46 protein-coding genes (1 of these 46 cut by a window edge) are annotated in these 57,671 nt (G+C 47.7%); 18 read left to right on the top strand and 28 right to left on the bottom strand.

Annotated elements, in window-relative coordinates:
• Positions 1 to 62: 62 nt before the first annotated feature.
• Positions 63 to 644 carry a hypothetical protein gene (locus tag MJO46_RS02825; RefSeq protein WP_253988032.1) on the top strand — a complete coding sequence of 194 codons (582 nt, stop codon included), beginning with the start codon at positions 63 to 65 and terminating at the stop codon, positions 642 to 644.
• A 96-nt stretch (positions 645 to 740) separates the two neighbouring features.
• Positions 741 to 1,373, top strand: a complete 633-nt coding sequence (locus MJO46_RS02820; protein WP_253988031.1) for an HNH endonuclease — start codon at positions 741 to 743, stop codon at positions 1,371 to 1,373.
• Between the two features lie 509 nt (positions 1,374 to 1,882).
• Here the strand turns inward: MJO46_RS02820 and MJO46_RS02815 are convergent.
• From MJO46_RS02815 to MJO46_RS02755, 13 genes are all read right to left on the bottom strand, one after another.
• Positions 1,883 to 2,248 (bottom strand): YdbL family protein, encoded by a 366-nt coding sequence (locus MJO46_RS02815; protein WP_253988030.1) that lies wholly within the window; start codon positions 2,246 to 2,248, stop codon positions 1,883 to 1,885.
• A gap of 24 nt (positions 2,249 to 2,272) precedes the next feature.
• Positions 2,273 to 2,491 (bottom strand): YnbE family lipoprotein, encoded by a 219-nt coding sequence (locus MJO46_RS02810; RefSeq protein WP_253988029.1) that lies wholly within the window; start codon positions 2,489 to 2,491, stop codon positions 2,273 to 2,275.
• A gap of 13 nt (positions 2,492 to 2,504) precedes the next feature.
• Positions 2,505 to 5,900: a YdbH domain-containing protein gene (locus MJO46_RS02805; RefSeq protein WP_253988028.1), complete on the bottom strand. Its 3,396-nt coding sequence runs from the start codon at positions 5,898 to 5,900 to the stop codon at positions 2,505 to 2,507.
• A gap of 271 nt (positions 5,901 to 6,171) precedes the next feature.
• The gene (locus MJO46_RS02800; protein ID WP_253988027.1) at positions 6,172 to 7,359 is read right to left on the bottom strand and encodes an aromatic amino acid transport family protein; all 1,188 of its coding nucleotides are present in this window, start codon (positions 7,357 to 7,359) and stop codon (positions 6,172 to 6,174) included.
• Positions 7,360 to 7,890: 531 nt separating this feature from the next.
• On the bottom strand, positions 7,891 to 8,547 hold the full coding sequence (gene hisIE, locus MJO46_RS02795; protein WP_253988026.1) for a bifunctional phosphoribosyl-AMP cyclohydrolase/phosphoribosyl-ATP diphosphatase HisIE: 657 nt from the start codon (positions 8,545 to 8,547) through the stop codon (positions 7,891 to 7,893).
• Positions 8,548 to 8,706: 159 nt separating this feature from the next.
• On the bottom strand, positions 8,707 to 9,480 hold the full coding sequence (gene hisF / locus MJO46_RS02790) for an imidazole glycerol phosphate synthase subunit HisF (RefSeq protein WP_006081894.1): 774 nt from the start codon (positions 9,478 to 9,480) through the stop codon (positions 8,707 to 8,709).
• A complete protein-coding gene (gene hisA, locus MJO46_RS02785; protein WP_253988025.1) occupies positions 9,462 to 10,199 on the bottom strand; it encodes a 1-(5-phosphoribosyl)-5-[(5-phosphoribosylamino)methylideneamino]imidazole-4-carboxamide isomerase in 738 nt (245 codons plus the stop codon). Before hisA ends, hisF begins: the two co-directional genes overlap by 19 nt.
• A 66-nt stretch (positions 10,200 to 10,265) precedes the next feature.
• Positions 10,266 to 11,036: an imidazole glycerol phosphate synthase subunit HisH gene (gene hisH, locus MJO46_RS02780; protein ID WP_253988024.1), complete on the bottom strand. Its 771-nt coding sequence runs from the start codon at positions 11,034 to 11,036 to the stop codon at positions 10,266 to 10,268.
• Between the two features lie 31 nt (positions 11,037 to 11,067).
• Positions 11,068 to 12,159, bottom strand: coding sequence for a bifunctional histidinol-phosphatase/imidazoleglycerol-phosphate dehydratase HisB (hisB, locus tag MJO46_RS02775; protein ID WP_253988023.1), 1,092 nt, complete (start codon positions 12,157 to 12,159; stop codon positions 11,068 to 11,070).
• A 29-nt stretch (positions 12,160 to 12,188) separates the two neighbouring features.
• Positions 12,189 to 13,352: a histidinol-phosphate transaminase gene (gene hisC / locus MJO46_RS02770; RefSeq protein WP_253988022.1), complete on the bottom strand. Its 1,164-nt coding sequence runs from the start codon at positions 13,350 to 13,352 to the stop codon at positions 12,189 to 12,191.
• A complete protein-coding gene (gene hisD / locus MJO46_RS02765; RefSeq protein ID WP_253988021.1) occupies positions 13,349 to 14,671 on the bottom strand; it encodes a histidinol dehydrogenase in 1,323 nt (440 codons plus the stop codon). Before hisD ends, hisC begins: the two co-directional genes overlap by 4 nt.
• A gap of 3 nt (positions 14,672 to 14,674) precedes the next feature.
• The gene (gene hisG, locus MJO46_RS02760; protein ID WP_253988020.1) at positions 14,675 to 15,574 is read right to left on the bottom strand and encodes an ATP phosphoribosyltransferase; all 900 of its coding nucleotides are present in this window, start codon (positions 15,572 to 15,574) and stop codon (positions 14,675 to 14,677) included.
• A 1,141-nt stretch (positions 15,575 to 16,715) separates the two neighbouring features.
• Entirely contained in the window at positions 16,716 to 17,177 is a 462-nt protein-coding gene (locus tag MJO46_RS02755) for a hypothetical protein (RefSeq protein WP_253988019.1), read from the bottom strand.
• A 1,027-nt stretch (positions 17,178 to 18,204) separates the two neighbouring features.
• Between MJO46_RS02755 and MJO46_RS02750 the strand changes: the two genes are divergently transcribed.
• Positions 18,205 to 20,214 carry an ATP-dependent DNA helicase gene (locus MJO46_RS02750; RefSeq protein WP_253988018.1) on the top strand — a complete coding sequence of 670 codons (2,010 nt, stop codon included), beginning with the start codon at positions 18,205 to 18,207 and terminating at the stop codon, positions 20,212 to 20,214.
• Between the two features lie 230 nt (positions 20,215 to 20,444).
• On the opposite strand, the gene MJO46_RS02745 is transcribed toward MJO46_RS02750, so the two are convergent.
• Entirely contained in the window at positions 20,445 to 20,735 is a 291-nt protein-coding gene (locus MJO46_RS02745; RefSeq protein ID WP_037417920.1) for a cytochrome c3 family protein, read from the bottom strand.
• A gap of 514 nt (positions 20,736 to 21,249) precedes the next feature.
• Positions 21,250 to 22,770, bottom strand: coding sequence for a methyl-accepting chemotaxis protein (locus tag MJO46_RS02740; RefSeq protein WP_253988036.1), 1,521 nt, complete (start codon positions 22,768 to 22,770; stop codon positions 21,250 to 21,252).
• A 469-nt stretch (positions 22,771 to 23,239) separates the two neighbouring features.
• Between MJO46_RS02740 and pheS the strand changes: the two genes are divergently transcribed.
• From pheS to lpxM, 4 genes are all read left to right on the top strand, one after another.
• Positions 23,240 to 24,223 carry a phenylalanine--tRNA ligase subunit alpha gene (pheS, locus tag MJO46_RS02735; protein ID WP_253988017.1) on the top strand — a complete coding sequence of 328 codons (984 nt, stop codon included), beginning with the start codon at positions 23,240 to 23,242 and terminating at the stop codon, positions 24,221 to 24,223.
• 15 nt (positions 24,224 to 24,238) lie between these two features.
• Complete coding sequence (pheT, locus tag MJO46_RS02730; RefSeq protein WP_253988016.1) at positions 24,239 to 26,626, top strand: phenylalanine--tRNA ligase subunit beta; 2,388 nt, start codon at positions 24,239 to 24,241, stop codon at positions 26,624 to 26,626.
• 3 nt (positions 26,627 to 26,629) lie between these two features.
• A complete protein-coding gene (gene ihfA, locus MJO46_RS02725) occupies positions 26,630 to 26,926 on the top strand; it encodes an integration host factor subunit alpha (RefSeq protein ID WP_253988015.1) in 297 nt (98 codons plus the stop codon).
• Between the two features lie 104 nt (positions 26,927 to 27,030).
• Entirely contained in the window at positions 27,031 to 27,969 is a 939-nt protein-coding gene (gene lpxM, locus MJO46_RS02720; RefSeq protein ID WP_253988014.1) for a lauroyl-Kdo(2)-lipid IV(A) myristoyltransferase, read from the top strand.
• A gap of 203 nt (positions 27,970 to 28,172) precedes the next feature.
• Here lpxM and hypA read toward each other — a convergent pair whose 3' ends face one another.
• From hypA to hyaA, 11 genes are all read right to left on the bottom strand, one after another.
• Complete coding sequence (hypA, locus tag MJO46_RS02715; RefSeq protein WP_253988013.1) at positions 28,173 to 28,526, bottom strand: hydrogenase/urease nickel incorporation protein HypA; 354 nt, start codon at positions 28,524 to 28,526, stop codon at positions 28,173 to 28,175.
• Positions 28,526 to 29,542: a hydrogenase expression/formation protein HypE gene (gene hypE / locus MJO46_RS02710; RefSeq protein ID WP_253988012.1), complete on the bottom strand. Its 1,017-nt coding sequence runs from the start codon at positions 29,540 to 29,542 to the stop codon at positions 28,526 to 28,528. Before hypE ends, hypA begins: the two co-directional genes overlap by 1 nt.
• Positions 29,535 to 30,674 (bottom strand): hydrogenase formation protein HypD, encoded by a 1,140-nt coding sequence (gene hypD / locus MJO46_RS02705; protein ID WP_253988011.1) that lies wholly within the window; start codon positions 30,672 to 30,674, stop codon positions 29,535 to 29,537. Before hypD ends, hypE begins: the two co-directional genes overlap by 8 nt.
• Positions 30,675 to 30,738: 64 nt before the next feature.
• Positions 30,739 to 30,984: a HypC/HybG/HupF family hydrogenase formation chaperone gene (locus MJO46_RS02700; RefSeq protein WP_198780117.1), complete on the bottom strand. Its 246-nt coding sequence runs from the start codon at positions 30,982 to 30,984 to the stop codon at positions 30,739 to 30,741.
• Positions 30,984 to 31,778 carry a hydrogenase nickel incorporation protein HypB gene (gene hypB, locus MJO46_RS02695; protein WP_253988010.1) on the bottom strand — a complete coding sequence of 265 codons (795 nt, stop codon included), beginning with the start codon at positions 31,776 to 31,778 and terminating at the stop codon, positions 30,984 to 30,986. Before hypB ends, MJO46_RS02700 begins: the two co-directional genes overlap by 1 nt.
• 171 nt (positions 31,779 to 31,949) lie before the next feature.
• Positions 31,950 to 34,349, bottom strand: a complete 2,400-nt coding sequence (hypF, locus tag MJO46_RS02690) for a carbamoyltransferase HypF (RefSeq protein WP_253988009.1) — start codon at positions 34,347 to 34,349, stop codon at positions 31,950 to 31,952.
• Between the two features lie 54 nt (positions 34,350 to 34,403).
• Positions 34,404 to 36,275, bottom strand: a complete 1,872-nt coding sequence (locus MJO46_RS02685) for a NiFe hydrogenase (protein ID WP_253988008.1) — start codon at positions 36,273 to 36,275, stop codon at positions 34,404 to 34,406.
• On the bottom strand, positions 36,276 to 36,833 hold the full coding sequence (locus MJO46_RS02680; RefSeq protein ID WP_253988007.1) for a HyaD/HybD family hydrogenase maturation endopeptidase: 558 nt from the start codon (positions 36,831 to 36,833) through the stop codon (positions 36,276 to 36,278).
• 7 nt (positions 36,834 to 36,840) lie between these two features.
• The gene (gene cybH / locus MJO46_RS02675; protein WP_253988006.1) at positions 36,841 to 37,515 is read right to left on the bottom strand and encodes a Ni/Fe-hydrogenase, b-type cytochrome subunit; all 675 of its coding nucleotides are present in this window, start codon (positions 37,513 to 37,515) and stop codon (positions 36,841 to 36,843) included.
• A 19-nt stretch (positions 37,516 to 37,534) separates the two neighbouring features.
• Positions 37,535 to 39,238 (bottom strand): nickel-dependent hydrogenase large subunit, encoded by a 1,704-nt coding sequence (gene hyaB, locus MJO46_RS02670; RefSeq protein WP_253988005.1) that lies wholly within the window; start codon positions 39,236 to 39,238, stop codon positions 37,535 to 37,537.
• Between the two features lie 3 nt (positions 39,239 to 39,241).
• On the bottom strand, positions 39,242 to 40,378 hold the full coding sequence (gene hyaA / locus MJO46_RS02665) for a nickel-dependent hydrogenase small subunit (protein ID WP_253988004.1): 1,137 nt from the start codon (positions 40,376 to 40,378) through the stop codon (positions 39,242 to 39,244).
• A 348-nt stretch (positions 40,379 to 40,726) separates the two neighbouring features.
• On the opposite strand from hyaA, the gene MJO46_RS02660 reads away from it, so the two are divergent.
• The 10 genes from MJO46_RS02660 to MJO46_RS02615 all read left to right on the top strand — a co-directional run bounded on the left by MJO46_RS02660 (position 40,727) and on the right by MJO46_RS02615 (position 52,859).
• A complete protein-coding gene (locus MJO46_RS02660; RefSeq protein ID WP_253988003.1) occupies positions 40,727 to 41,194 on the top strand; it encodes a TlpA disulfide reductase family protein in 468 nt (155 codons plus the stop codon).
• Between the two features lie 3 nt (positions 41,195 to 41,197).
• On the top strand, positions 41,198 to 41,416 hold the full coding sequence (locus tag MJO46_RS02655) for a DUF4266 domain-containing protein (RefSeq protein WP_253988002.1): 219 nt from the start codon (positions 41,198 to 41,200) through the stop codon (positions 41,414 to 41,416).
• Positions 41,417 to 41,527: 111 nt separating this feature from the next.
• Positions 41,528 to 42,847: a DUF3570 domain-containing protein gene (locus MJO46_RS02650; RefSeq protein WP_253988001.1), complete on the top strand. Its 1,320-nt coding sequence runs from the start codon at positions 41,528 to 41,530 to the stop codon at positions 42,845 to 42,847.
• A gap of 143 nt (positions 42,848 to 42,990) precedes the next feature.
• The gene (locus tag MJO46_RS02645; protein WP_253988000.1) at positions 42,991 to 43,899 is read left to right on the top strand and encodes an FAD:protein FMN transferase; all 909 of its coding nucleotides are present in this window, start codon (positions 42,991 to 42,993) and stop codon (positions 43,897 to 43,899) included.
• Between the two features lie 10 nt (positions 43,900 to 43,909).
• Positions 43,910 to 44,569: a response regulator transcription factor gene (locus MJO46_RS02640; RefSeq protein WP_253987999.1), complete on the top strand. Its 660-nt coding sequence runs from the start codon at positions 43,910 to 43,912 to the stop codon at positions 44,567 to 44,569.
• A 93-nt stretch (positions 44,570 to 44,662) separates the two neighbouring features.
• Positions 44,663 to 46,057 carry a cell wall metabolism sensor histidine kinase WalK gene (locus tag MJO46_RS02635; protein ID WP_253987998.1) on the top strand — a complete coding sequence of 465 codons (1,395 nt, stop codon included), beginning with the start codon at positions 44,663 to 44,665 and terminating at the stop codon, positions 46,055 to 46,057.
• A gap of 529 nt (positions 46,058 to 46,586) precedes the next feature.
• Positions 46,587 to 48,218, top strand: a complete 1,632-nt coding sequence (locus MJO46_RS02630; RefSeq protein ID WP_253987997.1) for a glucan biosynthesis protein G — start codon at positions 46,587 to 46,589, stop codon at positions 48,216 to 48,218.
• A 23-nt stretch (positions 48,219 to 48,241) separates the two neighbouring features.
• Entirely contained in the window at positions 48,242 to 50,425 is a 2,184-nt protein-coding gene (mdoH, locus tag MJO46_RS02625) for a glucans biosynthesis glucosyltransferase MdoH (protein WP_253987996.1), read from the top strand.
• A gap of 202 nt (positions 50,426 to 50,627) precedes the next feature.
• On the top strand, positions 50,628 to 52,181 hold the full coding sequence (locus tag MJO46_RS02620) for a murein L,D-transpeptidase (RefSeq protein ID WP_253987995.1): 1,554 nt from the start codon (positions 50,628 to 50,630) through the stop codon (positions 52,179 to 52,181).
• Positions 52,182 to 52,310: 129 nt separating this feature from the next.
• Entirely contained in the window at positions 52,311 to 52,859 is a 549-nt protein-coding gene (locus MJO46_RS02615) for a DUF882 domain-containing protein (RefSeq protein WP_253987994.1), read from the top strand.
• Here MJO46_RS02615 and MJO46_RS02610 read toward each other — a convergent pair.
• Positions 52,810 to 53,244 carry a hypothetical protein gene (locus tag MJO46_RS02610; protein ID WP_253987993.1) on the bottom strand — a complete coding sequence of 145 codons (435 nt, stop codon included), beginning with the start codon at positions 53,242 to 53,244 and terminating at the stop codon, positions 52,810 to 52,812. The genes MJO46_RS02615 and MJO46_RS02610 overlap by 50 nt on opposite strands.
• A 310-nt stretch (positions 53,245 to 53,554) precedes the next feature.
• On the opposite strand from MJO46_RS02610, the gene rplY reads away from it, so the two are divergent.
• Positions 53,555 to 53,842, top strand: coding sequence for a 50S ribosomal protein L25 (gene rplY / locus MJO46_RS02605; protein ID WP_198780098.1), 288 nt, complete (start codon positions 53,555 to 53,557; stop codon positions 53,840 to 53,842).
• Between the two features lie 105 nt (positions 53,843 to 53,947).
• Here the strand turns inward: rplY and MJO46_RS02600 are convergent, their stop codons facing one another.
• Positions 53,948 to 57,671, bottom strand: the 3' portion of a protein-coding gene (locus MJO46_RS02600; protein WP_253987992.1) for a translocation/assembly module TamB domain-containing protein. 251 nt of this gene lie beyond the right edge of the window; 3,724 of the gene's 3,975 nt are visible here — the last part of the coding sequence; its start codon lies off the right edge, out of view; it ends in the stop codon at positions 53,948 to 53,950.

Genomic DNA, 57,671 nt, shown 5'->3' with positions numbered 1-57,671 from the left:
CAAAGCGGCTTCGTTCAACAAACCAAGTCAGCGGGGCGTTATGCCACAAGATGGATCGAGCCATGCAAGTAAGACCAAATAGATCTGAAGAGTTGTTTCTGAGGCTAGGATACAACCGATTTTATGATTTATACGATGAGATCATGGCAGACGATTTCTGGGAACAAGAAGATTGGTATAGGTTCAGCAAAGTATCGAATATCTTCGCTGTGTATTCTGAGTTATTAACTTACGAGCCATTCAAATATGTACTTGAGGCACTAAAGAGGCAGCGCCCCCCAATGGAGTCCGAGATTGGCGGACCAATGTTCAAGTTTGTCCGCAACATACTTGCACATTTCCCATTTTTCGAAAAATGGGATGATGTCTGGTTTAGCAAAGATCTGGTGAATTGGCTAAAGGAAGGCTTAACCATAGATCTTTTTCTAAAAAAATATACGGGCCATCAGGAAGTTGAGTATCGGTTCTGGGAAGCTGACAAACAGCGAATGACTTACACGAGTATTCGCTTCCCGCAAGAATATGGTGAGAACAAAATATACCTAAAGGACTTGATTGCTGAAAAAGACGGCACAAGGTTTTCACTAATAATGATGTGGCAAATTCTAAACACACAAGTGGAGTCTGCAGGTGAGAAGGTATAACAATCGCAGGCACAGCGACGGCTTTTTCGTTTCGGCTTCGCTTTCACTTCAACGTTGCGCGTGCTGCGGACGTTATAACTCAGGGAGAATTCGGTGATGTCGTCATGGGAGCAAGACATAGTTCAAGCACTTGAAAATTTAGATGGTGTTGCCAGTTATGACGATATTTATTCTGAAGTATCAAACCTAAGAAGTAACCTTCCAAAAACTTGGAAAGCCGTAATCCGTCGCAGAATTCAAGATTTGTCGTCGGACTCTGATGGCTTTAAAAAAGGCCAAGATCTGTTTTACTCTGTCAACGGTCTGGGTGCGGGAATGTGGGGACTTAGAGCTAAATTAGCTCTTACTCCTGTAGCAGCAGACTTGCCGCAAGGAACCAAAGAACCAGAGCGTGGGTATACCACTACTTATCGTGTTTTACGAGATACAAACTTAGCAAGAAAACTAAAGTTGCTTCACAGCAATTCATGTCAAATCTGCGGTCTTCAAATACAGCTACCAAATGGCAAATTGTACTCGGAAGCTCATCATATAATTCCGTTAGGTACTCCGCACAATGGTTCTGATACACCAGAAAACATAATTGTTTTATGCCCAAATCACCATGTAATGTGTGATTATGGTGCTATTGAGTTATCGCTACAAGATATTAAGCAGGTATCAAGTCACGCTATATCTAAAAAAAGCATCAAATACCACAACGAGATTATTTGTGACACAGAGTTATAACAAATAAGGATAGGCCGCGCGTAGCCGCGGCCTTATCCCAAGTGTTGAACAAGCCAGAATTTAATAAGACACCCATTGTTAAATTTGGTTACCAGTATACACAGGGGTCGATGAGATTAAGCATACTCACGGAAGTGACCGTCCGTGACAGGGATGTCGCGGTCGAGCCTATAGGGATATATTTACGGCGTGTCACTGGAATGAGTGTGCTTAATCAAACTCCATAGGCAATTTAGTAAGACACCCATTGTTAAATTTGCCCATTGTTAAATTTGGTTACCAGTATACGTCGGGATCGATGAGATTAAGCACAGTCATGGAAGTGACCGTCCGTGACTGGGATGTCACGGTCGAGCCTATAGGGATACTTCTTGCAAGGTAATAGGACGGCGTGTCACTGGAATGAGTGTGCATAATCAATCTCTGCCAATAAAAACGCCTGTGATTGCAGGCGTTTTGTTTATTTCTATTCATTTTGCTTTTATGCGCTTGAGCGCTTTAAAAGCGAATTACTTTTTAATCCATTTGCCTTTGGCATCTTGCACATAGTTGCCTTTATCTGTGGCGGCTATGGCTTTTTCACCGGCGAGTTTAGCGACGTCGGCGGCGGAGAGTTTGTTCTTCTTGGCTATGGTTTCATAGTGGGCGCGGCGTTTGTTATTGACGTCGTCCATGACGGCTTTAGCTTCGGGATTGGCTTTTACTAAACCTAAGTAGCCGTTGGCTTGCTCGCCTAAATAGCCCAGGGATTTAGCTTCTTGAAGTGACATGGCGAAGGCACTAAGGCTTAAAAGGCTAAGGCTCAAGAAGCCGAGGGTTAATAGTTGTAGTAACTTTGATTTTAGTCGCTTTGTTGTTAGTCGCATTGATTTCATAGTGATTCCTCAATTCTGATGTAATTAGAACAACTGCTCATCTGACAGAAGCTGATCTAGCTCCTTATCCACTTTGATTTTTATCTCGTGTTCAATTTTCACATTAAGATTGATGACGATAGGTTTATCCGGTGGTTCAATTTTGACTGTAGGGGCGCAGCCCGGCAATATGGCTAGTGCAACCAAGGCGACAAGCGCGCTTAGGGCATTTAGGCTAATTTGCTGTAATTGAATAATTTTCAATGATATTTCCTTATTACTTCACGGATTTTTCGATTCTATCCTGCAGATCGTTACCAATCTGTAGACTCCTGAATAATTGCAGCATGTTCTCTTCATGGGAGTAATTCAAGTGGATTGGGCGTTCAACCCCTTGGCTTTGTCCTTTCACTTCCACGAGTAGCTTAGCATCACCCGCAGTGTCCATATCAAAACTGCTGGATAATTGGCTGTATTGTAAGTGTTCTAGCGTCGAAAAGACAAAGTCGAGGTAGGGTTGGGATTGGCGCATGCCGTCCACCGCAGGATTGCCCGAGATGGTGATTAAGCCGCCGGGCGCGCGGGCGGCGAGTTGACCGCCGGTGATAGATACTTTGCCGTTAACTAAATCGACGGGTAATACACCGTCGAATATACCGTCGGCATAGACACCAATTTGTGGCTGAATACGTAGCACTTCTTCTAGGCTCATACCCTGCAATAGGAGATAGGCATGGGATTTATCCTGTAGTTTTAAATTGAAGTCGGGCAGCAAAAATTGGCCACTGAGCACTTTGCCTTTGGCCGTCATGGAAACATCGGTATCGCTTAAGCCTGTAAGTTGTTGCAGCCAATTGTCGGGCAGCTTCTGCGCATCTTTGCCCAGGGCAATATCGGCTTCCACTTCGATATCTGTCAGCGGAAAGCCGGGATCAAACAGGTTAAAGGTCATCCGCGTCTGAGGGCAATTGAGTTTACTTAGGCTGTTAACAGAGCCTTTATCCTGCGGCTCTTTTTGAGGTTCTTTTTTATGCGGCTCTTTTTTATAAGAGAGGCCCCAAGTGAACTCACATTGCGCCTGCAGTTTTCCGCCCTCAAAGGTGATGTCCTTATAAAAACCCTCAAGTTCGGTCATTGACTGGGTGATTTGCATGGCAAATTGGGTCTGATCGCGCTTTTGTGTCAGCTTAAATTGTGCCTGTAATTGGTTATGACCCGTGACATTAAGCTCAGCAGGCAAGGGTTGGGTTTGATTGAGTAAGGACAGTGCTTCGGTCATACTGGTATCGACAACCCATTGACCCGTAAGCACTAAGGGTTCATTCGCATTAGCGAGGTTTAGCTTGTGTTGGCTGTGCAATTCAACCGTGCCGACTTGCCAGCGTTCATCACCTAAGAGTGTATTATTTTTCCAATTTAAGCTTTGTGCCAGCGTTAAGGTATCTAGCTTTAGTACGGTTTCTTTACGGCTGCGGCCTTTGCTGCTGAGCTGCTTTTCGATATTAAGCTGACTGGCCTGCCACTCCAGCCGATTCTGCCAAGGGGAGGCGAGCAGTGAGTCGAGTGGGGCTTCTACCTCTGGCTTAAGTTCAAATGACATGGCTTGTTGTAATGCAATCGAGAAATGGCCCGCGCCCATATCGGTTTTGCTAATGATGTTATTAGCGCTTTTGCTATTACTATCAGTACTTTTATCTGTGCTTGCCTCTGTCGCCAGCGTTTTCGCCGCAGCCGTTTCAGCCACAAGTGTCTGCGTGGTTTGCGAAACATGCAGTTGCTCCAGTGCTAAGGTCAAAGGCGGCAAGGCCAACGTTAACTTAGTATCTGATGCGGGCTCTGAGTAGGGTACTGGGCTGATATTTAGTATTTGTTGCGAGTCGAGTTTAAGCGGCGCATGGGCATGTACTCTGATACTGCCAAGGCGTATATCGGCATATTTAGCCGCATTTTTTTCTTGGGGATTAATATACTTAAGCCCTCCGATGGCGAAGCGCAGGGTATCGCTAGCATTGTGTTTTGCTGCTTGCGTTGTTTCTGCCGCCTCAATAGGTGCTGTGGTAATTTGCCAATCGGTTACGCTTGGCGCCTGATTAAAGCGCAATTTCCCCGCAGTGGTTAACTGGCTAGTATTCCAGCTGAGATCTTGGGGCGTATCCGCCCATAATTCAGATAATTGCAGTGGGCTTGTTTGCGTAGCGTTAAGGCGCCAATCCACGCTGAAGGCAAGCGCTTCGGTTGATTTTGTGATTTCAATATTAGCCAAATCGACTTGGGTATCTAGCTTACTGCCTAAGGTTTTTAGCTGAAGTTGGGGAAGCTTGACGTTAAGCGGCTTATTTTCAAGCGGCTCATTCTTAAGCGGTTGGCTCTGTGCATCCTGCTGGATTTGCGTCAGCGGGTAATGCAGGGCTTCGGGTAATGTCAGTGCAATCCCTACCGGTGCATCTGTGCTTTTAAGTCCTGACAGCAGCTTAGCGATTTGGCTTGCTGTCTGACTTGCAACTTGATTAGGCACTTGCTCCGCAGCAGTCTTGGCTACCGGCTGGGTTAAAGATTGAGATGAAGGCTGAGCTAAAGGTTGAGTTAAAGGCTTAGCCAACGACTTATCGAGCAACTGCATCAATCGCTGTTGCTGCGCAGTATTGGGGCTCATAGCTAAGCTAAAGGGCTCAAGGCTTAGGTCAAGCTCGGTTAAATGCCCGCTAATGTTAAATGCTAGCTCGGGTTTAGGCGCAAGTTCTAGCGCCGCCAATTGATTAAAGGTCAGCTTAGGCGAGATTAACTGGTGCTCACTGATAAGCTCGCCCGAGGTCAATGTGATACTGCTGCTCGAGACTAATTGCCCTTGTAAATCAATTGCTAATGCTTGCCACTTTGTATCAAGCTTAGCTAACGGGCTCAATACGCTATCTTGAGTTTGCCTTAGGCTTATCTGATGAATGCTCGCCAGTAGCGGCGCGAGTTGGATTTGACTCTTGAGCTGCCACTTGTTGGTTTCGAGTGTTGCTTTAAGTTTGGCGATGCTTTCACCTGCGTGACTAAACTCGCTGCTGATTTCCCCCGCGCTATTAAGGCTCAACTTGTCCATCACTAAATGATAGGCGGGTAAATCATTTTGGGTGTCGAGATGATGAGCGTTGAGAATAAGGCTGGTTTTACCTATATCAATAAGTGGTAAGGATTTGATATCTAAGGCCAATGCGGGGCCTTGTTCATCGATGGCATTTGGATTCGCCGCAAATAGGGATTGTCCTAACTCGACTTCAATATCACCTGTGGAGATTTGGGTGATTTTTTGAGTAAGGTAAGCGACTTGGCCGTACTGTTTCAGTTCGGCAAAGCTCTGAGGCCAGTCAAGTTTTAGTTTAATATTCAGATCACTAAGCCTGATATAGCTGTCATTTACCCTAAGCTTGGCAGAAGCAATCCGCCAATCTTCTAACTGACTGTTGCCTAGCTCAATATCAATTAGCTCGCTGTCCATGCCAGCGAGGGCAGCATTTGCCGCCTGCATGATGAGTTTTTCGGCTTGGGTATTCATAATCCAAACGGTTAACGCTACACCCGCTAAGATGGCCGTTATTGTGGTTGCGAGCAGGGCTTTTTTCACTTTCACTCTAGCCGTGTTAGTTTGAGGGGCGTTTGCGCCAGCAGGCTTGTGGATCTTAGGCATTTGGCTTGAATATTATCCTTATCATCATCGCCCCTTGGCAGAACAGATTTTACCTTGCTATTTTGCCTTGCTATAGAGAGCGGCTGCTACCGCCATATTGAGCGCCATACATCATAAGGCGTATAGCACAAGGTTAGCTGGGTACTTTGGCAGTTTAACACTCAAGCACTTAGCTGACTAATATTGATCGCCACCATAAAGATAAGTATCTGTAGTCATTAATATAGATTTTACAGTCACTTGTATTGTTAATGTGCCTAACTCAAGTTAACTAACTCAATAGCTGCGCGGCAATAATTGCAATCCCAGCTATGCCGGCTAAGACTAAGGCAAACTTACCGCCCGCGACGCGATATCCCGTCGGCAGATTAGCGGCATCCCGTGTTTGGCGCTGTGTCCATACCATGGCCACAGGTAAAAAGATGGCGAGGATCACTAGTGCAATCGCTGCGTAACCCAGGGCTGTGATAAAACCTTGTGGGTAGAAAAGGGCAAAACCTAAGGGAGGTAAAAAAGTGATAGTCGCGGTTAAGCTTCGACCGGTTGCATTATCTTCTTGCCTTAAGCTTGAGGCCATAAAATCGAATAAGCCTAAACTCACCCCTAAAAACGAAGTTGCAAGGGCAAGATCGGCAAATAGACTGATCGCGCTGCTTAAGTATTCACTGTGCAGTACGCTCGCCAGTTGATTGATAAAGCTCGATAAACTCTGGTTTTCGAGCAATTGGCTTTGGCTTAAAACGCCTTGACTGCCCAGTTGCCACAAAAGGTAAATCATTAATGGCAAAGCGGAACCCAGCAGCATGATCCTGCGCAGGGCTTTGACCTCAACGCCTAAGTAGCGTACCACCGATGGAATGGAGCCATGGAAACCAAAGGAGGTAAAAATCACCGGAATAGCTGTGATAATCAGACCTTGGTTAAGTGGAAGTTCGAGCAAATGTGGGCTTTCAACCTGCGGCAATAATAATGCGAGCATTAAGAGTAACGCCACGATTTTTAGGCTAAAGAGGCCGCGATTAATAAGATCCACACAGTGGGTGCCCAAACCGACAATGGTGCCCACCAACAACGTAAATAATACTGCGCCCGCCTGTGGTGGTAATTGCAAACCCAGCCAAGTCGTCAGTTTTTGGTTTATTTGCTCACCGCCGCCAGCAATATAGGCGGCGCAGAGGGCGTAAAGTAAAAACATCAAGGCGCTATTGGCGATCAACTGGCCTTTACGGCCCAATAAGTGTTGCGCCAAGTGATTAAGGCTGGCATCGCTGGGGGCAAATTGATGGATCTCCACCATTAGCAGCGCCGTGTAGGCCATCAGCGCCCATAGGATAAGCATAATGGCGGAAGAGGTGCCAAAGCCGAGTCCCGCCGATGCGATAGGTAAAGCCAACATTCCCGCGCCGATTGTGGTGCCAGCGATAAGCAGCAAACTGCCGATAAATTTATTTTGTGTCATAACATGATCTCAAAAGCGTGTCGCAAGAAAATGAGTTAAAGACTTGATCCAAAAGCAACTGTCTTAAAAGATGTTGATGCGATTCAATGTGAAACGATTCAAGCACAAAATGATTTAAGCAAATGAGACAGTGGCGCTCAGCGGTTCCGAAAGGATATGGCCACAATGGAAGGTCAGGCGAGGTGCCTATCTATGCCATTGCGGCTACAGATATGGATAATAAAAGGGTGTGAAACACATAAAACTTGCCTTAGCGAGTGTTGAGTAAAAACGGATAAGTGTTTTGATGCTTTGCCTTAATAACCTAAGGGCAACGGAGGCTACCATAGGGATTTGAATTGTACTTGTCAACCATTACAACAGTATTTTGATTGTTTTTTGCTACAGGATTAAGGCGCAAGATATCCATTGATCACATTGCGGCAGTGGCATTTGAGGAAATCGCGCGATAAAAAATGCCACCGACTTGATTTAAGCGGGCGGCTTTTTTAGATGTAAGCGACTAGCTTGTGATCTGGTTCAGTAAGCAGATTATGCTTTGCTCTGCAGCGCCTTTTGATGTCTTGCCAGCAAGTTTGCTGTGATATCACTAAGGCTTAAATCTTGATCTTCAAGTAATACCAGCAAGTGATAGATAAGATCTGAGGCTTCATTAACCAGCTCTTCCTTATCGTGGGTCGCAGCGGCAAGGGCCGTTTCAAGGCCTTCTTCCCCGACCTTCTGGGCGATACGTTTTGTGCCGCGCGCAAATAAAGACGCAGTGTAACTGGTATCGGCACTTTGCCCTTTACGCGAGGTGATTAAGCTAGCGAGATTATTCAAAAAGGGGTGCGCATTGTCATCTAACCAGCAACTTTCGGTGCCTTTGTGGCAGGTTGGGCCGTTGGGGATCACTTGCACTAACAGGCTGTCGTTATCGCAGTCCTTATCGATAGCCACTAACTTTAGGGTATTCCCCGAGGTTTCACCCTTGGTCCATAAACGCTGTTTTGAGCGGCTAAAAAAGGTGACATCACCTGTGCTCAAGGTTTTTTCCAGCGCGGCTTTATCCATATAACCGAGCATTAATACCTTGCCCGATAAGTGATTTTGGATAACGGCAGGAATGAGCCCATCCTGTTTGTCCCAATCAAGCTCATTAACTTGAACAGGGCTAAAATCCGACTTAGTGTTTGTTTGCGTTGACATAGTGTTCACTCTTAATCTCTTTGTAGAACCTAGAACCTAGAACCTAGAACCTAGAACCTAGAACCTAGAACCTAGAACCTAGAACCTAGAACCTAGAACCTAGAACCTAGAACCTAGAACCTAGAACCTAGAACCTAGAACCTAGAACCTAGAACCGCTCTAGCGTCTAATCGCGATCCCTTCGGCCGCTAAATAGGCTTTTAATTCACCGATGTTGATAATCGCCTTGTGGAATACGCTCGCTGCCAGCGCGGCATCGACCTTAGCTTCAATAAATACATCGCGAAAATGCGCCATAGTTCCAGCACCGCCAGAGGCAATTAACGGCACGTCACAGATGGCGCGAACAAGACTTAACTGCTTGATATCATAGCCGCCGCGCACGCCGTCTTGGTTCATCACATTGAGCACGATTTCACCACAACCCCGTTTTTGCACTTCTTCAACCCAGTCTTGGGTGAACCATTGGGTATCCTTAGTCGCTGCTTCATCGCCAGTAAATTGCTTTACTTTATAGCTGTTGCTGGTGGCATCGAAGAAGGAGTCGATACCAATAACTATACATTGGCGGCCGAATTCGTCCTGCAGGCGTGAGATCAAACTCGGATCGGTTAAGGCGGGTGAGTTAATCGAAATCTTATCCGCCCCAAAGGCTAATAATTCACGGGCTTGGCTAATGGTTTTAATACCACCCGCCACGCAGAAGGGAATATCAATCTGCTCCGCCACGCGGCTCACCCAAGATTTATCGACCACACGTTCGTGGGCGCTGGCGGTAATGTCATAAAACACTAGCTCATCGGCGCCTTCTTCGGCATAACGCGCGGCGAGGGGCACTATATCGCCGACAATTTCGTGGTTACGAAACTGCACGCCTTTCACTACTTTACCGTCTTTCACATCTAAACAGGGGACTAGTCGTTTGGCCAGCATTGGATTGCCTCCGCCACGTTAAACTGATTGATAAGCAAGGCTTTACCGATAATGATGCCCGCAGCGCCGCTATCACGCACGGCGCTCACATCATCAAGGGTCGCAATACCGCCAGAAGCTTGCCAAGCGATGTCGGGGAAGCTGGCTGCAATTTCTTGATAAAGCGCGGTATTTGCGCCCGTTAGCGTGCCGTCACGGCTAATGTCAGTCACTAGCGCATGCTTTAAACCGACCGCGCTAAAGGTTTCTACAAGGGATTCTAAACTCTTACCGCCGCCACTTTGCCAACCGGATACGGCGACCATTTTCTCGCCGCTCTGGTTGATATTGACATCCAGCGCGAGACAAATGGCTTCGCTGCCGTACTTGATAAACCACTCTTTAACTAACTCAGGCTCTTTCACCGCGAGGGAGCCAATCACCACACGTTTTACGCCGATTTCTAATAATTCAGTGACTTGTTCTTCAGTACGAATGCCGCCGCCCACTTGAATATTGGCGTTTAGTGCCGCCACGAGTTCACCGATAAGGCGAGTTTGACGTTTAGCGGGATCCTTCGCGCCGGTTAAATCAACGATATGCAACCACTTCGCGCCTTGTGCCTCGTAGGATTGCAGCTGCGCCAAAGGACTTAAATCAAAGGTGGTCTGCTGGCCGTAATCCCCTTGATAGAGGCGGACGACATTGCCATCAATTAAATCGATCGCAGGAATTATCATAGTCTTAAACTCTCGATTGATTTATCTATAACTAATTTATTCATAACAACTTTTATATTGAGTAATTTATTCATTGGTCAGCCTTTCCTGCGCCAACTTGTCCATCAGCGCTTCATCCATCAATAAAAAGTTACGCAGAATTTGCGCGCCCACGGCGGCACTTTTTTCGGGGTGGAACTGCACGCCCATAAAGTTGCCTTTGCCGATGGCGGCGCTAAAGCTTTCACCGTAGGAACATTGGGCTAAGGTGAATTCGCTCAACGGCGCACGGTAACTGTGGACGAAATACACATAACTGCCATCTTCAATGCCCGCAAATAGCGGGTGAACGCTAGGGCTTTTGGCGTCTTGTGAGTTGGTCGTGAGCTTTAGTTGGTTCCAGCCCATGTGCGGCAAAGGCAAGCCTTCAGCTTTGAGTAACAGCGTATCCAGCTCGCAAATGTCGGTGGGGATTATGCCTAAGCATTCGCAATCTTGACCTTTGCCGCCGCGCTCCTTAGAAATCGCCGCGAGCATTTGCATGCCAAGGCACACGCCCAGCACAGGTTGAGTTAGGCCTTGAATAAGTTCGACTAAGCCTTTTTCATGCAAGGACGCCATGGCGGCACCTGCTGTGCCCACACCCGGCAGCACCACACGTTTTGCCGCTTTTATTTTGGCTTTATCGTCTGTGACCAATACCTTAGCGCCTAAACGCTCGAAGGCGAAACGTACTGAGCTTAAATTGGCGCAGCCCGTGTCTATGATCACGGTTTCAGCATCTGATGATTCATTTGCCGTTAATTGCGGGCTAGTTGTTGATTGCCGGCCAGCTGTTAATAGAGTGTCTTGTTGCATCCTAACCTCTTAAACGATTTATGCTGCTGCCTTAAAGCACGCCTTTGCTCGATGGCAGAATATCGCCTTCGACTTTAACCGCTTGGCGTAGCGCGCGGCCGAGCACTTTAAACAGGGCTTCGACCTTGTGGTGATCGTTATCGCCTTCGGCGGCGACATGCAGCGTACAGCGCAGGCCATCGGCAAAGGATCGGAAAAAGTGCGGCACCATTTCAGTGGCCATTTCACCGACGTGCTCGCGTTCAAAATCGGCCGAGAACTTGATAAAAGGGCGACCAGAGATATCCAGCAGACATTCACCCTTGGCTTCATCCATCGGTAGACTAAAGCCGAAACGGGCAATACCGCGTTTGTCACCGAGCGCTTGGCGTAGGGCATCACCTATGGCCAGCGCAGTGTCTTCGATACTGTGGTGATCGTCGATTTCTAAGTCGCCATCGACTTTCACATCCATTCTAAAATTACCGTGGGTGGCAATTTGATCGAGCATATGGTCGAAAAAGCCAATGCCTGTGTCGATTTTGCCTTTAGCGGGGCTGTCGAGATCAACAGTTACGCGGATATCGGTTTCTTTGGTGGTACGCACAACATTGGCGGTGCGGCCTTTACTCAGCAGTGCATCGGCGATGGCGTTCCAGCCCAAAGTGTCGCGTTGATATTTCAGGCTTTTAATGCCCATGGCATTGCCCAGTTCCACATCGGTTTCGCGGTCGCCAATCACCGCCGATTGGGTGAAATCGATGCAGCCTTGGGTGAGATAGTCTTTTACTAGCCCCAGCTTAGGTTTACGGCAGCTGCAATTTTCATCGTTAAAATGTGGGCAAATCACCACATCTTCAAAGTTAACCCCTTGGCTTTTGAGGATTTGCATCATCATATTGTGGGGCGCGTCGAAATCTTCCTGCGGGAAAGACGGTGTACCAAGGCCGTCTTGATTGCTGACCATGACTAGGCGAAAGCCCGCCTTTTGTAGACGTAGCAAAGCAGGGATCACCTGTGGCTCAAACACTAATTTCGCCAGGCTATCGACCTGTTTGTCGGTGACTGGCTCTTCAATTAAGGTGCCATCGCGGTCGATAAACAGAATTTTTTGTGCAACGTTTGGGACAAATTGTGGGTTCATGGCGCTACCTTAAAATATAGTTCGTTTTATTATTCAACTCGTTGTGATTCAAAAAGGGCGACTAAGCGATCGGTATCTGCCTCTGAACTAAAGCTGAAGCGTATCGCCTTGGCAAGCCTTGGATCCTTGTAGGCGCGGGCGACAATACCGCTGTCTTGCAGTAACGCCGCTACCTTGGCGACATCGTCAAATTCTGCCAATACGTAGTTGCCATAGGGCGTTATCACTCTGCCGCCCCATTGTTCACAGTAAAGATTGAGTGCCGCGGCAAGTCTTTTACCCTGTTGATTGAGTTCTTTTACCTGAATTTTCATCCGCGCAACGCCTGCGCTTGATAGTGCCTGGGTGGCGACTTCACTCACGGGCAGTGGCACAGGATAGGGCGCAATCACGCGCATAATGATCTCGACCACGGCCTCGTTTGCCAGCATAAAACCACAGCGTGCGCCGGCGAGTGCAAAGGCTTTTGACAGGGTGCGCAGTACCACCAAATTCGGATAGCTTTCCAGCAAATCTGCCACACTGTATTCGGGGCAAAACTCAATATAAGCTTCGTCGATCACCACAAGCGCATCGGGCAGGGCGTTGATCGCTTGCTCGATAATGGCCTTGCCCAACACCGTCCCGGTCGGATTATTGGGATTGCAGATAAACACCAATTTTGCGCCGCGAACGTCTTCGGCATAGCTTGTCGGTAAGCCATATTCCGCGCTGAGATTTAATGCTTTAACGCCCACATTAAAGGTTTGCGCGCTGATGGCATACATGCCGTAGGTTGGGCCAAAGGTTGCAATACTATCAACGCCCGGTATACAAAAGGCACGAATGAGCAGTTCAATCGCTTCATCGGCGCCGCGGCTGGCGACTATCTTACTGGCGCTTACGCCGCTGTACTCGCTGTAGGCATTGATAAGCTGCGGCGGTTGGCATTCTGGGTAACGGTTTAATTTCGATAAATCGAGTGCTGACGTATCGACATTATTGAAGGGGGATTCGTTGGCGTTGATCCAAATATCACCACGACCACCCAGTCTGCGGGCACTCTGGTAGGGCGTTAAATCCAGTAACTCAGGGCGCGCTAAACGCTCTGCTAAATTTAGCGGCGCCGATTGCGTTAACGTTGATGGTGCTAACTTTGATGCCGTTAATGCTGTGGGTTCTGCTGTCTTTTCCATGCTGGTCACTTGGCTCATTTTTCTAGGCTAGCTAAACGCACTGCGACGGCATTTTTGTGCGCATCGAGCAGTTCGTTACTGGCTAATGTCATGACCGCTTGCCCCAATCCGATTAAGCCCTTAGCGCTGAGTTCCTGCACGGTAAAGCGGCGGCTAAAATCGGCTAATGACAGGCTCGACACGGCGCGGCTGTAACCGTAGGTCGGCAGCACGTGGTTGGTGCCACTGGCATAATCGCCAACAGATTCAGGCGTATAAGCGCCTAAAAATACTGAGCCAGCGGCGCGAATGTTTTTCAGTACCTCACGGGGAAAGCGCGTTTGAATGATCAAGTGCTCAGGCCCATATTGATTAGACACCTGCGCGGCTTGCAGCATGTCGTCCACAACAAAAGTACGACTGCTGAGGAGCGCCGTTGCCGCGATATCACAACGCGGCAGCGCGGTGAGTTGTCTTGCCAGCGCCTCATTAACACCATCGGCGATCGCTTGCGAGTCTGTCACTAAAATCACTTGTGAATCAGGGCCGTGCTCAGCTTGCGACAGCAAATCGGCGGCAATAAATTCGCAATTGGCATCGCTATCGGCAATCACCAACACCTCAGAAGGGCCAGCGGGCATATCGATACACACAGTGCAGCGACCATCTTGTGACACTAAGCGTTTAGCCTCAGTCACATAGCGATTACCTGGGCCGAAAATCTTATCGACCGCCGGAATGGTTTCTGTGCCAAAGGCTAGCGCTGCAATGGCCTGCGCGCCGCCCACTTGATAAATTTCAGTGATCCCACAGGCATTGGCGGCATAGATAATCGCATCGTTAATGGGTGGTGGGCTGACTAATACTCTTTGTTCGCAGCCGGCGATCTTGGCGGGCAGGGCAAGCATCATCACGGTAGAAATTAATGGCGCGCTGCCACCGGGAATATATAAACCCACTTTTTCAATCGGTTCGCTACGTAGCTCGCAGCGTACTCCTGCCTCGGTCTCCATATCAATCGGGCGAAATTGCTGGGCGCTGTGAAACACATCTATGTTCGCCATGGCTTTGGCGATCGCCGCTTTAAGCTCTGGTGATACCCGTGCGCTTGCCGCAGCAATTTCGGCTTCCCCCATGCGCAGCTCGCCACTTCCTTGTCCATTTACATCACTGGTCGCGCTATTAAAGCCATCAAACTTTTGATTAAATTCGGCAATGGCGGCATCACCCCGCGTTGCCACCGCATCGATAATGGCGCGAACGCTTTGCTCTAAGCCGCTGTCACCAATTAAGGGTGAGCGTTTTAGCGCTGTTTTCTGCTCGGCGGTTGATAAGGTGGACCAAGTTAGGATTTCCATAGATTACCCCATCATTTTTTCGATTGGCATCACCAGAATCGAGCTGGCACCGAGTGCGGTCAGCTGTTCCATGGTATCCCAGAATAAATCTTCGGTACTGACGGCGTGGATAGCAACGCGGTTGGTATCATCGTTTAATGGTAATACGGTTGGGTTTTCAGCGCCGGGCAGCAGGGCGACGATTTGATCTAAGGTTTCGGTTGGCGCGTGCAGCAGGATGTACTTGCTCTCACGGGCGCGGATAACGCCGTTGACACGGGACAGAATTTTGTCGATGAGTGCTTGTTTAGTTGGTGATTGGGTTTGGGTCGATTGAATGATGCAGGCCATTGAGCGGTAAATCACTTCGGTTTCGTATAAACCGTTGGCCTCTAAAGTAGCGCCCGTCGACACGAGATCACAAATCCCATCGGCAAGGCCGGCGCGCGGGGCGACTTCAACCGAGCCTTTTAACATACAGTCGCGATAATTTATGCCTTTTTGTTGCATAAAACGGCGCAGCAGGTTCGGGTAAGACGTGGCGATGCGTAATCCTTCTAATGAGGAGGCATCGGCGTAACTGAATTCTGTGGGTACGGCTAACGAGAGGCGACATGAACCGAAATCCAACTGACGCAGTTTGAGGCAATCTGCGGGCTTGTTCAGTGTTTGACGCTCGATTTGTTCTTCTTCAAGCACGTTTTCACCGATGATCCCCATATCGACCACGCCGTCCATCACCAGTCCTGGGATATCGTCATCACGAACGCGCAGTAAATCGATAGGCATATTGTCAGCGTGAGCAATAAGACGTTGTTCATTAATGGAAAATTTAACACCACAGCTTCTTAGCAGTTGCTGAGAGTCAGTAGAAAGACGGCCAGATTTTTGGATGGCGATGCGTAAACGGTTCGATTCAGTCATAGTGTTATCTCGCTCAAAAGTATCAAAATTAAAAGATTCAAAGTAGGTTGTTTAATCAGTTTAATACGCCTGCCGTTAAATGGGCTCGAGCTAAAAACTCTAACAAGAACTCTAGCTAACGTATTGATAATTTATTAAATATCTAAATTTTTTATTTAAACTAAAACCCAAATTAACGCCTAAAAGCAAAAACCCCCGGAATTCCTTCCAGGGGTTTTTGATTATCTTGAATCAGTCCGCCAGAAGGATATAGTCCTCCGGCAGTGAGCGTCCGAAGGCTACCGCATATGGTGGTGATGGATAGCGTTCAGTAATGTGCTCATTTTACTCTCTCGGTATTTAACGTTATTGGCCCAACTGTTCGAAATAAAGTGCAGTCGAAATACAGTGGAGCCTTGAATGCGTTGTTACGGACATCTATCCGTATAAGTGGATTTAAACTAACCGCTTTTAAGAGTCTTTGCAACAGCCAATTTGAATTAAATGAGAATATTTATGCGTTTTTGTGAAAAGGTAGAGGGTTGTCGCTAAATAAAGCGATTGAACATATTTGTTGAGGGATTGTTGAACGTGGACGGAAATGTGTTGGAAAGTCGTGCAGGGGATTCGTAACTTGAGTTGTGCATTGTGTTGTGAGTTGTGAGGCGTTGGCTGATATCCATTCACTCAGGCTTGCCATGGCATTTACTCACTAGCTCGGTGAATAGAAACCTAGGGTTTCTAAGTTGTGAAGGAGAGCCATGGTCGTTCTCATGCATCCCTGCATTGCACGACATTCAGGCTTCCTGCCTATCAGATAGAGAACTCGCAGTTAAACAGGGATGTTGTTCCAGTCCGTCCTTGGTGCAGGGCTGCTCCGTCTGATATGAAAGGCTCCACAAATGCCGCGATGGCATGGATGCCAAAAAGCGACCATGGAGCGGACGGTCGTCTCTCCAATCCCCATGGCCCACCTTTTTTAGCATTAGCATAAACTGTAGGTTTTAAGGAGACACGCAGCACGCTTTGGGACAAAAACTTGTTAGATTCCCAACTCTAATTTTTGAGTTTCGGATTAAAATTTCTATGGGTTTAACGCCCGACGCAGAGGGCCATTTGTAGCGCCGAAGGAGCGAAAAATGGGGCCGCCTACCGCCGTTTGTTAAGCATTGACCACCCATGCGTTGTTGTGTTGGAAATAGTCGAAAAGAAATACCGCTTGTTCCAAGCCAAATGTAAAGTGCTTTAATTCTTTGAACTGCATTCGTTCGCTAAACTCTACGCCCAGGCCACTTATCAAGGCTTGGTTAGCCAATAATTCGTGGGCGGCGTGGTTTCGGTCTTTGACCACTTGTTTTAGGAGTTCTGTGTAATCCGCTCGTAACCCAACAGATTCTAGCTTTGCTCGCGCTTGACCAAGTGTGAGTTTTTCCGTTTCTTCTTCAGATATTGCAAACTTTTCTTCGAGGAGCTTTTTTAAGGCAAACTCTAGGATCTGCGCTGTACCAAGGTAAATAGAAAAGCATTCTAGGAAGGACTTTTCTTCGTACTTCTCCATTCTCCTGAACATTTCATTTTGCACATCATCGTCTGATAATTCTTCTTTATCGTAAATCGAAGTCATTGCGCTTCCTTGAATGCCTAACGTCTTAGTATTTATGCGCTGCGATGTTTGCGGGGCATAAATCGCTTGTTCACTAAATCTCAAATATGGCCGCTGCCACATCCATGTCAATTGGTATAAATGATGCTATAGGAATTTGCTTTTTTACGGTAGCGGTTTTTTATACAGTTTGATGGGTAATCACTTGATATCGTTTTATCTTTCTCATTTTTCGCGCTTATTTTTTGCTGATGAATCGCTATCTAACGACTCAAAACTCTAAGGAATACACCTCCCCTCGGAGTTGCCGCAGGGCGAATAGACAAATTGCGTGAGTTCGGTCATGGATGACCGACTAGCTTTCGCAGGTGCAGGGACGCATCCTTCGGAAGCGATAGCAAATTTGTCAATGAGCACAAGGGGCTCTCAACTCCGTTGGGGGCGTCTTGGAGCATCCAAGGAGGATAGGACGAGCAGTCCTCCTTGGTCGGGTGTGGGGTGAAGCCCCACGACTTTGATTTTGATTAAAGCATTCAAAATACGAAACACACTTTGAGGCAATAGCTTTTTAGCTAAACGAGCAGCTAGAGGGGTAGGTAAGATTGGCATTGTTGCACCAGTGACCTTCTAAAACAGATACGTGTTAGTAGAGAACTCTGTGGTACTTCTTATTAAATAAAGGGGCGGTGTGTCACTGGGGAAGCAATGGCAATTAATGCGTAATGTGCGTAGCTCAACTGTCTTGTTTTGGGTGCTTTGTATCAAAACTGACATACCCATAATGAATGGATTTAATGTCGTCTCTTGAATGGCGCGAGGGAAAGAACCCGCGAAATTAACCTTGCTAACTTGTAGTCTGAACTCAAATCAGCATAATGCTTCGAGCAGTTAAGCTTAACACTATTGTTTACGGCAGCGGTATGCGGTACTAACCATTGTGTGTGCTTATAAAGTATCACAGTGCACTCGCTCAGTAATTTATTGTGTGGACTTGCAGTACTGTTTTCACTGATGTTCCTAACACCTTTATATAGGATTTATTCTCCCTTTGACTCGTTCCCGCCAACCGACATCAAAGCACGGTTTATCTAAAGAAACAGTGGCTAAGCCAACTGCCTCAAAAGGCACAGCAGCGGTGAGTCGACTCGCGGCCGAAGTGCAGCGTGCATTTTTGCCCGATGGAGTATTGTCTAAACATATTCAAGGGTTTAGTGCACGTCAAAGCCAAATCCAAATGGCGCAGTGGGTGAGTGAGGCTATGTCCACTCAAGGTGATCTGGTGATCGAGGCGGGCACTGGGGTAGGTAAAACCTTTGCGTATTTGATCCCCGCGATATTGAGCGGCAAGCAAGTTATCGTTAGTACGGGTAGTAAAAACCTGCAAGAACAGTTGTTTTTTAAAGACTTACCCGCGCTGGTCACTATGTTGGGGATTGAGCCCAAACTGGCGCTGCTGAAGGGGCGCAATAACTATCTGTGCCAGTGGCGACTCGATAAGCAAATGAGTGAGGCGACACAGATTGATGCGCGCCTGTTGGATGATTTGTTGAAAATCAATCAGTGGGCGGGGATCAGTAAAGATGGCGATATTGGCGGTTTAACCTCTGTGCCGGAGAATTCATCGGCGCTGCCGCTCGTGGTCAGCACTAAGGAAAGCTGTATTGGTAAGCGCTGCGATTTTTACGATGCCTGTTTTACCCGCAAAGCGCGCAGCCGGGCTATGGATGCCAAAATTATCGTGGTGAACCACCATTTGTTTTTCGCCGATAGCGCTCTAAAAGACACGGGCTTTGCCGAGTTATTGCCCGATCCCGATGTGGTGATTTTCGATGAAGCGCATTTATTACCCGATATTTGCGTTAATTATTTTGGCCAACAATGCTCGAGTCGCACTATTGATGATTTTATTCAAAAGTTATTGGTTATTTATCAAACTGAGCTCAGTGACACGGGGCAAATTGCTCAGTTTTGCCAGCGTTGTCTCGCTAAATTAAGTGATTGGCATAATCAGCTCTATTCCAGCGGTGAATCCGATTGGCGACGGGTGTTGGGAAATAAAGCCATAGTGCTTGCCTCTTGGGATTTGTTGACTGAATTAACCGCGCTGCAAAATTTATTACTGGCCCATATTGGCCGCAGTGAATTATTGGATGATATTGCCATTAAGCTTACCGAACTCAATAGTAAGCTGAGTGTGTTTTTTAGCTGTGATAATCATCAGGCGGCCTACAGTATCGAATTTGGTAGTCGCTTTGTAGGGCTGCGAATTTCGCCCATTAATATTGCCCGAGAGTGCCAACAATTATTTGTGCCTGAAACCAGTTGGATATTTACCTCGGCAACCCTGCAGGTTAATCGTAGCTTGGAGCACTTTGCCAGAGAGATGGGCATAATCAATGCGCGGCAAGGTATTTTAGACAGTCCCTTCGATTATCCCCGTCAGGCAGTATTTTGTGTGCCCAGACAACTGGGTAGCGTGACCAATCAACAGCAGGCTTTAAAACAACTGGTGGATGTGTGCGTGCAAGCGATAGATGCGGCCCAGGGGCGCACTTTTATTTTATTCACTAGTCACCATATGCTCGAACAAACGGCGTTGGCGCTGCGAACCCGGACTCAATATCCGCTGTTGGTGCAAGGGCAGGCGGGTAAACAGAGTTTGCTGACTAAGTTTCGTCAACTCGGTAATGCGGTATTGCTCGGTACTAGCAGTTTTTGGGAAGGAGTGGATGTACGCGGAAAACTGTTAAGCTGCGTGATTATCGACAAACTTCCCTTCGTGTCGCCCGATGAGCCTCTGTACCGCGCGAGGGCAGACAACGTGAGCCGTCAGGGATTAGACCCTTTTACTGAAGTGTCGTTACCGCAGGCGATTATTGCGCTAAAACAAGGGGTTGGCCGGCTTATTCGCGATGAAAAAGATCGCGGTGTGCTGATCCTTTGTGATAATCGCATTGTGAATCGCTATTACGGCCAAGCCTTTTTAAACTCACTGCCGCCGATGGCGCGCACCCGCGATTTAGATAAAGCCTTGGCGTTCTTGAGAACAATACCCTGACACTCGTGTTATGGTTTACTTGGGATGCTTAAATTTGTCTTATTTTATGGAATATGAGCGAAGTATTCAGTTGTTAGATATACATTAAGGGGATACAAACGGGGATAAAAATTGCCACCTGTGAGCAATAGATGGCAAACACCCTTGGAGGTGGGTCAAGTGGCATCCTGCCAAATGGGTCCATTCAAAACAAATTATTCTTCGGCTTTTGGCTTTAGATTTTTAGTGAGTTAATGGCATGCTTTGCAGGCATCAGCAGGTGCTTTTTCTTCATGAGCGATATGGCAATTAGTGCATGTTAAAACGCCATCATGCTTAGTATGAGCTTCACCTGCGAGTGTTTTCATTTCGCCATGGCATGATACACATTGCTCATTTTCAAAAACATAATCCGCAGAAGGTGTTTTATCCTTATGGCATGATTCACAGTCTGATCTTTCAGAATGGCTGTCGGCAAGTGATGCCGCCATTAAACTAGTAGAGAAACACAGTGCACACATTAGCATCATCTTTTTAAGCATGTTATTTTCCTTCTTTTATTGTGGGTTAAATCATCATTCTCAAGCCAGCAAATAAGCTCTTATCCGATAATAAAGAGCTAGTGGCGCAATATAGGTAATGCGCAATTATTGCTTTTTTAAAGGTCTAAATAGTATTTCCCTTGAATCTTACATCGCTGTTTTATTATTAATGTGTACTGAAATATATTAGGGTTTATTAAGCTTAAATTAATAATAATCTAGAGGTTTATACTTAGCTTTGTGAACGTATAATAGATTTTTAAGGTGACAAAACGTTGATCGTTATCAAAGGTGAGGGGATGAATACTTTTTTAGTTTAAAAGTATGATCAAGATTGTGTTGTGTGGTCGATAAATTCAATAATCTAAATCTAACTTTTGAAATTTAGATTTTATTTTAATTTATTTAGGAATTCTAAATTGTAGAAATGAATTAATTAGGGATTAATCTGATGGCGACTCGTTATTTAAGCAACAAGGGTGCTTGGCTCCCTTGTTGCTTAGCACTTCAACGATTAGATTTTTAAACCCACCATCAGTTGGTCCAGTTGTCCCGCGGTGGCTTGCAGTTCATCACAGCCTGAAACCGATTGATTCGCCGATTGTTCAACATCATGGGATTGGTTACGAATTTCCATCAAATTAGTGGCAATTTCGTTGGCAACCGCCGATTGTTCTTCCGCCGAGGTGGCAATTAATACACTCATTTCGAAGACTTTATGACTATGGTGGGCAATATGTTCGAGATCTGTGCCCGTTTGCAGCACATGCTGCTTGCCTTCGCTTGCTTGGCTCACGGTACGCGACATAACTTGCGTCAAGTTACGGGCGCCCAATTGCAGGGCCTCGATCATGGTTTTAATCTCGACCGTTGCGGCTTGCGTGCGGCCCGCAAGGGTTCTCACTTCATCGGCAACTACCGCAAAGCCTCGACCTTGCTCACCGGCGCGCGCCGCTTCAATGGCTGCGTTGAGGGCGAGTAGATTGGTTTGCTGGGAAATGGCATTAATGGTGGAGACCACTTCATCAATTTTACTGGCGTTTTCGTTAAGCACAGCGACTGCATCGGAGGCGTTGGAAATGTCATCCGATAACAGATCTATCGCCTTAACTGTGGTGTCTATATCCTTGGCCCCCGCGCTCACCTGTTGATTGGCTTCTTGGGTTTCGGCGGAGGATTGCTCGGCATTGCGCGCCACTTCTTTAACCGCCGCGGTCATTTCCTCCATGGCGGTCGCTAAAGAATCGAGATGTTGACGTTGGTTTACCGCAAGGGATTGTCCCTGCTGCGCTGTATTTCTAAATGAAGCAACAACTTCCCTAATCTTGCGGGTGGACTCGGCTATTTGCTTCACTAGTGTATGTTGACGTTCGACTAAGGTATCTATGCTGATGGCTAAGATACTGAACTCATCTTTGACTTCGAAGAAGTTTAAACGTCCGGTTAAATCACCGGATGCGGCCCGTTTTAATGCCATGACTGTGGTGTAGAGTGCACCGCCGACAAAGGTCGAAATGTAATAGCTAAATAAAAACAACACGAACAGGAGTGCTGCCATCAGTCCGTAAACCAGCCAATTATCCTTGGCGAGTAGGGCATCAAGCTCCCGCTCATCGATAGGGATGATAGTGATAAGCTCTTGATCATTCACGCTGCTAATGGCCCTTAACGCCTTACCACTAGTCTCGATGCCACCGCCACTGCGGGCAATGGATTGGGCTTTAGCATCGGCGGAGGTGATCGAAACAATACTGATATTACCTTCTAGATCACGTCTTAGCTGGCCTTCGAGTGCCTGACGTTCTTGTTCGGTCGATTTTCCGTAAAGTAGACCCGCCATTTGGTTTATTTTTTGTGATGAGGTTTGTAGTGTGGCTAGATGATTGTCGAGCAGTGTTTGTTGAAACTGGTTATTAAGGAAAACTGAGAATCCCACAATCATTAACATGGGAACTAGGGCTAGAATAGCGAATTTGGTTTTTAAGGTCATGTGGATAAGATATTGATCTATCCAGCGAAATTTAACTTCTTTCATTAGCGCCTCGATAAATTGGGCTGATACCGAATCTATATCGGTCAGTTTGCCATAGACTTTATGTTTTTTGCTTTGTAAGCAATTGCTTGTATTATTTTTATCCAATTGCAGTCTTTTTTGATGCATTTGCTGCAATGTCGGCAAGGTACAATCTCGAGTTTACAGTTTAGTTACATTTGCTGCTAGTGGCGCATAACAGGAAGATCTTGGCGTAAAAAGCATCGGCTGAATCTAGGCATGAACAAAATGCATTCTCCATTCAGGGGTAACACATGAATTTGCATGATAAAAACCCCCAATAAGCCCTAGTAATATGCCGCTCGCTCGCGTAAAATTTCTATCCTTTTATTTCGTTATAGCTAGCAAAGCGTCTGGCATTAACGCCCGATAACCTGAGCACCCAAATAGCCTGAAAGTTTGGCGCCCATAGCACTTGTTTATCAAGCGCGACTATGCAGTGGAAGAGAAAATGCAGCAGTTAACTGAGATCGTAGAACAAGCCTTAGTCATTATTGACCAGGCCAGTGATCTAAAAGCACTGGATGATATCCGTGTCGATTACCTAGGTAAGAAAGGTAAGATCACCGACATGATGAAATTGATGGGTAGCTTAAGCCCTGAAGAAAAGCCCGCCTTTGGCCAAGCGGTCAATGATGCTAAACAGGCGATTCAACAAAAATTAACTGAGCGCATCGATGGTCTGAAGAGTTCGGAACTGGAAGCTAAATTAATCGCCGAAAAGATTGATGTGACTTTGCCAGGCCGTACCCAAGAGATCGGTGGCTTACATCCAGTGACGCGTACCATTGAGCGTGTCGAAACCTTTTTCGGGGAATTAGGGTTCTCGGTAAAGCAGGGGCCTGAAATTGAAGATGATTTCCACAATTTCGATGCACTGAATATCTCTGAGCACCACCCAGCCCGCGCCGATCATGATACCTTTTATTTCAATCCTAAACTGATGCTGCGTACCCAAACCTCGGGCGTGCAAATTCGTACTATGGAAACTGAAAAACCGCCACTGCGCATTATTTCTCCGGGCCGCGTTTATCGTAACGATTACGACCAAACCCACACGCCAATGTTCCACCAAGTGGAAGGTTTGCTCGTGGATGAGCATGTGAACTTCGCCGAACTGAAGGGCATTTTGCATGACTTCCTGCGTAATTTCTTCGAAGAAGATCTGCAGGTGCGTTTCCGTCCTTCTTACTTCCCTTTCACTGAGCCTTCGGCCGAAGTGGATGTGATGGGCAAAAACGGTAAATGGTTAGAAGTGCTAGGTTGCGGCATGGTGCACCCTAATGTGCTGCGCAGTGTTGGCATAGATCCAGAAAAATACTCTGGTTTTGCTTTTGGTATGGGTGTCGAGCGCTTAACTATGTTGCGTTATGGCGTAAACGATCTACGTGCGTTTTTCGAAAACGACCTACGTTTCCTGAAGCAATTTAAATAACGGAGCTGTAATAGCATGAAATTTAGCGAATCTTGGCTTCGTGAATGGGTAAATCCTTCCATCAGCCGTGAAGCATTATCCCACCAGATCACTATGGCTGGCCTTGAAGTCGATGGCGTTGATCCTGTTGCCGCCGATTTTAATGGCGTAGTAGTGGGTGAAGTGGTTGAGTGTGGTCAGCATCCCGATGCCGATAAATTACGCGTGACCAAAGTCAGCGTAGGTACAGGCGAGCTTATCGATATCGTCTGCGGCGCACCAAACTGCCGTCAAGGTCTTAAAGTGGCCGTGGCTATGGTTGGCGCCGTATTACCTGGCGATTTCAAAATCAAGAAAGCCAAGCTGCGTGGCATGCCATCAGAAGGCATGTTGTGTTCATACAGCGAGCTTGGCATTAACGTCGAAAGCGATGGCATTATCGAACTGCCACTCGACGCGCCACTAGGTACAGATTTACGTGAATATCTTAAGCTTGATGATGCGGTAATTGAGGTCGATTTGACTGCTAACCGCGCCGATTGCTTAGGCATGGCAGGCCTTGCCCGTGAAGTAGGCGTGTTAAATCGCCAAGCTGTGGTTGAGCCACAGTGGCAAGCCGTCACACCAACGACAGATGCCAAAGTTACTATTAACGTTAAGGCGCCAGCCGCTTGTCCACGTTACTTAGGCCGTGTGGTTAAAAACGTCAACGTGAAAGCGCCAACGCCTTTATGGATGCAGGAAAAACTGCGCCGTAGCGGCATTCGCTCTATCGATCCTATCGTTGATATTACTAACTTTGTGTTGATTGAATTCGGTCAACCTATGCACGCCTTTGACTTAGCCAAATTATCTGGCGATATCCATGTGCGTTTAGGCACGGGTGATGAGAAGATCACCCTGCTCGATGGCAGCGAAGTGACCATTCCAAACGATACGCTAGTGATTGCCGATGATGCGCGTCCATTAGCCCTTGCTGGCGTGTTTGGCGGTGAGTACTCAGGCGTGAGCGACACCACCCAAGACATACTGCTTGAATGCGCCTTCTTCGCGCCGCTTGCCATTATGGGTAAATCACGTCGTTTAGGCTTGCACACGGATTCATCACACCGCTTTGAGCGTGGTGTTGACCCTGAGATGCAACATAAGGTTATCGACCGTGCGACTCGTTTAGTGCTGGATATCTGTGGCGGTGAAGCGGGCCCAGTGGTGGAAGCTAAATCTGACGCTGACTTACCCAAACCTGCGCAAATTTTATTACGTCGCAGTAAGTTAGATAAAATCCTCGGTCACTACGTGCCCGACAGCGATGTGGCTGAAATCCTCGAGCGTTTAGGTTTTAGCGTAGTTGCAGGTGAGGGGAGTTGGCAGGTCACTACTGCGACCTATCGCTTCGATATGGCGATTGAAGAAGACTTAATCGAAGAAGTGGCGCGTATTTACGGTTATAACAATATCCCGAATACGGCGCCCGTTGCCGCGCTGCGGATGTCAGATCATAAAGAATCTGATTTAAGCCTAAAACGCGTTCGTGCCCTATTAGTTGCCCGCGGCTTCCAAGAAGCGGTTACCTACAGCTTTGTCGATCCCAAACTGCAAAACCTGGTGCATCCAGGTGAGCAGGCTATGGTATTACCAAACCCCATTTCCAGCGAAATGTCGGCTATGCGTTTGTCGATGTTCACCGGATTATTGACTGCCGTTGGTTACAACCAAAGTCGTCAACAGAGCCGAGTGAGACTTTTTGAAACTGGCCTGCGCTTTGTTCCTGATATCAATGCAGAATCAGGTGTAAGACAGCAAGCTATGCTCGCTTGCGTCATAACTGGGCTCCAAAATGACGAACATTGGGCTATGGAATCGAAAACTGTTGATTTTTTCGACCTTAAAGGTGATTTAGAAGCAATTATCGGCTTGACAGTTTCCGCATCAGAATTTAGCTTTAGAGTAGCGACACATTCTGCTCTCCATCCGGGGCAATGTGCTGAAATATTGAGAAATGATCGAGTGATCGGTCATATAGGTGCAATCCATCCTAGTTTGGAGAAGCCTTTTGGACTCAATGGTAAAACCATCGTTTTTGAGTTGGAATTGGATGCTTTATTGCATACCAGTTTGCCGCTAGCCCAAGCTGTATCTAAGTTTCCAGCTAATCGTCGTGACATTGCTGTAGTAGTAGATGAGAGTGTATCTGCAGGCGATGTAATGAAAGTGATAAGAAAAGTTGGCGAAAATCAGTTGGTTGGCATAAACTTGTTCGATGTATACTTAGGTAAAGGTGTTGAGCCTGGCAAAAAGAGCCTAGCGATAGCACTTACATTACAAGACACTACTCGTACACTTGAGGAAAAAGAGATTGCTGATACCGTTGGTTCAGTTGTTTCCGCCCTTAAGGCCGAGTTCAACGCATCGTTGAGGGATTAAAGTATGGCACTTACCAAGGCCGAAATGGCAGAACATCTTTTTGAAACACTGGGAATGAACAAGCGTGTCGCCAAAGAGATGGTTGAGTCGTTCTTTGAAGAGATTCGAGGCGCACTTGAAAGTGGTGAGCAGGTCAAGTTATCTGGCTTTGGCAACTTTGACCTTAGGGACAAGAATCAAAGACCGGGAAGGAACCCAAAAACAGGCGAAGATATCCCTATTTCTGCTCGCCGTGTCGTGACATTCCGTCCCGGCCAGAAGCTGAAAACCCGCGTAGAAGCTTCAAACACGGGTAAGTAATTTCGTTTGTTTGATGGGAAAGCCACTCCTTTGGGAGTGGCTTTCCTGTTTATTTTTTCGTGCAATATCTTCATTATCTTTATCCACTGTCTGAGGTGAATTCTTTGTCAAGACAGCCCAAACATTTCGACCGTCGTTTTAAACTCGCCCTATTACACCCTCAATACTGGGCCACTTGGTTGGCGATTGGTCTATTAGTGATTTTCGGACTCATGCCCGCATGGCTGCGTGATCCCATTGCCAGATTATTGGCAAGATTAGTGCTCCCGATTGCGAAAAAACCCATAGGGATTGCGAGAGCGAATTTGAAGGCCTGTTTCCCTGAAAAATCCACCGCCGAGATCGAAGCGTTAATCCGCGACAACGTACAAAACTTTGTCTTAGTGCTGTTGGCCCAAGGCGAGTTATTAGTGCGCTCGAAAGCGCATTTGCGCCGCAGGGTGAATCTTATCGGTTTTGAACATGTGAAAGCGGCTCAAGCGGCGGGCCAACCGGTGATTTTTATTATGCCCCATGTCTGGCCTATCGATTATGCCGGCTTACGCCTTAACCTCGAGTTACCTATGGTGACTATGGCTAAGGCCCATAAAAATGGATTATTCAATTGGTTTAGCAATCGAGTGCGCAGTAGCTGCGGTGGTTATGTGTATATGCGCGAGGCGGGTATTCGAGCGTTATTGGCCGAGCTTAAGCGTAATAACAGTTTCTTTTATCTGCCCGATGAAGATTTAGGCCCAGAGCAAAGCGTATTTGCGCCATTTTTAGGCACAGTGAAGGCGACGCTCCCGGTCGTTGGGCGTTTAGCTCAGGCGGGTAATGCCCAAGTGCTGCCGGTGAAGATTGGTTACAACCAAGGGACACGGCAATTTGATCTCACTGTGATGGCGGCGGTTGCGCCGGAAGATATGGTGGGTAAAGAAAACGAGGCGTTGGCACTGAACAAAGTGGTTGAGCAAGTTATCTTAGCTTACCCAGAGCAGTATATGTGGTTTCTACGCGTTCTCAAGACGCGCCCAGAGGGTGAAACCTCTATCTACCGTTAGATGATGAGCTAGCCCGCTGATTGTGGCTTAAAATGGCTTTGAACGTGAATGGCATTGAATACAGATGGCTTTGAACACTGAGTGCTCAAAGCCATTTTTGTTTTGAGGAGTTTTCTTATTTGAGGCGCGTTTTTAAGGAGAGCGTGCTTTATCGATAGCACTGCTGTTAGTCAGCTTTCGTTAGCAATCTAGGTAGCGAATGATTAATCCTCTTCTTGTTCCATTTCAAGTTGCATCAGTAGCATATCTTCGCCGTCGAGCACCCGAGTGCGATAGCTTTGACATGCAGGGCAAACGACGGTGCGCTCACTCAGCACGGACTCGCTCTGGCAGTCTTGGCAAAGTATCACTAAGGGCTGAATTTGCATATTGAGCACAGCGTCCCTGCATATGCCATCGAGTTTAAAGGTATCGAAGGCGGTTTGTAACAGTGACGGCTCAACCCCGCTCATGACCCCAAGTTTAATCTCTACGCGGGTGATTTTGTTGGCTTGATTGGCCCTTGCATGTTGCTCGCATTGTTCAATCAAGGCACTGACAATAGAATATTCGTGCATTAACAAATCCTTGGCAGCAATTCACCCTGGGGTAGGTCGAGGTAGCGAGTGGTATTCCAAGGGGTTTTTAACACCACTTTCCCCGCTAATTTGTCCTCCACAGTGCCAATAATGGCTGCATTCTCACAGCGGCCAAAGCGTTGCATGATTTCTAAGGCACCTAAGGCGATGTCGCTTGGGACGGCTAAGATAAAGGTGCCTTCATTGGCTAAATCCATAGGTTCAAAGCCATAGAGTTCGCACAGACCTTTGACTTCATCGCTGACGGGAATGCTAGCCTCATTGACTGTGATGCCCACATTAGATGCAACTGCCCATTCGTTGAGCACAGCCGATAAGCCTCCACGGGTGGCATCACGCATCGCATGGATGGGAATATTGGCGGCGATCAATTGCTCGACCACGGGCCAGAGCGTCGCGCAATCACTTTGAAGGTTTGATTCTAAGGTTAATCCTTCACGGGCCATTAGAATGGCCGCGCCGTGGCAGCCAATATCGCGGGAAACAATAATGGCATCACCCGAAGCGACATTCGCCGCCGAAATATTGGGGCGCAAGATACGACCAATGCCTGAGGTATTGATAAATAAGCCATCGGCACACCCCTTAGGGACGACTTTAGTGTCGCCGCAGACAATCCGCGCACCACAGTGGGCTAACTCCTTGGCCATGCTGCGAACGATCGTCGTTAAGTCATTGATAGAAAAACCTTCTTCTATGATCACGCTGCAACTTAAATACTGAGGTTCAGCCCCCATCATGGCGAGATCGTTGACAGTGCCTGCAATCGCTAACTTGCCAATATCGCCGCCGGCAAAAAACAGCGGTGAGACAGTAAAGGAATCTGTGGTAAAAGCGGTTGAACCGTGGAGATCTAGCTTAGCGGCATCTTCCTCGCTGCGCAGAATAGGGTTATCAAATTCGGCAAAAAACAGCTCACGGATCAGTTTATTCATCTCTTTACCGCCACCGCCGTGGCTGAGTTGGATGGATTTATCTTTTGGGGAATCAGCCATGGTGTGGCTCCTTGATATCGACGCCTTGATAGCGGTAATAGGCATTGCAGGCTCCCTCGGAACTAACCATGCAGCTACCTAGGGGGGTTTCGGGATTGCAGCCACGGCCGAAGACTTTGCAATCCTTAGGTTTTGCCAGTCCGCGGAGAATATCGCCGCATTGGCAGGCCTTATGATCATCGATTTCTTTGACGGGCAAACAGTCTTTAAAACGCAGCTCGGCATCCCTATGGGCATATTCGGGCTTGATCTGCAGCGCTGAATTTGGGATAGGCCCTAGGCCGCGCCAGCGAAATTGGGGCCTGATTTGAAAGACTTGATTGACTTTGGCCTGTGCGGTGAGGTTTCCCTCCTCCGATACGGCGCGGCTGTATTGGATATCAAGCTCGGCTTTGCCTGCGGCTTTTTGGCGCACAATACGCAGGATGGATTCCATCACATCCACGGGTTCAAAGCCTGCTACGACCACTGGTGTGCCGTACTGCTCAACGGCGGGGCGGTAAATTTTCGCGCCGCTGATCACACTGACATGGGCGGGGCCGATAAAGGCATTGACCCTAGCATTGGGGTCGTGCATCACGGCATCCATTGCAGGCGGCACTAATACATGATTGATATGAAAGAATAAGTTATCGAGTTTCTGCTGCTCGGCAAGCAATAACAAAATCGCTGTCATTGGGGTTGATGTTTCAAAACCTATGGCGAAAAACACCACGGTTTTATCGGGATTGTCGCGGGCAGTTTTTAAGGTATCGAGGGGATCGTAGATGGGCCGTATATCACAACCCTGGGCCCTAAAACTGGCAAGCGAACCCTTAGAGCCGGGGACGCGGATCATATCGCCTAGCGTCACTAAGATCACATTGGCCTGGGAGGCTAATGCCGCCGCTTGGTCGATGCGCTCTTTAGGCATAATGCACACAGGGCAACCGGGGCCATGGATAAACTCGATATTATCCGGCAGTAAATCCAACAGGCCGTATTTCATGATGGTGTGGGTGTGGCCACCACACACCTCCATAATATTTATCTGTCCTTTGACCAATTTAGCCGTTTGTTGAATATCTTGGGCCAAAGTCGCGATAGTTTGGGGGTCGCGAAAGCCTTGATAGAGGTGTTTTAGTTCGAGCATGCTCTTTCCTTGGTGCACTTTATTGGGTGCACGCCTTTCCTAATCCATAGGGTACTATTAAGTATCAGTGCACCATTTCGCTTTCGAGCTTTGTGACTATTTCTTGGTATAGCTCAAGGCTTTGTTTGGCATCTTCTTTATCGATTTTGTTCATCACAAAGCCAATATGAATAAGCACATAGTCACCAATTTCAAGGGGTTCTGTCATTAAATGGCTGCTGACATCGCGGCGAACCCCTAAGGTATCGACGGTGACACTCTGACGCTCGGCATCAATGGCCACGACTTGGGATGGAATGGATAAGCACATTATTGCGGCTCTCCCACAGATGTTTGGCGGATATTGTCCTTAAGCCACTGGGCAACGGCCCGCATTGAATCGCCATCTTTAATTGAGACTTCAATGATTTGGGTAGCTGGGTTGAGTTTTTTAAGCTGGGTCTTGGCTTCGTCAAGCTTGAAATCAAAGTAGGGCAATAGATCGCACTTAGTGATAAAAACTACATCGGCGCGGCGGAACATTACCGGATATTTTTCAATCTTATCATCGCCTTCTGGCACCGACAGCAACACGATATTTTTATGGGTGCCGACATCGTAGCTCGCAGGGCAGACTAAGTTACCGACGTTTTCCACAAAACAGATATCTAGGCCTTCGAGGGGCAGATGGTGCAGGGCGCCGTGGACCATAAAAGCGTCGAGGTGACAGGCGCTGCCCGTTTGAATTTGATAGGCCTTAATCCCTTTAGCGATTAAGCGGTCGGCATCGCGGGAGGTTTCTAAATCCCCCTCAATCACCGCATAGCTGAGCTCTGTATATTCTTTGAGATGTTCTAAAAGTGTGGTTTTGCCACTGCCAGGGCTACTCATTAAGTTAAAGGCGGTAATATTGTGCGCCTCAAAATGGGCGCGGTTGTGGCCTGCCTCGACATCGTTCTTATCTAAAATTTTATGGATCACAGATAAGGTTTTTTTGTCGTTTAACTGGGGATTGGTGTGTAATTCTTGGTGGGAATGGCCATGGTGGTGGCTATTCTCGTGTGCGTGCGCGCCGTGGTGATCATGGTCGTGGCGGGTAAGGGAGCAGCCGCAGTCTTTACACATAATTTATCTCTCCTTGTCGAGGCCTGTGTTACCTGACACTGTTATTGCTTAGGTTGAAAACCGAGCGTTTATTTGGTTAAGCTAATGTTAAGTGTGATACAAATCCGGCCATGATTCTTTGATGTTCGTCAGGTTTATAGAGATAAAATGCAGGATGAATATCAAGGCCATTCAGCGAGTTTGATGTATTCCATACCAGAGTTGCCCAAGGGCAATACCGCCGTCATTGATTGGGATGTATTTACTGGATAATACCTTGTTACCTTGGGTGTTTAGTTTGCTTATGCAGTATTCCAGTAGGTATTTATTTTGAAATACACCACCGCAGAGCACGGTAGGCAGCTGTTTGTACTTAGCGGCATAGTCACAGAGTGAATCGCCTAATGTGTGCAGGAAGGCGCGGGCGATAGCATAGCGTCTATGGTCTGTGAGTGGCTGCGCCGTTATCAATTCAACGAGTTGCTTGAACATATCACTGCTACACCACTGATCGGCCTTAAGCGGTAAGTTGAGCTTAATCGTCTCGAGGGATAAGGCGTCGGCGCGATTGGCCGCGGCCTCTATTGCCATGCCAGCTTGGCCTTCAAACAGCGTGGTTTCGATTAAGCCTAAGGCGCAGGCGAGGGCATCGAACAGTCTTCCGGCCGATGAGCTTTTAAGTGCATTACCGTTTTGCCAGATTTTATATAAGTTCGTTAAGGTATTTTTATTTAACCTATTGATAATAGGTAAGTTCAGCGCGATCACAGCATCGAGGCTCATTTGCTCAAACAATAATGCCAGTAATAACCTCACGGGTTGCTTAATCGCTTGCTCGCCGCCCAGCAGGGCTATGAGCTCAAAGTGCGCCAGCCGTTCGGCCGTATCGAGCGTCGTTAATAGCACTTCGCCGCCCCATAAACTGCCATCGTTCCCAAGGCCTGTGCCATCGAAACTAAAGCCCAAAACGGGATCGCGATATTGGTTTATTGCCATTACACTCAGCACATGGGCATGGTGGTGTTGTAGCGCTAAACACGGGGTTTGCTTGGTGTCTGCCTGCATTTCAGCCCAGCGTGAGGGGGCATAATCTGGGTGTCTATCGTGAATAATAAGTTCTGGCGCAAACTGATACAGCCGGGCAAAGGTGGCTAAGGTGCGTTCAAAATAGTGCTCGGCGCTGACGCTGAACAGATCGCCAATGTGGGGACTTAAAAACACATTGCTGCCAAAACCAAAGGCGACGGCATTTTTTTGCTGTGCCCCCACGGCAAGGAATGACCGCGTGAGTGGCGCATCCAAGGGGAAACTGAGCGGTGCGTAGCCACGGGCAAGACGCAGTACCTGCACCCCTGCCGGTAATGAATGCGGTTCTATAACCTGCACCACACTGTCATCACAACCATTTAGAATGGGCCTGTTATGGTCGACTATGGCATCCACTACATGGCTTAAGTGGCTGATAAGTTCAGCACAATCCGTGATAATCGGCTCCCCCGATACATTGGCGCTGGTGGCGACCAAGGGGCCTTTGAAGAGACTTAACAGCAAATGGTGCAGTGGAGTGTAGGGCAAAAATACCCCGAGTTTATTCAGATTGGGGGCGACTGCTAGGCTAAGATCATGCTCGGCTCGGCTACTCATCAGCACTATGGGACGCTCCTGGGAGCTAAGCACTTGCCATTCAGCGTCTGAGCCTGTGACATAACGTTTGGCCATGTCGATATCGGCCATAATCACCGCCAGTGGCTTAGCTTGGCGCTGTTTGCGCTGGCGCAGTGTGTTGACGGCTTGGGTGTTTCTGGCATCGCAGACTAAGTGAAATCCACCTAGGCCCTTGATCGCTAAAATTTGTCCTTGGTTTAGCCTAGTTGCTGCGGCTTGAAGCACCGCAATATCGGTACTTAAGTCTGTGCCCTTCGGCCTAATGTCCTCGTCTCGAATGCATTTTGTTTGAATACATTGGCCTTGGGGCGTTTTTAAACTGAGTCTGGGGCCACAGACTGGGCAACTGACGGGCTGGGCGTGATAGCGGCGATCCAGTGGATCATGATAGGCCTTAGCGCATTCAGGGCACATCTTAAAGTTCGCCATTGAGGTATTGTGGCGATCATAGGGTAAGGCATTGATGATAGTGTATCTTGGGCCGCAGTTGGTGCAGTTGGTAAAGGCATACCCAAAGTGGCGATTCTTTGGATTATGCATATCCGCTAAACACTCTTGGCAGGTGCTTTTATCCGCCGAAACGGCCACCTGCGCAGTGAGATTATCCTGCCCGCTGGCATCGCTTTGAATGATGTCAAAACCAGTTTCGCCTCGGACTAGGGGCAGTGATGTGTGGATAACATTATCAATTCGTGCCAGTGGCGGCGGTGTGTTTGTTAAGGTCGTTATAAATGCCTGCAGATCGCTTTCGCTACCTTGCAGTTCTATGGTCACGCCGTTGGCATTATTGAGCACTGTGCCTGTGAGTCGATACGCCTTGGCATAGCGATAGACGAAGGGGCGAAATCCCACCCCTTGCACTATGCCGGTGATCTGGAGTTTACAGCGGGCGCTCGCTGTACTATGGGCAAGATCTTCTACTCTCAATTCTCGCTTTGCCTATGTTATCTATAGGGTTATATAAGACATTTCTGGGGCCGCTTAAGCTTGTTCATTGAGTTTACGCTGCTTAACATAGAGCGCACCTACGGCTAAGTTATCGCCGTCTAAGTCTAGGCTGCGATTGACCACCAATGGGAAGTTTTTGCCTAAGCGTAAGCTGATACGTCTACACAGGGTTTCATTGTCTAAGTCATTACCCGCGAGGGCGATATTGTGTACGCCGATATTTAAATCGATATGCTCTAGCCAGTTAGCGAGGTAGTCGGCAAGAGAGTCCTGCATGGCGAAGGCGAGCTGGCTTGGATCTTCATTACCCGCGACCCGAAAACTTAACACTGTGCCTAGGGTTTTACACCAGTTAAGGCTGCGGTGAGCTTCACCCTTAGTGAGTGGATAGTCGATGCGTGGGGCATTGGCGCCGTGGTAGCGCATGGCGGCCGCTATCAATGCATCGCTTAAGCTTGCTTGACTTTGGGTTTCTTCGTGCTTATTAAGCCCAATCAAAATGGCGGCTATGGCCCACAAACTTTGTAAGTTGTCGCGTCTGCCATGGAGTTTTAGGCTTAAGAGTTTTAAATAGTCTTCGGGGAACAAGCTCTTAAACTTTTGCGCTACGGCTTTTTGCGGGCTGCTATCCAGTTGATGGAAGATTTCGTAACCATTATCGGGCAACGTGGGCAGGGCGAAGAAGAGTTCGGTATCGCCTTTATTATCGCAGGTGACAATTTGGCTGGGATGGCTATGGCTTAGGTAGATCACTGCGGCGTTTTTTGCTTGTTTTTGTGTGGTGAACTTGCCATTTAACAAGGTGGCGAATAAGGCGGCATCTGTGATGCTGTGATCTTCTGCGCTTGCGAGCGGTTCAATGCCTGTTTCGCCCTTCGCCGAAGAGTCAAGGTGAACTGTGAGTGTACCTTGGTGTGAACGTGATTTTTTTATAGCTTGCCATTGGGCCTTAAATCCTAAAAATGAGATCTCATCCCTGAGTGGCTCAGGGGCGGTGAATTGCTTGGCGATTGCGGGTAAATCATGGCTCGTTAACTGTGCCCAAGCCCCATCGACCCACGCGAGTTTCGGCCTATTATGCTGGCCTTGAATATAAACCCAATCGACCCCTTTTTGCCGCAATACCTCGGCGAGCACTAAGATCACCCGGCTGTAGGCAAAACAAATGTCGTACAGCGGCGCGCTGAGTTTATCGTGTTCCTGTGTTGGCCTGGCGCAGATAAGCGGTTTTTCAATACTGGAAAGCGCGAGCACTTGGGCATCATTCAGGCAAAAATGGGCGTTTAGGGTATTGGGATTACAGATTAACAGTTGTGGCCGCTCGCCTAAGGGCTGCTCAAACGGAGTCAGGCTCAGTTGCAGATTATCGGCGGCCGCTAATGTCAGTGGGCCTTGGTTAGCTAAATCTTGTGAAAGCAAACCCTGCGCCATGGCTTTAATATCTAATAAGGTTAAAGCCTTTTGCGCTGGGGTTAATTGCATTTCGCCATGGCAACAGGGGCAGACTAAATCTAGAGCGCCAAATTTGGCCGACTGATTATCGCCAATTAACGGGTAACATTGCTGGCAAAAAGGCGCTATAGCTGGATTGGCTGCGGATTGCGAATAGGGCAGTAAGGTTTTGCTGCCTTGAGGCTCGTCGATGACTTTGATGCCAGAATCAATCAGCCAAGTGGAAATCAAAAAGTCAGCGGCAATGGCATCGGCTAACTGTTCGAGTTGTGCCTGTTCGCCCTTGGCTTCAATAAAATAGGTTATTGGCCCTAAATCTTCTGGGCAAAGATGGTGCAGTGCCTCAGAACCTATAGTGATATTCAGCGCATCGTAATTTAGGTATTGATTACATAAATGCGTATACAAAGGCACCTGACGCGAGCAGGTAAAATCAAATCTGATGTTTTTCATCTATATACTTTCACCAATAGTGACGCCACGTTTATAAGAATTTGGGATCAGTGAGTCGATACTGTGTTCGGCAATGCGTGTCGCCGTGAATCCAAGGGAAGCTAAGTGGGACAACAAGGTTTTTTCCATTAAGGGGACTGCGGCGGCGACTTTAGGGGTCAGGCCGAGCACCATAGGTTCGAGCACGGTTGGGGTGACGCCTAGCACAAAGGTTTGAGGTCTATCGCCAACCATTTCCATCATATTGAGGGTTTGCAGCATTTCGACTTCGTGGGCGCTGCCTTGCCAGTCGATTTCCCGTGGTGCCTTGTCAAAATCGAAGAAGTACACTTCACCGGGCTCGACGCCATTGGCATTGACAGTATCAACCACGATTAAATAATCGTATTGGCAAATAATCGGAATGAGTCCCTGGGCCAAGGTGCCGCCATCGAGCAACTCGAGCTGGTGGGACTCATGGGTAAACTGATAATTATCAGCGATGTAATTGACAAAATGTACGCCGATGCCTTCATCGGCGTACAGGACATTGCCAATACCAAGCAGCAATATCTTCATTGGACTCCTAGTGATGTGAGTCTGGCTTCGGGTAGTCGTAGCCAGAGACAATTGAGTCGACTGAGTTATGTTTGAAGCGTATCCCTGACCAAACCGCCATATAGACGTGGATAACCACAAAGATAACAAATGCCCAAGTGAGGTAGTGGTGCCAAATCCTAACCTGTGCCAGACCACCCATTTGTGCTGTAATCCAAGCTGCGCTGCTCCAAAGCATGCCACCTAAACCTTGGTGGTACACATTGGCATACAGCACTAGACCCGTTATACATATCACGAGAGCGACTAGTGAGATTGCTACATAAGTCACAAATTGCAGCGGTCCATAAACACCCGCTTTATGTAAGTGTCCCATCCAAATGTAGGATTTCAGTTGCGTGATCCAGCTTTTCACACTCATCACATCGCGAAATGAGCGCCGCTCAATATCACTGCGACTGAAAAAATACAGGTAGAATCTCGCCAAGGTGATTGCGGTTAAGATAAAACCGCAAATCAAATGGGCAAAACGTATCCAGCCTTGTACCAGCACATCTGTGCTCTCGGGCGCCACAAGAAACGGCCAAGCAATATAGAAGCCAGTGACGACAAGCACGAGAATCGATAGTGCCCGTAACCAGTGGAAAATCCGTATTGCCGGACTAAAAATCAGTGTCCGAATGCGGGTTGCAGAATGGTTCATTTTGCGTTCCCTCCCTCGATTATTGACCATTGGGACTGACACGGAACTCGCTCAATGCTTGACCTTTATAGTCCATCACGTGTACTGAACACGCCATACAAGGGTCGAATGAGTGAATAATACGTATCACCTCAAGGGGTTTGGTTGGATCTTCCAGTTTTAAGCCAATCAGTGACGCTTCATAGGGGCCTATCTTACCGTTGGCATCCACAGGGCCTGCGTTCCAGGTTGTAGGTACAACAGCTTGGTAGTTTTCAATGACCCCATTCTTAATGCGGATCCAGTGGCTTAACATGCCGCGCGGCGCCTCGATCATGGCGTGGCCGACATACTCTTTGCTTGGGTCTATATCCGGCTTCACATAGGTTGCTTCATCGGACTGAATATTTGTCAGCAGTGCATCGAAGGTTCTTAACCCTTCCTGGGCGACGATAACTGTCTGTAGCATCCGCGCTGCGGTGCGGCCTAAGGTGGTAAACAGGGCTTCAACGGGTAAACCCGTGCGGGCGAGCAGGGCGTTCACCGAGTCCACGACCACTTTATTACCGCGGGCATAACTCACCAATAGGCAGGCTAATGGGCCCACTTCGACGGGTTCACCTTGGTAGCGGGGGGATTTAACCCAAGAGTATTTACCGTCACCATCTAAGGTTGGCAGTTTGCCGTAGACGGTATCGCGTTCAATAAAACCTGTGTAGTTCGGGATCGTCGTACCATCGTAGGGGTGCTGCGGTGCATCGGCGGTATACCAGGCATGGCTGACGTCTTCGGCGATAAGTTCAGGATTAACATCGCTGACTCCGGCAAGGTCGCCATTCATGATCACACCTTGGTTGAACATATATTCGCCATTGGCTAATACAAAATCATCGGCCGCCATGAAGTTTTTCACATTCACACCGCCAAGCACGCTAGGCTCAGTGCCAAAGGCTTCCGCCGCCATCACGATATCGGCTTGATAGGCGCGCAGGATAAAGTCAGTCACGGTCGCGTGTTTTTGCTTCCATTCCTGCAGGCGAGCGGGGCTTAACATGTCACGCACCGAGGTGACACCTCCGACGACTAAGGATTGTGGATGCGGTTGTTTACCACCAAAAATGGCCAGCATTTCTGCCGCAACCCGTTGAACCTCTAGGGCTTTTAGGTAGTGTGATAGGGCGATAAGGTTTTGTTCTGGGGTAAATTTATAGGTACCATTGCCCCAATAGGCATTGGCAAATGGCCCCAGTTTACCGGTTTCGACAAAGCCTTTGACTCTTTCTTGCACCGCTCGTAATTCACCTTCACCGGCGGCGATAGGTTTATCCGTATACTTAAGTGCCACTTGTGCGGCTTTAGCTGGATCGGCACTCAGTGCTGATACTACATCCACCCAATCTAAGCCATGTAGATGGTAGAAATGCACTATATGGTCATGCATGTATAAGGATGTTTGCATCAATGAACGTAAATATTTAGCGTTCAAAGGGATTTGAATACCTAGGGCATTCTCAACCGCCTCAGTTCCACAGCGGTAGTGGGAATAGGTACAGACACCGCAGATCCGCTGCACAATCAGGCCGACATCCATAGGGGTACGACCCTTGAGGATGACTTCGATACCGCGCCAAAGAGTAGAAGATGACCAAGCCTTGTTGATGACGTTATTTTCATCAACTTCAACTTCGATACGTAAGTGACCCTCGATACGTGTGATAGGGTCGATAACAACGCGCTTGCTCATGGGTTATTCCTCCAGCGGCTTGGCAAAAATACTGGCAACGGCATGGGCTCCAATACCCACGACAGTCGCGCCTAAAATCACCGCACCAACAGTGTCTGCGGTAGCATCCAATCCATGGAGGAGTTGACGGCCAAGGGGTTTTTCAAAGTCGGCCATATCATCCCAGAAGTTAGGCTCTGAGCAGCCCATACAGCCGTGGCCCGCTAACACTGGCCAGCTTGTGTGATGGTTAAAGCGCTCCGTCGGACAGTTGTTATAGGTGTAAGGTCCTTTACAACCCACTTTATAGAGGCAGTAGCCTTCTTTTGCGCCGTGATCGCCAAATTCTTCAACGAATTCACCGGCATCGAAGCGGCCGCGGCGTTCACAGTTATCGTGTACCCGTGCGCCGTAGGCCCATTTAGGTCTATTAAACATATCCAGCGCAGGTAATTTGCCGAACATGATGAAGTACATCAGGGTACCGACGATATTCTTTTCACTCGGTGGGCAACCGCCTAAGTTAATCACGGGCTTACTGACCACTTCGTGTACGCCCTTAGCCCCTGTGGGGTTAGGGTAGGCGGCCTGTACTCCACCGAAGGAGGCGCAGGTACCTACGGAGATAATGGCTGCGGCACCATCGGCGGCATGTTTGATAATTTCTAAACCTGTGTGGCCTTTACAGCCTACGGTCAAGAAACTGCCGTTATTGGCGGTCGGAATCGCTCCTTCAACGGCCAATAGATAACGGCCCTTGTAGGTTTCTAATGCGTGCTCGAGGTTTTCTTCCGCTTGCCAACCCGCAGCTGCCATTAAGGTTTCGTGATATTCCAAGGAAATATGGTCGAAGATTAATGAATCTAAGTTGGGGGTATCGGCGCGTACTAGGGATTCAGAGCAGCCTGTACATTCGGCCATATGTAACCAAATTAAGGGGACTCGGTCGGCTAATTCGGCTGCCTCTGCGACTAAATTACTGAAGGGCAGTGGTAATGCGAGCATGCCCGTCACCATCGCACTCCATTTCATAAAATCACGGCGGCTAATGCCGTGTTGTTGCATTTTCTCAATCAATGATTGTTGTTGACGGGGAGCGAATTGGCGCAGTGCATCTAAGCGCGCCTTTCCCTGTTCATATAGGGCTGCATGTGTGTCCATGGGTCAACCTTTTTGTTATTTAAATGTAAATTGGTAAGGGTTTACATAATTGACGCTATCAGTTTAGGCCGCCAGACTGTAAAGATTCTTGATGTATATCAAGAATTTTTAAGAGATGTGATAGAACTGATTTTGACATTTAATTAACACGACCCAGATCTAATTTCGCTTTTTCTAATGGGACAAAATGTCCCATTTTTTAACAAAATGCTGGTGCAGTTCATTTTGTAAGCAACTGATATCTGTGGAAGAACCACTAGCGGTAGCATAGCTTTTCTTTTTTCAGTTTAAGAAAACCTTAAGATTCGGTTAATAGATTCACACTCAACACAGAAAGGTGGATTTCCTATGAGAAAACGATGGTTGTTATTAGCATTACTGGCTGTTGGAGCCCATGGCGCTCCCTCCCTCGATCACCAAGTGTTTAACGCACAGAATCAAGTGACCCCGTTGAGCGAATTTAAGGGCAAGGTTGTATACGTTGATTTTTGGGCCTCTTGGTGTGGCCCTTGCCGTAAGTCCTTCCCTTGGATGAATGCGATGCAGCAAAAGTATGGGGACCAAGGCTTAGCCGTGGTTGCCATTAACCTCGATACAGACAAAGCCCTGGCCGATGAGTTTTTAACGCAAGTTCCTGCCCAATTTACGGTGCGATTTAATCCCGAAGGCGATGTCGCCCGCAGCTTTGATTTAATGGGGATGCCCAGCAGCTTTATGTTCAATCGTCAGGGACAGTTAGTGAACAGTCATGTCGGCTTTTACAGCGATAATGAAGCCGAATATGAGCAAGAACTTATCAGCCTATTGAAGGAGTAATGTATGGGAAAACCTCTCTTTATCGCCGTGGCCTTGATTGTTGGCTTAAGTGGTTGTTCAAGCTTAGGTGTTGAGCCTTGGGAGAAGGGCCAATTGGCTCGCAGTGATATGGCACTTGACAGTGAAAAACTCGATCTGGCCCTCGATGATCATATCTATTTCAGCAAAGAAGGCAGTAGCGGTGGCCGAGCCTTCGCCGGTGGTGGTTGTGGTTGTAACTAAACGCTCCGTTGGTGTGATTTGCCCTTAGATGTAATAAACAGATGTGACGAGATCAGGGGCGAAATCCCGCGGTATTGCATAGAGATAAGTGACCTACAGGTGTTGTCAGCTATGGCTAAAAATAACAATCAAATAAATGTAATACAGTCTAAGCAGATCGCCGGCGCTTTAGCCTTAGCGAGTTGCGGCTTGTTTGCCAGCAGTGGCCATGCCACTGAAATAGCGAAAAAAGTCGACGATTGGAAAGTCGATGCGGCGCTGATGTACTACGGTGAGCAGGATAGAGTACAGGCCATTGAGGCCATAGGTACGGCACAAAAAGCCTTTGGCGATGACAGTGTGCTGGATCTTAAACTCGTTGTAGACAGTTTAACCGGTGCCTCGGCATCGGGTGCTGTTGCACAGAGTTCGAGCCAAACTTTTACCCGTCCATCGGGCAATGGCCAATATACAGTGGCAGCGGGCGATACGCCGCTCGATGACACTTTCCATGATACCCGGGTGCAAGGCAATGTGAACTGGACCCAAGTGTTAAACCCAGATTGGAAAGTCAATGCTGGTGTGTATGGTTCAAAGGAATTTGACTATATGTCCATGGGGCTTAATGCCAGTATTGAGCGTGGTTTCAATAAGGACAATACGACGTTATTTCTCGGTACGGCCTATAGTTTTGATGTGGTCGATCCTGTTGGTGGGCGCCCTGTGAGTTTATCCTCAATGGCCATTCGCGATGACTTCGCCACAGAAGAAGCCTATCGCACCGCATTTGATGCAACCCGTCAAAGCGGCAGCGATGATAAGCAGACCGCCGATATTATGTTGGGCATCACTCAAGTGCTAAATCAACGTTGGCTGTTGCAGGCCAATTATGGTTTATCCAGTGTTAACGGCTATTTAACCGATCCCTACAAAGTCCTCAGTGTGGTCGATAACAACGGATTGACTCAGGATATCGTCTACGAGAACCGTCCCGATTCCCGTTTAAAGCACAGTTTTTATGTGATGACTAAAGGTGCCTTAGACTCGGGCGTCGTGGATTTCTCTTATCGCTACAATACCGATGACTGGGATTTAACCTCACATACCCTAGAGACCCATTACCGTTATTACTTTAGCGGCAGCTTCTACGGTCAACTGCATTTACGTTATTACCAGCAAAGCGCGGTGGACTTTTATCAGCCCTTCTTGATGGCCGATACCCCCATGCCCGAGTTTGCCAGTGCCGATTATCGTATTGGCGATATGAGCGCATACACTCTTGGCGTGAAGTTTGGGCATCGTTTAGCCGGTGGGCACGAAATGTCCTACCGTTTGGAATACTATCAACAGGACCCCAAAAACAATGGTACGGCTATCCCTGGGGAGCTGCAAAACTATGATCTCTTCCCGACTCAAAAAGCGATAACCGCCCAATTTAGTTATTCTTTTTAATTTGCTCACTATGTTGGCTGTAGGCATTGAGGATAGCTTAATGGCGGTTAAGCTATCCCTATTCGCACCATACTTAAGTTATTCGCTGAGTGATATGATTGCCAGAGTGAAAGATAGAGTGGTCAATCTGAAGAGGTGATTACATGTTAATGACATCGTCCCCTGTGGCTGTGCCTTATACTTTGTCACACCGCGAATGGGGTTATGTCGGTGAGTTTCGTGCTATGGCGAGTCCCTGCGAGCTCCTTATCGCCACCGATGAGCCACACATTGCCGATAAAATGCTCGAGATGGCGGTCACTGAGGTACGGCGAATAGAACAAAAATACAGCCGTTTCATCACCAACAATTATCTATGGCAATTGAACCAGGCTCAAGGCCTGAGGCAAGCGATAGATGAAGAAACTTGGCAGCTGCTATCCTTTGCAAAACAATGCTTTGAGTTGAGTGAAGGGCTGTTTGATATTTCGGCAGGCCCTTTGATGCAGCTTTGGCGTTTTGATCCCAATGCCACACTCCCCGCACATCAAGATATTATCCGCGCTAAAGATCTAGTGGGGTTTGAACGTATCGGATTTAATTCCCATGGGTTAACTATGCCCGCCGGAATGCAGCTCGATTTTGGTGGCATTGCAAAGGAATATGCTGTCGATAGTGTTGCCTATCATCTAGCGGATCGTTATCCAGGGCTCTCGGTATTAGTGAATTTTGGGGGCGATATTGCTTGTCCCATCGCCAAGTCAACGCCGTGGCAGGTGGGAATAGAAGATCCACAGCACCTTGACCATGCGGCTAAGGTGCTTGCCATTAGTCAGGGCGCGTTAGCGACGAGCGGCGACACTCGGCGTTTTATTGAGGTCGATGGCCAGCGTTATGGCCATATTGTCGATCCACGTACTGGTTATCCTGTGGTCGGTGCACCGCGCTCGGTGACTGTGCTTGGGCCCAATTGTGTCACTGCGGGTATGCTCGCCACTATGGCCATGTTGCAGGGGATAAATGCCGAGATATTTTTAGAGCAACAGTCTGTTCAATATAGTATTTTTCGATAAGGCATCATTAATGCGTATTATGTTAGTGGAAGACAATGAGTTGCTGGCCCAGGGCATTTGTTTGAGCCTCGCTAAGCTTGACATGCAGGTGGATCACTTAAGCAGCTATCAACAGGCATTAGTGGGCATCAAAAATGAAAGCTTTAGTGCCATAGTGCTAGATCTAGGCCTGCCCGATGGTAATGGTAAAGAGCTACTCAAGATCTGGCGCCAACAGGGGATCTCAATTCCGACCATAGTGCTGACCGCCAATACCGATTTTGATACTAAGCTCGAGTGTTTAGACATAGGTGCCGATGATTACCTTGGCAAACCCTTCGATGTGCGCGAGTTGGCCGCGCGCATTCGCGCCATCGTTAGGCGCCAGCATGGTTTGGATCATAATAGCTTGATTATTGGCGCACTTTGCATCGATTTATCCACCCGTGAAGTCACCTTTCGCGATCAGTGTGTCCTGCTGTCAAGGCGTGAATTCCAGTTGTTGCTTGAGCTTGCCCAGTCAGCTGGGCGCGTATTGACCCGCAGCCAGTTGGAGCAACTGACCTACGGTTGGGACGAAGTGGGCAGTAATTCGATAGAAGTCCATATCCATCACCTGCGTAAAAAGCTCGCAAACGATTTGATTAAGACAGTGCGCGGTATAGGTTATACCTTGATTGAGTTGAATTAGTCTTATGCTCGACTAAATTAACCCAAGGATTTGAGTGACAAACTCTGCGTTTCTCGGTATTCAGTAACATACCGAAACGACGGGGATATTTGATTGAATCGATTAAAGGGTCTGGACTTGTACTCATTACGTTTATTGCTCACTTTGCTGATGCTCTCGGGGATCTCTGTGTCGGTCGGCATTTCTAGCTGGCTCAGTACCCGGGACTCTAGGCATCAAGTTGAAGAGCTATTCGATGCGCAGATGTTACAAACGGCTAAAATACTTGAACTTTTTTATCAGAATGAGGCCGACCGTTCGAAACCGAACCTTGGGCCGCAAATTCTGCATGTGCCCGATAGCCAAGTGAGCACCTTCGCCGAGAAAGCCGATGCATTGAAACTCGCCTATGAGCATAAACTCGCTTTTCAGATCTGGAGTGAGGCGGGGCAAGCCATAGTCTTATCCGATAATATTGGCCGCCAGCCGATCACTGAGCTGGTGCAGGGCTACTATAAAAAAGTGTTTGAAGGGGAGCTTTGGCATGTCTTTAGCTTTTTTTCGACTAAAAATCGGGTGTGGATTGTTACCGCCCAGCAGGATGACGTGCGCCAAGAATTAGTGTCACAGATAATGCATAATGCCGTCGTCGTGCCATTAATTGTGGTACCACTGACCCTCATCATAGTGAGCCTGTTGTTTTATATCCTCTTTCGACCACTGAAAGTGTTTGAGCGGGAATTGATCCAGAGAACGCCAAACGATCTGACGCCGTTAACTATGCCACTCCCAAAGGAATTAGTGCCTGTGCGCCGGGCACTTAACCAATATATCACCAGTATTGCGCGCTTTATTGCCCGGGAGCGACGTTTTAGCGCCGATGCGGCCCATGAACTGAAAACCCCACTGTCGGTGATTAAGTTACATCAACATGGTTTAGAGACATTAGTGGGAGACGATCCGCAGCTGAGTATTCACTTGGCTGCGATTGATGCGGGCGTAGTGCATATGAGCCATACCGTTGAACAGCTATTGGTTTTGGCGCGGGTAGATTCTATCGCTGAACTGAATGTGCAATCCCATGCACTCTTACCTATGGTGGAAGATGCACTGAATCAGTTAATGCCTCAAATCACCGATTATCAATGGGATATCAATATAGATTCCGATTTTCATGTAAAGTGTGATCGATTTTATTTGCTGCTAGTGCTGAAAAATATTATCGAAAATGCCTGTAAATACAGTCCAATAGAATCTGAAATTCAACTGTCGGCCCACTCAGTTGCCGCGGGCGTGGAGATTTGTATTAGCGATCGAGGGCAGGGGATGACACCTGAACAGATTGCCAGTGCTACCGAGCGTTTTTATCGTGTGAATGAAAATGAAGGCGTCGGTGCAGGACTTGGGCTTTCCATCTGCCACCACATTATTGAGTTACATCAAGGGCGCTTACAGCTTCAGCCTCGCCAGCAAGGGGGATTAACTGTCTCTATTTTTCTGCCGCAGTAATCATGGTTCACAGTATTTCCCGTACTTACTCTTATTCCGCGTATTTAGGTATTTGTGAGCACTGTTGCAGCGGTTTGATAAGGACGGGATCAAGCGGTATTTGACTTCCTCCTTTGGCAGTCGGAGTCGGTGCAGTTGATCTCACCAAAAAAACTCAATTTATCCGCTAAATTCCCTCGCGATTTTGTGTTCATCACCTAAGATTATTGGCAGCAATCCATTTGCTAAAGGGATTGATTTTATGCCTATATTGAGATCTTGGCTGCATATTAGCCGCGGTTGTAGCTGTTAAAGATCCAACTGGTATGTTAAAACTCACTTGTTATTCTTTATTACTATAACTATATTACTAAATAGTATTGTTCAAAAGGAGTTAACTGCATCTTTATTTATGAGTTTTTTTCTCCTTCTGATATCTTTCGCGAGATGTAACAGCATGTTTTTTTTCGCCCAAAAACAGAGGTGAAAAAATTTCACTGTATACAAAAAAAACATTGATTTCTTAGTTTATTTTTAGGTTACCTATCCTATGGTTAGCTTGTTGCGTTGCCAATCGTCCAAACCTTATTCGTCACTTCTGTGCTCACTGGCGCTAGGCGTAGCTTTTGCTCTGTCTGGCACTGTGGTTGCTGAAGAGACAAAACCTGCTGAGAACAAACCTGTCACGACACCGCCACCCAAAGTGGCGACTCAGCCTGCGACTAAAAATCAAGTGAGATTCACTAAAACGGGCACTTTCGACGGTGATTACGTGGTGAAACTTGCTCGAAAATTAGCGGCGAAGCCCTATTCGACCCTGAAAGATCCCTTACCGGCAGGCCTTGCTAAGCTGACCTACGATGAGTATCGAGACATTCGATTCAACCCGATTGCGTCTATTTGGCGTGATCAAGGTTTGCCGTTTCAAATGCAGATGTTTCACCGTGGATTTTATTTTCAAGATTTGATTGAAATTGCCATTGTTGAAGGCAATCAAGCGACTCACTTAGCCTATGAGCCTAAGTATTTCACTGCCGGTGAAGTAATTACCCAAGCCTTACCAAATGACGACATTGGCTATTCTGGTTTTCGTATCCATAACCAATTAAATACTAATGGTGTTTTTGATGAGTTGATGGTGTTCCAAGGGGCGAGTTATTTCCGCGCTTTGGGTAAAGGAAATGCCTATGGTCTTTCGGCCCGGGGTTTGGCATTGAAAACGGCCGATCCAGAAGGGGAAGAATTTCCAATTTTCCGTGCATTCTGGGTAGAACGTCCCCATTACGATAGCAACTTGGTTGTTGTCCATGCGCTTTTAGATAGTCCAAGTGTGGCTGGGGCTTACCGTTTCTCCGTGCGTCCTGGCGATAATACGCAAATCGACGTCGAAGCAACGCTGTTCCCGCGGGTTGAGTTAAGCAAAGTCGGTCTAGCGCCTAGTACTAGCATGTTCTTACATTCATTGAATGGTCGTCACGATACCGATGATTTTAGACCAGAGGTGCATGACTCGGACGGTTTGTTGATGTTTAATGGCCGCGGTGAACATCTGTGGCGCCCACTGGCAAATCCTCGCCAATTACAGGTGAGTGCCTTTGCCGACAACTCGCCCCAAGGCTTTGGTTTGATCCAACGTGAGCGTAGCTATTCCTCTTATCAGGACTTAGAAGCCCACTATGAGCGTCGTCCAAGTTTGTGGATCGAACCTTTGGGGAATTGGGGGCAAGGTGCGGTAGTACTCACTGAAATTCCAACAGAATCAGAAATTCATGATAATATCGTCAGCTTCTGGAAACCGCGTCAGCCTATTCCTGCCGGAAGCGAATATCACTTTGCTTACCGCATGAGCTGGGGCGAAGAGCCCGTTGGCAAACCCCATGCTGTTGTGGTGAGCCGTACTGCGAGTGGTCGTGCCGACATCGCTAAAGCGACCCCAAGACGATTATTTGTTGTGGATTATCATGTCAACGGTGCTATGCCAGATGAGTTACCTCTTGCGAAGGTGGAAGCCTCTGGCGGCGTGATCTCTAACGTAGTTATCGCTCGCAATGCTGCTAATAACGGCTATCGCCTCGCGTTTGAGTTAGAGCCTGAAGATAAAGACCTTATCGAATTACGTGCTGAACTCAAGTTCCCAACACCGCGTCAGGTTGAAACCTGGCTCTATCGCTGGACGCTTTAAGGTCCATGACGGAGCAATAAAATATGACTGTTTCCGAGAATTCGCTGCTCGAGGCTGAAGTACTCGTGGGGGGCAGCGCCATGCCAAATGAAAGGCCTGGCGCTATGGAGCCCCAAAGTTTAAGCCAAATGCCAGAGGGTTTCCCGCGTCGAAGTACTGTGGCTAACGGTGTGCGTTCAAAGTCCTCTAGGCGCTTTTTTGTCGTGGGCGGTGCGTTACTGCTTTCTGCCTTTGCTATCTATGAAATGGGCGCAGTATTCAGTATTGGGGGGATCACCCCGCTGGAATACTTAATGTTGGTGTTATTTGCAATCAACTTCTGCTGGATCGCATTAGCCTTCTGTAGCGGTATTGCAGGTTTTTTAATCCTAATGCGAAAACCTAAGGCTAAACAGCTTGAGGTCACTGAGTTACATACTCGTACTGCGATTTTAATGCCGACCTATAACGAGTCTCCCGATCGGGTATTCTCTGCGGTGTCAGTGATGGCTGAGGCGTTGTCCCAAACGGGTCATGGCCATGCCTTCGATTGGTTTATCTTAAGTGATACTACCGATCCCGAAATTGCCCTGTTAGAAGAACAGGCATTTTTGGTGCTGCGCCAGGAAACCCATAAGCATTCCCGTGTGTATTATCGCCGTCGCCGTAAGAACGTGGCACGTAAAGCGGGTAACGTGGCGGATTTCTGCCGTCGTTGGGGGTCGCGTTACGATCACTTATTAGTGCTCGATGCGGACAGCCTAATGGAGTCCTCAACCATTACTGGGCTGGCCCAGCGTATGCAGGCCGATCCCGATGCAGGGCTTATCCAAACCATTCCTTCATTGATTAATGGCACGACCTTAATGGCGCGTCTGCAGCAGTTTGCGGCGCGTATTTATGGCCCTGTCATTGGCACTGGATTAGGTTGGTGGGTGCAAAAAGAGGGTAACTTCTGGGGACATAATGCCATTATCCGTACCGAGGCGTTTATGAGCGCGGCCGGATTACCTAACCTGAAGGGTAAACCGCCTTTTGGGGGACATATTATGAGCCATGACTTCGTCGAGGCGGCATTGATACGCCGCGCGGGATGGAGTGTGGTGATTGCCTATGATTTACCAGGGTCATACGAAGAATGTCCACCATCGATTATCGATCTAGCGGTACGTGATCGCCGTTGGTGCCAAGGCAATTTACAGCATTCGCGTATCTTACCGACTAAGGGATTACACTGGGTGAGCCGTCTTCATTTAATGACGGGCATTATGGCGTATTTATCTTCACCCTTCTGGTTGCTATTGATTTTAACGGGCTTAATGCTCGCCCTGCAGGCGCATTTTATCCGGCCTGAGTATTTTACCGATCAATTCTCGTTGTTCCCTACATGGCCTATCATGGACTCGGATAGGGCATTGAGATTGTTCTACATTACTATGGGGGTATTGTTTGGGCCGAAGATTTTTGGCGTTCTGCTATTACTGAAGGATGGCGCATTTGCCCGTAGTGTGGGTGGTCGCATTAAAGCCATCTTAAGTGTGATTTTTGAGGTCATACTCTCGGCGTTAATCGCACCTATCATGATGTTTATCCATTGTGGTGCCGTGATGTCGATTCTGATGGGGCGGGATAGCGGTTGGTCGCCACAGCGCCGTGATGATGGCAGTATGCCTTGGCTTACGCTGATTTATCGCCATCGTTGGCATATGCTGGCCGGGGTGATGTTAGGTTATGCGGCCATTTTGGACTCGTTAACCTTATTAGCTTGGATGAGCCCTGCACTGATTGGTTTATGGTTTGCGGTGCCGATTTCGGCGTGGACAGGCTCGATAAAGATTGGTGAAGTCTTTAAGCGTGCGGGGATCCTCGCGACGCCAGAGGAACGCAGTCCTGCGGCGATTTGTTTACAGGCACAAGACGCCAGAGCGGCTTATCAGGAACATATTTCACAGCCTTGGACATTAGCGCAGCTGTTAAAAGATCCTGCTTTGATGGAATTGCACTTAGCCATGGTGGACAAACAGCCTCTACGTGCTGCGGGGACGCCGATTGAGCCCGTTGAGGCCATTGTGCATGTGAAAGTGCATGAGGCTCAATGTCAGCAAAGTGCATTGGCCCTATTCAATCGCCAAGAAATGGCGTTGATATTGGCCAATCCACTCATGCTACGCAGTTTGCAGAAATTGCCGGAGCAGTTTGTGGCAGAAGATTTAGTGTCTTTCTGCTAACGCTGAGGTTAGCATTGAGTTGATGTCGTGCGGCAAGCCTAGATTTGATCAAGCTTGTGTTTAATCCAGACTAAATGCCACCGATAGGGTGGCATTTTTTTATCTATTCAATTGATCTGCTAAAATCCCGATTCTGGCGAATAGTTTGACTATAGTGATAGGGTGAGTGGCATTAATGTCATGTATCAACAGGGAGATGTATATGATGCCTGTGAATGGATTAACGTCGTGTAAACTCGCGCCATCTTTGCAGTTTAGAGATATAGTGCCGCATATAGTGTGTTTATTTTTGTTCTTCATTCATCCGTCAGTTTACAGCCATATCGCTACCGAAGTGATGGTCGAGCCGACTTCCCAGGAAAGACGCTTAGTGGTTAATCCGTTGCAGCAATACCCACTATTAGTCGAGCAGACATTATTGTTGGATTTGGCGGGGGTTAGCCCAGTATTTAGTGCTAATTATCGTACGCTCTCCGAGTGGCAGACGGTTTTATTCGATCCCGCTCAAGTGGGCATATCCCAAGCACAGCAAGATACAGAGCTGCAGCGGATGCAAGGGCAAGTCTTTGCCTACTGGCGTTTTATTGCGACGACAGCCAATAAAACGCCATCGGCCGAAGAAGCCTCTATTGTAGAAGTTCCGATGGTAGAATTCCCTATGAATGACGGGCGTTATTCTGCAGTGTTAAACAAAATTAGCCAATTGGTACGGCTTGAGGATAAGGGCGCTTGGGAACCCTTAGTGCTGGAGGAGAAACTGACCTTAGGCCAAGCCAGCCCAATAGTGAATACCTTAGCTCAACGCCTTTGGCTATTGGGGGACTCATCCTTTGCGCCAAGTGCTTCAACTGAATCGAATGAAGGGCAAATTTATACCGAGGAGCTCATGCAGAGCATTCAGGGGTTTCAGCGGCGCCATGGTTTAGAGGCTGATGGTGTCGTTGGTAACCAGACCTTGTTCTGGCTTAATCAATCCCCCTATAAACGGGCGCAGTTACTGGCAAAAAATGAAGTGCGGCAGAGAGTCTTTAGCCAAACGCTCACGCCAAATTACTTACTTATCAATGTGCCCGCATTTGAGATGACATTAGTCGTGCAGGGGGAAATCGCTTTACGCTCTAAGGTGATTGTTGGTAAGCCTTCCCGGCAAACGCCTATCTTAGACAGTCAAATATCCAATGTCGTACTCAATCCCCATTGGCGCGTGCCGCGCAGTATCTTACGGCGGGATATATTGCCGCACATCCGTAAAGACGGGCATTATCTTATGGAGCGTGGATTTGATGTTTACGATGCCTCGGGGCAATTAGCGCACCATTCCCCCGAGGAGTGGCAAGCGCTGGCATCTTCCCGTTTTCCGTTTAAGTTAGTACAGCGTCCAGGCCCTAAGAATGCGTTAGGTAAGTACAAATTCCATTTTGAAAATGATTTCAGTGTGTACTTGCATGGTACTTCTGAGCCAAGTCTCTTTAAAAAGGCCAATAGAGCATTATCATCTGGCTGTATTCGCGTTGAAAGGGTTGATGAATTGGCGTCGTGGTTTAAGGCTCATCTAATTAAAGATACCGCTTTATGGGACAAATTAGCGCCAGATGTGACTCAGTCGCAGTGGTTTGCCTTATCCAGCACATTGCCAGTGCACTTGGTTTACTGGTCTGCATGGCTTGACGATCAAGGGCTAGCGCAATACCGGAACGATATTTATCATCTGGAGGCTGAATTAACCAATGCAGTGCCAGCGGCAATTTTTTATTAGCCTTAAGCGCTTGAACTTTTTGACCATTTACCTATCGGGATTTTAGATGGCCGTTCAAGACTTGATCTGAGCGATGATTCAGTATAATTTGCCTTTTCAGTGTCCAAAAATCGAACAAATGGTGATGATGTGACTTTAATATGTCCTGCCCGTAGGCAGTTGTTGTTAGGCCTTGGTGGTGTGGCATTGTGTTCCTTAATCCCTTCACAGGCCATGGCGAGCCGATCCACAAAGGGGATCCGCGAGTTAAGCCTCTATAATCGCCATACTGGCGAACGTAACGACGGCAGTTATTGGGTCGATGGTCAGTACCAAAGTGAAGTGCTCGCAGATTTTAGCCATTTACTCCGGGACCATAGGCAAAATGTTGCGGCGCCCATGGATAAACGCTTATTCGACTTACTCTATACCCTGCGCAGTACGCTGAATGTGGATGATGAAATCCATGTGATTTCCGGTTACCGTTCACCTAAAACGAATCAAATGTTGGCAAATAAGAGCGGTGGTGTCGCGAAGAAGAGTTACCATATGCGCGGTATGGCCATGGATATTGCGATTCCGAGTGTGAATTTGAAAACCCTTAGGGATGCAGCGTTATCACTCAAATTAGGTGGCGTGGGGTACTATCCTAAGTCGGGGTTTGTGCATGTTGACTGTGGTCCAGTGAGGCACTGGTAGCCGAGCTTATTTGCCGTAGGATGTGTTGATAAAAAGCCTGTTCTAACGCCTGCACTTCAACTAAATAATGCCTAAGGAGGGGCAAAAATTGCTGACCGAGCTTATTCATTTCCCTGTGCTGTTGCCAATCACAGATCAATTGATTTAAACACTGTGAAAATTGAAATTGTCGTTGTCTTTGGCCTTCCACGTCAGTTGACTCTGTTGTTTGCATCAGTTGGATCAAGCCATGATTTTTCTGTTGAGTACAAGCCAACAACTCCAATAACTTCAATTCAATGGTCGTTTGCTGGTAGGGAACCGTTTCGATAAGGGACACGAGTTCACGGGCTAATTGACATGAAAGTTGATTTTCCAGTTGCAATAAATACAGCGCGTGACGCATGTTGAAGGGCATTGGTTAACGAAATTTGCCCGAGCTTAGCAGGCTTCTTTTAGTGCAAATGTGATCAATGTCTCGTGTTTTTTGTTTGCGATCAAAGCCGTTTCGCCCATGTAACAGCCAAGATACAAGTCTCCTAATTCTGTCAATTTTCTTTTGGACTCATAACTGTGCAGGGCGTACCTCAATGGCGTTCTCTTGGCACTATTCTTGTGTGTGCTGTGCAACTGTGTTAGTATGCGCGCGCTTTATATGAGTCATCATTGGTCGAAAATGATGACAACTTTTTACTCTAAATTTAAGTGAGAAACACATGTCTTACACTATTCAAGCACAAACCCGCACTGAAATAGGGAAAGGTTCGAGCCGCCGCCTACGCCATGCTGGTAAAGTTCCTGCTGTTATTTATGGCCAAGGCAAAGAGCCAGTTTCTATTGTTTTTGATCACAAAGACATCATTAACATCCAAGCTAACGAAGACTTCTACACTTCTGTAGTAACTATCGTTTTAGACGGTAAAGAAGTAGGTGTTCGTGCACAAGCTATGCAACGCCACGTGTTCAAGCCAATCATCGAACACGTTGACTTCGTTTACGCTTAATTGTCGTAATTGAAGCAAAAAAGCGCCTATAGGGCGCTTTTTTTGTACTTATTGTTTACCCTTGGCCGCCCACAAACTTGGCCGACGCAATATCGCCGGCCAGAACTAATTGATATTAAAGTTGTAATAAATATCGAGGGATTGACCTAAGGTCCCTGACACTGTTTCAAGGTAAAGCTGGGATAACAGGTAATATCTTACTGTCATCTCATAGCCAGGGTTAAAGACGCCCACCCCGTACTTAACCATAAGTTTCTCACCAATAAACCCACTAATTGCGACGCGTCCCTCATCGTTTGTATCTAGCTGGACGTTAGAGAAGCCAAATTCTTCGATAATGCCGGTGGCAGTACTGCCGATATTATTGATGGCACCACCGCCGCCAACCTGTGAACCTAGCCCTAAGGCCGCGCCCATCATGAGGGAGTTGTTTTGCTCGTTATTGGTATTATTAAATCCGCTGCCTTTAATAATGTAAGACAAGATCTCGGCTTGCTCTTTAGCGGGATTGGAGAAAAGTGTCACGACAGGGCGTGCCGGTGTGCCAGTGACTCGCACACCCGCGACCAGATCTTCACTCTTAATTTCTCGAATCGCTTCAATGTTCAGGTTAGGCACTGAGGTTGGGCCGACAAATTGGACTTCCCCGGTCCGAATTTTGAGGGTTTGCCCCATAAATTTATAGCTACCTTCTTTGACTTTGATATCACCAAATAGCAATGGCGGCCTAAACGCTTGTTGTTGCAACTTAAGGGTGCCCTGCAGCTTACCTTTAAGCCCCATACCATCGACGTTAAGATTGTTACCGACGTTGATATTCAGTTCGGCCACTATCGCATAGGGGCTGGCCTTCGGCTCCGTTGCGGCGATAGAGTCATCGAATATCACATCATCGGATAGGGCCACACCGCCTTCGGCAAGTTGTACGATCTTAATATTACCCGATGGAATATCGACCACGCCTTTGAGCTCAAGTTGTTGACTACTAAAGGCGAGAGTGACATCGGGGGACACATCGAGCAGCGCCAATGGCGGTTGGATCACCGCGAGTTTGTCACCTTTGATCGCCAGTTCACCGCTAAACTGTCCTTGGGGCCAACGTAAATTCCCCGTCACTCGCCCTAGACCATTCCCCATCATCCAGCGACCCTTAAGTTCGGCTTGTTGTCCTCCTAGGGCCATAGACATATCGATTTTGTTGATTAAGGTCGGGTTAGCGGTAAGGGCAAATGCACCCTGTGTCAGGGCGATATTCCCTGAAACTGCGGGATCATTAAGTGTGCCTGCAAAGTTTAACTTACTGGTAAATAAGCCTTCGACAGTATTTAACTGTGGGAAAAACTCACCCAGTGGTTGTAAATTAATTTGTTTAATATTGGTATAACCCGAAAGAGCACGATCCGGTGTCACATTTACTGTGATTTCACTCTGCCAGCTTGCAACCCCTTCAGATTCAAAATTGATTGCAGAAACGAGCCGTTTAGCATCTAAGGTTGAGCGTAGAGAAAGTGTCTGATAATTAACGGTGACTTCACGGTTTTTGGCTCGTTTAAGCGTGATACTGCCGGGGCTGAAATCCAAGCTAAGATCAGCTGTGGGTTTACGGCCAGCGGCCCAGGCGAGGTTAGCGAGTAGATTCGCATTACCATCCCAGTTCATATTGCTTGGTAAAACAGGGACGAGCAGTTTTCCTGGATTGCCGGAATAACTCAGCTGTACATCCCCCTTGTTGCCGAGCACGGTTTGATTGTTTAAGCAGAACCGACTATTGGGGTTGACGAGACAGAAGGGCGTGAGGCTGCCCCTAAGTTTGTTTTGATCCCAACTCAGATTGATGTCTTTGTCTAACTGCCAAAGACCAAGTGGGGTTGCAAGATTGAGTCGATGGATTTCCGCTTGCAACTGGTTTTTTTTCTGATCGTAGTGGTTGGCGATACTGAGATCGAGGCCGAGATCGCCACTGGCATTGAGGGTGAGTTTTTGATCCTGAATGTTTCCCTTACTGCCAAGGGTGACAGTATCTAAGGCCTGTGAGCCAAGATTAAGTGCCTTTGACTTGAGGGATAGGGCAAACTCATGCTCATCTAAGGGTTTGTAATAGGCTTTAAGGGTGGATTCCCGTAGTTTAATATTTCGATAGATCAGATCCACTAGCTGCGCACTTAACTCAACCTGTGGGTGTTTCGCATCACCCGTGACATTGATATTCGCCTGCAGCTGGCCAGTGGCATGGGGTAGCCAGAGGCTAAAATCGGGAACCTGTAACTCACCTTCGAGGTTCCATTGGGTGTTGGCTTGTCCTTTAAGGCTAAGGGTCGAGCTGAGCACTTGTGCATTAAGCCCATTAGCACTGACATGCAGAGCATCATTGATACTCACATCACCAGAAATATCAAATGGATAGCCCTGCATAGTGCCAGTTAACTCGGTATCGGTTAGCGCAACTTGCCAATGGGAATTATCGAGTTTACCCGTGGTCTGTAATTTCCCGGAAATCAAGCTTTTGAGTAACGGGCTAGTCGCAGGGGGCGAGGTATCGGTTTCACTTGGTTTATCTGCGCTCTGCGTGGATGGCAAAGTTAACGCTTGCAGTTTGATGCTATCGAGCACCACCTTGGCTTTCCATGCGAGCGCGTCGGCGTAATTGAGTTCTCCTTCGAGATCTAGGGTGCCAATATCGCCATTGGCCTTCAACTGTTTGACTAAGAGTGTGGTATCCCTATGCTCCAGTTCAGTTTCTATTGCCAATACGTTATGGAAGGGCGTGAGTACATTGCCACTGACTTTCGCCCCCTGGGTGTCAAGGTTGCCTTGGGTGTCGATGTTAAGGTCGGTCACTGAATATTCCGCCTGTTGAAGCGGCCATTGCAACCTTGCTTGCTGCAGTTTTGCCTGATACGGGAGCTGGGGATCTTTTAGGGTGATTTGACCTTCTAAGGTAAAATCGGCATCGCCCTTGGCCAAGGCATTTACCCGCAGTTGCCCTAGGCTATCGCTTAAGGTCAGGCTTAACTGCTGCTGGGTGAGTTCGGGTAATTCTGCAAGTTGATTGAGGGTTAGGTCCACATTGAGTGACAGGGGGTAATCTTTCTCGAGTGCGAGTGTGCCGAGGATATCGACCTTACCACTCGTATGTTCGAGCACTAAATGATCTAAGGTCAGTTGATATTGACGGAAGCTTCCCTGTAATTTGGCATGGCTAAAATGGTCCCTACGCTCACCAATCTGCAGCAAGGTATTGTCTAAAATCAGGCTATTAACCGTCACCGGAAATGGCATAAACACTTGGGGTAGGTGTGCCATTACCCATTCTTCTGCCGGCATTGCAGGAGAAGTTCCCTGTGGGGATTGGCTATTGTCCGTTGGCGCGGGTGCATTAGCGGTTGCCGTCGCTTCTTCGTTAAGGGGAATAAAAACGAAGAGTCCCTCGCTCTGCAGTTGTTTGACGATAAGCCCTTGTGCAAACCAAGTGGCAGCGGCCTCAATCTGGTTGGCGCTATAACGCATGTCATTGACTTCAACATTGACGGCATTGAGCTGCGCCATATCGAGGCTGATGCCAAAGGGTAATACGAGTTCGGTATTCACTTCGGGCGAGGCTTCTACGACTGTCTCAGGTGTAGCGTCCGTAGAGAGTTGCTCGGTATGAATTTTTACCTCAACTTTATTGGCAGTGAGGGCGTTAACACACAGCTGTTTTTGCAGTAAACAGGTGGGCTGCCAAGCGAGGTGCAGATCTTTAAGTTCAACTTTAATGCCATCCATAGACCAAGCCGCATGGGATAAGGTCAGTTCTTTATTGAGTGAGCCCGATGTGTAGCGGAGGTCG

This window comes from Shewanella sp. KJ2020 (assembly GCF_024197625.1).
Taxonomy (GTDB): domain Bacteria; phylum Pseudomonadota; class Gammaproteobacteria; order Enterobacterales; family Shewanellaceae; genus Shewanella.
This window is presented reverse-complemented; position numbering and strand designations above follow the sequence as displayed.

What these genes read in the sequence shown, in the direction of transcription:
- MJO46_RS02825 (WP_253988032.1), top strand. Translation starts at nt 63, where the DNA reads ATGCAAGTAAGACCAAATAGATCTGAAGAGTTGTTTCTGAGGCTAGGA.
- MJO46_RS02820 (WP_253988031.1), top strand. Translation starts at nt 741, where the DNA reads ATGTCGTCATGGGAGCAAGACATAGTTCAAGCACTTGAAAATTTAGAT.
- MJO46_RS02815 (WP_253988030.1), bottom strand. Translation starts at nt 2,248, where the DNA reads ATGAAATCAATGCGACTAACAACAAAGCGACTAAAATCAAAGTTACTA.
- MJO46_RS02805 (WP_253988028.1), bottom strand. Translation starts at nt 5,900, where the DNA reads ATGCCTAAGATCCACAAGCCTGCTGGCGCAAACGCCCCTCAAACTAAC.
- MJO46_RS02800 (WP_253988027.1), bottom strand. Translation starts at nt 7,359, where the DNA reads ATGACACAAAATAAATTTATCGGCAGTTTGCTGCTTATCGCTGGCACC.
- hisIE (WP_253988026.1), bottom strand. Translation starts at nt 8,547, where the DNA reads ATGTCAACGCAAACAAACACTAAGTCGGATTTTAGCCCTGTTCAAGTT.
- hisF (WP_006081894.1), bottom strand. Translation starts at nt 9,480, where the DNA reads ATGCTGGCCAAACGACTAGTCCCCTGTTTAGATGTGAAAGACGGTAAA.
- hisA (WP_253988025.1), bottom strand. Translation starts at nt 10,199, where the DNA reads ATGATAATTCCTGCGATCGATTTAATTGATGGCAATGTCGTCCGCCTC.
- hisH (WP_253988024.1), bottom strand. Translation starts at nt 11,036, where the DNA reads ATGCAACAAGACACTCTATTAACAGCTGGCCGGCAATCAACAACTAGC.
- hisB (WP_253988023.1), bottom strand. Translation starts at nt 12,159, where the DNA reads ATGAACCCACAATTTGTCCCAAACGTTGCACAAAAAATTCTGTTTATC.
- hisC (WP_253988022.1), bottom strand. Translation starts at nt 13,352, where the DNA reads ATGAGCCAAGTGACCAGCATGGAAAAGACAGCAGAACCCACAGCATTA.
- hisD (WP_253988021.1), bottom strand. Translation starts at nt 14,671, where the DNA reads ATGGAAATCCTAACTTGGTCCACCTTATCAACCGCCGAGCAGAAAACA.
- hisG (WP_253988020.1), bottom strand. Translation starts at nt 15,574, where the DNA reads ATGACTGAATCGAACCGTTTACGCATCGCCATCCAAAAATCTGGCCGT.
- MJO46_RS02755 (WP_253988019.1), bottom strand. Translation starts at nt 17,177, where the DNA reads ATGACTTCGATTTACGATAAAGAAGAATTATCAGACGATGATGTGCAA.
- MJO46_RS02745 (WP_037417920.1), bottom strand. Translation starts at nt 20,735, where the DNA reads ATGCTTAAAAAGATGATGCTAATGTGTGCACTGTGTTTCTCTACTAGT.
- MJO46_RS02740 (WP_253988036.1), bottom strand. Translation starts at nt 22,770, where the DNA reads ATGAAAGAAGTTAAATTTCGCTGGATAGATCAATATCTTATCCACATG.
- pheS (WP_253988017.1), top strand. Translation starts at nt 23,240, where the DNA reads ATGCAGCAGTTAACTGAGATCGTAGAACAAGCCTTAGTCATTATTGAC.
- pheT (WP_253988016.1), top strand. Translation starts at nt 24,239, where the DNA reads ATGAAATTTAGCGAATCTTGGCTTCGTGAATGGGTAAATCCTTCCATC.
- ihfA (WP_253988015.1), top strand. Translation starts at nt 26,630, where the DNA reads ATGGCACTTACCAAGGCCGAAATGGCAGAACATCTTTTTGAAACACTG.
- hypA (WP_253988013.1), bottom strand. Translation starts at nt 28,526, where the DNA reads ATGCACGAATATTCTATTGTCAGTGCCTTGATTGAACAATGCGAGCAA.
- hypE (WP_253988012.1), bottom strand. Translation starts at nt 29,542, where the DNA reads ATGGCTGATTCCCCAAAAGATAAATCCATCCAACTCAGCCACGGCGGT.
- hypD (WP_253988011.1), bottom strand. Translation starts at nt 30,674, where the DNA reads ATGCTCGAACTAAAACACCTCTATCAAGGCTTTCGCGACCCCCAAACT.
- MJO46_RS02700 (WP_198780117.1), bottom strand. Translation starts at nt 30,984, where the DNA reads ATGTGCTTATCCATTCCATCCCAAGTCGTGGCCATTGATGCCGAGCGT.
- hypB (WP_253988010.1), bottom strand. Translation starts at nt 31,778, where the DNA reads ATGTGTAAAGACTGCGGCTGCTCCCTTACCCGCCACGACCATGATCAC.
- MJO46_RS02685 (WP_253988008.1), bottom strand. Translation starts at nt 36,275, where the DNA reads ATGAAAAACATCAGATTTGATTTTACCTGCTCGCGTCAGGTGCCTTTG.
- MJO46_RS02680 (WP_253988007.1), bottom strand. Translation starts at nt 36,833, where the DNA reads ATGAAGATATTGCTGCTTGGTATTGGCAATGTCCTGTACGCCGATGAA.
- cybH (WP_253988006.1), bottom strand. Translation starts at nt 37,515, where the DNA reads ATGAACCATTCTGCAACCCGCATTCGGACACTGATTTTTAGTCCGGCA.
- hyaB (WP_253988005.1), bottom strand. Translation starts at nt 39,238, where the DNA reads ATGAGCAAGCGCGTTGTTATCGACCCTATCACACGTATCGAGGGTCAC.
- hyaA (WP_253988004.1), bottom strand. Translation starts at nt 40,378, where the DNA reads ATGGACACACATGCAGCCCTATATGAACAGGGAAAGGCGCGCTTAGAT.
- MJO46_RS02660 (WP_253988003.1), top strand. Translation starts at nt 40,727, where the DNA reads ATGAGAAAACGATGGTTGTTATTAGCATTACTGGCTGTTGGAGCCCAT.
- MJO46_RS02655 (WP_253988002.1), top strand. Translation starts at nt 41,198, where the DNA reads ATGGGAAAACCTCTCTTTATCGCCGTGGCCTTGATTGTTGGCTTAAGT.
- MJO46_RS02650 (WP_253988001.1), top strand. Translation starts at nt 41,528, where the DNA reads ATGGCTAAAAATAACAATCAAATAAATGTAATACAGTCTAAGCAGATC.
- MJO46_RS02645 (WP_253988000.1), top strand. Translation starts at nt 42,991, where the DNA reads ATGTTAATGACATCGTCCCCTGTGGCTGTGCCTTATACTTTGTCACAC.
- MJO46_RS02640 (WP_253987999.1), top strand. Translation starts at nt 43,910, where the DNA reads ATGCGTATTATGTTAGTGGAAGACAATGAGTTGCTGGCCCAGGGCATT.
- MJO46_RS02630 (WP_253987997.1), top strand. Translation starts at nt 46,587, where the DNA reads ATGGTTAGCTTGTTGCGTTGCCAATCGTCCAAACCTTATTCGTCACTT.
- mdoH (WP_253987996.1), top strand. Translation starts at nt 48,242, where the DNA reads ATGACTGTTTCCGAGAATTCGCTGCTCGAGGCTGAAGTACTCGTGGGG.
- MJO46_RS02620 (WP_253987995.1), top strand. Translation starts at nt 50,628, where the DNA reads ATGATGCCTGTGAATGGATTAACGTCGTGTAAACTCGCGCCATCTTTG.
- MJO46_RS02610 (WP_253987993.1), bottom strand. Translation starts at nt 53,244, where the DNA reads ATGCGTCACGCGCTGTATTTATTGCAACTGGAAAATCAACTTTCATGT.
- rplY (WP_198780098.1), top strand. Translation starts at nt 53,555, where the DNA reads ATGTCTTACACTATTCAAGCACAAACCCGCACTGAAATAGGGAAAGGT.